The organism is Azospirillum baldaniorum (genome assembly GCF_003119195.2).
Taxonomy (GTDB): domain Bacteria; phylum Pseudomonadota; class Alphaproteobacteria; order Azospirillales; family Azospirillaceae; genus Azospirillum; species Azospirillum baldaniorum.
Map to the genome: position 1 here is coordinate 1,210,001 of NZ_CP022254.1, position 55,782 is coordinate 1,265,782.

Annotated in this window: 52 protein-coding genes (2 of these 52 only partly in view); 30 read left to right on the top strand and 22 right to left on the bottom strand. The window is 69.9% G+C overall.

The annotated features are described in order from the left end of the window. Window positions 1-37, top strand: the final stretch of a protein-coding gene (locus tag Sp245p_RS19795) for an exonuclease SbcCD subunit D C-terminal domain-containing protein (RefSeq protein ID WP_041812787.1). 1,220 nt of this gene lie to the left of the window's left edge; the window shows 37 of its 1,257 coding nt (coding positions 1,221-1,257); the start codon falls outside the window, past its left edge; its stop codon occupies window positions 35-37. After that, the gene (locus Sp245p_RS19800) at window positions 37-3,804 is read left to right on the top strand and encodes an AAA family ATPase (RefSeq protein ID WP_109138787.1); all 3,768 of its coding nucleotides are present in this window, start codon (window positions 37-39) and stop codon (window positions 3,802-3,804) included. Before Sp245p_RS19795 ends, Sp245p_RS19800 begins: the two co-directional genes overlap by 1 nt. A 110-nt stretch (window positions 3,805-3,914) precedes the next feature. On the opposite strand, the gene Sp245p_RS19805 is transcribed toward Sp245p_RS19800, so the two are convergent. The 3 genes from Sp245p_RS19805 to Sp245p_RS19815 all read right to left on the bottom strand — a co-directional run bounded on the left by Sp245p_RS19805 (window position 3,915) and on the right by Sp245p_RS19815 (window position 6,491). Then, window positions 3,915-5,150, bottom strand: coding sequence for a trypsin-like serine peptidase (locus Sp245p_RS19805; protein ID WP_014197969.1), 1,236 nt, complete (start codon window positions 5,148-5,150; stop codon window positions 3,915-3,917). A gap of 146 nt (window positions 5,151-5,296) precedes the next feature. Continuing rightward, window positions 5,297-6,268 (bottom strand): replication protein RepA, encoded by a 972-nt coding sequence (locus Sp245p_RS19810; protein WP_014197970.1) that lies wholly within the window; start codon window positions 6,266-6,268, stop codon window positions 5,297-5,299. A 34-nt stretch (window positions 6,269-6,302) separates the two neighbouring features. Beyond that, the gene (locus Sp245p_RS19815) at window positions 6,303-6,491 is read right to left on the bottom strand and encodes a hypothetical protein (RefSeq protein WP_129557202.1); all 189 of its coding nucleotides are present in this window, start codon (window positions 6,489-6,491) and stop codon (window positions 6,303-6,305) included. 869 nt (window positions 6,492-7,360) lie between these two features. On the opposite strand from Sp245p_RS19815, the gene Sp245p_RS19820 reads away from it, so the two are divergent. Further along, a complete protein-coding gene (locus tag Sp245p_RS19820) occupies window positions 7,361-8,380 on the top strand; it encodes a ParA family protein (RefSeq protein ID WP_014197973.1) in 1,020 nt (339 codons plus the stop codon). Then, entirely contained in the window at window positions 8,370-9,251 is an 882-nt protein-coding gene (locus Sp245p_RS19825; protein ID WP_014197974.1) for a ParB/RepB/Spo0J family partition protein, read from the top strand. The genes Sp245p_RS19820 and Sp245p_RS19825 overlap by 11 nt, the downstream gene beginning before the upstream one ends. A 40-nt stretch (window positions 9,252-9,291) precedes the next feature. On the opposite strand, the gene Sp245p_RS19830 is transcribed toward Sp245p_RS19825, so the two are convergent. The 3 genes from Sp245p_RS19830 to Sp245p_RS19840 all read right to left on the bottom strand — a co-directional run bounded on the left by Sp245p_RS19830 (window position 9,292) and on the right by Sp245p_RS19840 (window position 11,584). Further along, window positions 9,292-9,828, bottom strand: a complete 537-nt coding sequence (locus Sp245p_RS19830; protein ID WP_014197975.1) for a mismatch-specific DNA-glycosylase — start codon at window positions 9,826-9,828, stop codon at window positions 9,292-9,294. 52 nt (window positions 9,829-9,880) lie between these two features. Next, window positions 9,881-10,597, bottom strand: a complete 717-nt coding sequence (locus Sp245p_RS19835) for a YoaK family protein (RefSeq protein WP_014197976.1) — start codon at window positions 10,595-10,597, stop codon at window positions 9,881-9,883. Window positions 10,598-10,675: 78 nt separating this feature from the next. After that, a complete protein-coding gene (locus tag Sp245p_RS19840) occupies window positions 10,676-11,584 on the bottom strand; it encodes a LysR family transcriptional regulator (protein WP_014197977.1) in 909 nt (302 codons plus the stop codon). A gap of 102 nt (window positions 11,585-11,686) precedes the next feature. Here Sp245p_RS19840 and Sp245p_RS19845 point away from each other — a divergent pair, with 102 nt between their 5' ends. Further along, window positions 11,687-12,085: a RidA family protein gene (locus Sp245p_RS19845; RefSeq protein ID WP_014197978.1), complete on the top strand. Its 399-nt coding sequence runs from the start codon at window positions 11,687-11,689 to the stop codon at window positions 12,083-12,085. Between the two features lie 194 nt (window positions 12,086-12,279). On the opposite strand, the gene Sp245p_RS19850 is transcribed toward Sp245p_RS19845, so the two are convergent. The 4 genes from Sp245p_RS19850 to Sp245p_RS19865 form a co-directional block, all read right to left on the bottom strand. After that, complete coding sequence (locus Sp245p_RS19850) at window positions 12,280-12,897, bottom strand: ANTAR domain-containing response regulator (protein WP_014197979.1); 618 nt, start codon at window positions 12,895-12,897, stop codon at window positions 12,280-12,282. Window positions 12,898-12,916: 19 nt separating this feature from the next. After that, window positions 12,917-14,581, bottom strand: coding sequence for an ABC transporter ATP-binding protein (locus Sp245p_RS19855; protein ID WP_014197980.1), 1,665 nt, complete (start codon window positions 14,579-14,581; stop codon window positions 12,917-12,919). Window positions 14,582-14,594: 13 nt separating this feature from the next. Then, a complete protein-coding gene (locus Sp245p_RS19860) occupies window positions 14,595-15,686 on the bottom strand; it encodes an ABC transporter permease (RefSeq protein WP_014197981.1) in 1,092 nt (363 codons plus the stop codon). Window positions 15,687-15,845: 159 nt separating this feature from the next. Beyond that, complete coding sequence (locus Sp245p_RS19865; protein ID WP_082188256.1) at window positions 15,846-17,171, bottom strand: CmpA/NrtA family ABC transporter substrate-binding protein; 1,326 nt, start codon at window positions 17,169-17,171, stop codon at window positions 15,846-15,848. 733 nt (window positions 17,172-17,904) lie between these two features. On the opposite strand from Sp245p_RS19865, the gene nirB reads away from it, so the two are divergent. From nirB to cobA, 4 genes are all read left to right on the top strand, one after another. After that, window positions 17,905-20,370, top strand: a complete 2,466-nt coding sequence (nirB, locus tag Sp245p_RS19870) for a nitrite reductase large subunit NirB (protein ID WP_014197983.1) — start codon at window positions 17,905-17,907, stop codon at window positions 20,368-20,370. 6 nt (window positions 20,371-20,376) lie between these two features. Continuing rightward, window positions 20,377-20,733 (top strand): nitrite reductase small subunit NirD, encoded by a 357-nt coding sequence (gene nirD, locus Sp245p_RS19875; protein ID WP_014197984.1) that lies wholly within the window; start codon window positions 20,377-20,379, stop codon window positions 20,731-20,733. A gap of 61 nt (window positions 20,734-20,794) precedes the next feature. Further along, a complete protein-coding gene (locus Sp245p_RS19880; RefSeq protein WP_425458900.1) occupies window positions 20,795-23,521 on the top strand; it encodes a molybdopterin-dependent oxidoreductase in 2,727 nt (908 codons plus the stop codon). Further along, on the top strand, window positions 23,490-24,428 hold the full coding sequence (gene cobA / locus Sp245p_RS19885) for a uroporphyrinogen-III C-methyltransferase (RefSeq protein WP_014197986.1): 939 nt from the start codon (window positions 23,490-23,492) through the stop codon (window positions 24,426-24,428). Before Sp245p_RS19880 ends, cobA begins: the two co-directional genes overlap by 32 nt. Here the strand turns inward: cobA and Sp245p_RS19890 are convergent. After that, window positions 24,351-25,142 (bottom strand): C40 family peptidase, encoded by a 792-nt coding sequence (locus Sp245p_RS19890; protein ID WP_014197987.1) that lies wholly within the window; start codon window positions 25,140-25,142, stop codon window positions 24,351-24,353. The two genes, cobA and Sp245p_RS19890, sit on opposite strands and share 78 nt — an antisense overlap. A gap of 114 nt (window positions 25,143-25,256) precedes the next feature. On the opposite strand from Sp245p_RS19890, the gene Sp245p_RS35020 reads away from it, so the two are divergent. Then, entirely contained in the window at window positions 25,257-25,895 is a 639-nt protein-coding gene (locus tag Sp245p_RS35020; protein WP_014197988.1) for a hypothetical protein, read from the top strand. A gap of 140 nt (window positions 25,896-26,035) precedes the next feature. Here the strand turns inward: Sp245p_RS35020 and Sp245p_RS19900 are convergent, their stop codons facing one another. Beyond that, a complete protein-coding gene (locus Sp245p_RS19900; protein WP_109138790.1) occupies window positions 26,036-28,132 on the bottom strand; it encodes a YgiQ family radical SAM protein in 2,097 nt (698 codons plus the stop codon). A gap of 311 nt (window positions 28,133-28,443) precedes the next feature. Between Sp245p_RS19900 and Sp245p_RS19905 the strand changes: the two genes are divergently transcribed. Both Sp245p_RS19905 and Sp245p_RS19910 read left to right on the top strand, forming a co-directional pair. Continuing rightward, window positions 28,444-28,629: a hypothetical protein gene (locus tag Sp245p_RS19905; protein ID WP_014197993.1), complete on the top strand. Its 186-nt coding sequence runs from the start codon at window positions 28,444-28,446 to the stop codon at window positions 28,627-28,629. 63 nt (window positions 28,630-28,692) lie between these two features. Continuing rightward, complete coding sequence (locus Sp245p_RS19910; protein ID WP_014197994.1) at window positions 28,693-28,887, top strand: hypothetical protein; 195 nt, start codon at window positions 28,693-28,695, stop codon at window positions 28,885-28,887. A 46-nt stretch (window positions 28,888-28,933) separates the two neighbouring features. On the opposite strand, the gene Sp245p_RS19915 is transcribed toward Sp245p_RS19910, so the two are convergent. Beyond that, window positions 28,934-30,751: a hypothetical protein gene (locus Sp245p_RS19915; RefSeq protein ID WP_129557203.1), complete on the bottom strand. Its 1,818-nt coding sequence runs from the start codon at window positions 30,749-30,751 to the stop codon at window positions 28,934-28,936. Between the two features lie 577 nt (window positions 30,752-31,328). On the opposite strand from Sp245p_RS19915, the gene Sp245p_RS19920 reads away from it, so the two are divergent. From Sp245p_RS19920 to Sp245p_RS19930, 3 genes are all read left to right on the top strand, one after another. Then, the gene (locus Sp245p_RS19920; protein ID WP_014197997.1) at window positions 31,329-31,880 is read left to right on the top strand and encodes a YcbK family protein; all 552 of its coding nucleotides are present in this window, start codon (window positions 31,329-31,331) and stop codon (window positions 31,878-31,880) included. Between the two features lie 247 nt (window positions 31,881-32,127). Next, entirely contained in the window at window positions 32,128-32,322 is a 195-nt protein-coding gene (locus Sp245p_RS19925; RefSeq protein ID WP_014197998.1) for a hypothetical protein, read from the top strand. A 47-nt stretch (window positions 32,323-32,369) separates the two neighbouring features. Then, complete coding sequence (locus Sp245p_RS19930) at window positions 32,370-32,594, top strand: hypothetical protein (protein ID WP_035677842.1); 225 nt, start codon at window positions 32,370-32,372, stop codon at window positions 32,592-32,594. A gap of 104 nt (window positions 32,595-32,698) precedes the next feature. Here the strand turns inward: Sp245p_RS19930 and Sp245p_RS19935 are convergent, their stop codons facing one another. The 4 genes from Sp245p_RS19935 to Sp245p_RS19950 form a co-directional block, all read right to left on the bottom strand. Next, window positions 32,699-32,908, bottom strand: coding sequence for a hypothetical protein (locus tag Sp245p_RS19935; RefSeq protein ID WP_014198000.1), 210 nt, complete (start codon window positions 32,906-32,908; stop codon window positions 32,699-32,701). Window positions 32,909-33,147: 239 nt separating this feature from the next. Then, window positions 33,148-35,007, bottom strand: a complete 1,860-nt coding sequence (gene uvrC / locus Sp245p_RS19940) for an excinuclease ABC subunit UvrC (RefSeq protein WP_014198001.1) — start codon at window positions 35,005-35,007, stop codon at window positions 33,148-33,150. A 99-nt stretch (window positions 35,008-35,106) separates the two neighbouring features. Then, on the bottom strand, window positions 35,107-36,231 hold the full coding sequence (locus Sp245p_RS19945; RefSeq protein WP_109138792.1) for a LacI family DNA-binding transcriptional regulator: 1,125 nt from the start codon (window positions 36,229-36,231) through the stop codon (window positions 35,107-35,109). Between the two features lie 87 nt (window positions 36,232-36,318). Continuing rightward, window positions 36,319-37,254: a LysR family transcriptional regulator gene (locus Sp245p_RS19950; RefSeq protein ID WP_014198002.1), complete on the bottom strand. Its 936-nt coding sequence runs from the start codon at window positions 37,252-37,254 to the stop codon at window positions 36,319-36,321. A 147-nt stretch (window positions 37,255-37,401) separates the two neighbouring features. Between Sp245p_RS19950 and Sp245p_RS19955 the strand changes: the two genes are divergently transcribed. Next, window positions 37,402-38,604 carry a urate hydroxylase PuuD gene (locus tag Sp245p_RS19955; RefSeq protein ID WP_014198003.1) on the top strand — a complete coding sequence of 401 codons (1,203 nt, stop codon included), beginning with the start codon at window positions 37,402-37,404 and terminating at the stop codon, window positions 38,602-38,604. Here the strand turns inward: Sp245p_RS19955 and uraH are convergent. After that, window positions 38,589-38,951 carry a hydroxyisourate hydrolase gene (uraH, locus tag Sp245p_RS19960; protein ID WP_014198004.1) on the bottom strand — a complete coding sequence of 121 codons (363 nt, stop codon included), beginning with the start codon at window positions 38,949-38,951 and terminating at the stop codon, window positions 38,589-38,591. The genes Sp245p_RS19955 and uraH overlap by 16 nt on opposite strands. A 190-nt stretch (window positions 38,952-39,141) precedes the next feature. Here uraH and uraD point away from each other — a divergent pair, with 190 nt between their 5' ends. The 6 genes from uraD (at window position 39,142) to Sp245p_RS35025 (ending at window position 44,847) form a co-directional block, all read left to right on the top strand. Further along, window positions 39,142-39,639 carry a 2-oxo-4-hydroxy-4-carboxy-5-ureidoimidazoline decarboxylase gene (gene uraD, locus Sp245p_RS19965; protein WP_109138793.1) on the top strand — a complete coding sequence of 166 codons (498 nt, stop codon included), beginning with the start codon at window positions 39,142-39,144 and terminating at the stop codon, window positions 39,637-39,639. Then, the gene (locus tag Sp245p_RS19970; RefSeq protein WP_109138794.1) at window positions 39,636-40,877 is read left to right on the top strand and encodes an allantoate amidohydrolase; all 1,242 of its coding nucleotides are present in this window, start codon (window positions 39,636-39,638) and stop codon (window positions 40,875-40,877) included. Before uraD ends, Sp245p_RS19970 begins: the two co-directional genes overlap by 4 nt. Beyond that, window positions 40,874-42,106 (top strand): M20/M25/M40 family metallo-hydrolase, encoded by a 1,233-nt coding sequence (locus tag Sp245p_RS19975; RefSeq protein WP_014198008.1) that lies wholly within the window; start codon window positions 40,874-40,876, stop codon window positions 42,104-42,106. Before Sp245p_RS19970 ends, Sp245p_RS19975 begins: the two co-directional genes overlap by 4 nt. Before the next feature lie 134 nt (window positions 42,107-42,240). Next, window positions 42,241-43,284, top strand: a complete 1,044-nt coding sequence (locus Sp245p_RS19980; protein ID WP_014198009.1) for a GMP reductase — start codon at window positions 42,241-42,243, stop codon at window positions 43,282-43,284. A gap of 157 nt (window positions 43,285-43,441) precedes the next feature. Then, on the top strand, window positions 43,442-44,683 hold the full coding sequence (glf, locus tag Sp245p_RS19985; protein ID WP_014198010.1) for a UDP-galactopyranose mutase: 1,242 nt from the start codon (window positions 43,442-43,444) through the stop codon (window positions 44,681-44,683). Continuing rightward, complete coding sequence (locus Sp245p_RS35025; protein ID WP_014198011.1) at window positions 44,680-44,847, top strand: hypothetical protein; 168 nt, start codon at window positions 44,680-44,682, stop codon at window positions 44,845-44,847. Before glf ends, Sp245p_RS35025 begins: the two co-directional genes overlap by 4 nt. 39 nt (window positions 44,848-44,886) lie before the next feature. Here the strand turns inward: Sp245p_RS35025 and nadC are convergent, their stop codons facing one another. The 4 genes from nadC to Sp245p_RS20005 all read right to left on the bottom strand — a co-directional run bounded on the left by nadC (window position 44,887) and on the right by Sp245p_RS20005 (window position 48,956). Next, the gene (gene nadC / locus Sp245p_RS19990; RefSeq protein WP_109138795.1) at window positions 44,887-45,720 is read right to left on the bottom strand and encodes a carboxylating nicotinate-nucleotide diphosphorylase; all 834 of its coding nucleotides are present in this window, start codon (window positions 45,718-45,720) and stop codon (window positions 44,887-44,889) included. Beyond that, window positions 45,705-47,327 carry an L-aspartate oxidase gene (locus tag Sp245p_RS19995; protein ID WP_109138796.1) on the bottom strand — a complete coding sequence of 541 codons (1,623 nt, stop codon included), beginning with the start codon at window positions 47,325-47,327 and terminating at the stop codon, window positions 45,705-45,707. The genes nadC and Sp245p_RS19995 overlap by 16 nt, the downstream gene beginning before the upstream one ends. A 154-nt stretch (window positions 47,328-47,481) precedes the next feature. Beyond that, on the bottom strand, window positions 47,482-48,492 hold the full coding sequence (gene nadA / locus Sp245p_RS20000; RefSeq protein ID WP_014198015.1) for a quinolinate synthase NadA: 1,011 nt from the start codon (window positions 48,490-48,492) through the stop codon (window positions 47,482-47,484). A 101-nt stretch (window positions 48,493-48,593) separates the two neighbouring features. Beyond that, complete coding sequence (locus Sp245p_RS20005; RefSeq protein WP_014198016.1) at window positions 48,594-48,956, bottom strand: hypothetical protein; 363 nt, start codon at window positions 48,954-48,956, stop codon at window positions 48,594-48,596. 95 nt (window positions 48,957-49,051) lie between these two features. On the opposite strand from Sp245p_RS20005, the gene Sp245p_RS20010 reads away from it, so the two are divergent. The 8 genes from Sp245p_RS20010 to Sp245p_RS20045 form a co-directional block, all read left to right on the top strand. Further along, on the top strand, window positions 49,052-49,657 hold the full coding sequence (locus Sp245p_RS20010; RefSeq protein ID WP_014198017.1) for a biotin/lipoate--protein ligase family protein: 606 nt from the start codon (window positions 49,052-49,054) through the stop codon (window positions 49,655-49,657). Further along, window positions 49,654-50,178, top strand: a complete 525-nt coding sequence (locus Sp245p_RS20015) for a DUF3305 domain-containing protein (protein ID WP_014198018.1) — start codon at window positions 49,654-49,656, stop codon at window positions 50,176-50,178. Before Sp245p_RS20010 ends, Sp245p_RS20015 begins: the two co-directional genes overlap by 4 nt. Continuing rightward, window positions 50,171-50,734 carry a DUF3306 domain-containing protein gene (locus Sp245p_RS20020; protein ID WP_052584387.1) on the top strand — a complete coding sequence of 188 codons (564 nt, stop codon included), beginning with the start codon at window positions 50,171-50,173 and terminating at the stop codon, window positions 50,732-50,734. Before Sp245p_RS20015 ends, Sp245p_RS20020 begins: the two co-directional genes overlap by 8 nt. 134 nt (window positions 50,735-50,868) lie before the next feature. Beyond that, window positions 50,869-51,549, top strand: coding sequence for a TorD/DmsD family molecular chaperone (locus Sp245p_RS20025; protein WP_014198020.1), 681 nt, complete (start codon window positions 50,869-50,871; stop codon window positions 51,547-51,549). Continuing rightward, window positions 51,539-51,748 (top strand): twin-arginine translocation signal domain-containing protein, encoded by a 210-nt coding sequence (locus Sp245p_RS20030; protein WP_014198021.1) that lies wholly within the window; start codon window positions 51,539-51,541, stop codon window positions 51,746-51,748. The genes Sp245p_RS20025 and Sp245p_RS20030 overlap by 11 nt, the downstream gene beginning before the upstream one ends. A gap of 28 nt (window positions 51,749-51,776) precedes the next feature. Further along, a complete protein-coding gene (locus Sp245p_RS20035; RefSeq protein WP_014198022.1) occupies window positions 51,777-54,710 on the top strand; it encodes a formate dehydrogenase subunit alpha in 2,934 nt (977 codons plus the stop codon). 25 nt (window positions 54,711-54,735) lie between these two features. Then, window positions 54,736-55,371 (top strand): formate dehydrogenase FDH3 subunit beta, encoded by a 636-nt coding sequence (gene fdh3B / locus Sp245p_RS20040; protein ID WP_014198023.1) that lies wholly within the window; start codon window positions 54,736-54,738, stop codon window positions 55,369-55,371. A 156-nt stretch (window positions 55,372-55,527) separates the two neighbouring features. Continuing rightward, window positions 55,528-55,782, top strand: the 5' end (the start) of a protein-coding gene (locus Sp245p_RS20045) for a formate dehydrogenase subunit gamma (RefSeq protein WP_014198024.1). The gene runs 750 nt beyond the window's last position; 255 of the gene's 1,005 nt are visible here — the first part of the coding sequence; the start codon lies at window positions 55,528-55,530; the stop codon falls past the right edge of the window.

Consider the following 55,782-nt stretch of genomic DNA (forward strand, 5'->3'; position numbering starts at 1 on the left):
TCACGAGTTGGTCGCGACCGTTCAGGAGGGTGCGTGATGCGGATTCTGGCAATTCGCGGCGGCAATCTGGCCAGCCTGGACGGGACCTTCGCGGTGGAGCTGGCCAGCGGGCCGCTGGGCCACGCCGGTCTGTTCGCCATCACCGGCCCGACCGGGGCGGGTAAGAGCACCATCCTCGACGCGCTGTGCCTCGCCTTGTTCGACCGCATGCCCCGGCTGCCGGACGGGCGCGGCGTGGCGCTGGGCGCCAGCGGCGACACCGACGCCATCAGCACCACCGACGTGCGCAGCGTCCTGCGCCGCGGCGCCGGGGCCGGCTGGGCCGAGGTGGATTTCGCCGGGATCGACGGCGCCGCCTACCGGGCGCGCTGGGAGCTGCGGCGGGCGCGGCAGAACGCGCGCGGCCAGCTGCAGAAGCAGACGATGAGCCTGACCGCGCTTGCGGACGGCAAGCGGCTGGGCGACGGCAAGACCAGCGTGCTGGACGAGATTTCCACCCGGCTTGGGCTGAGCTTCGAGCAGTTCCGCCGCGCCGTCCTGCTGGCCCAGGGCGATTTCGCCAATTTCCTCAAGGCTCCGGCGACGGAGCGCTCCGCCCTGCTGGAGCTGCTGACCGGCACCGAGATCTATTCCCGCATCTCCGTCGCCGCGCACGAGCGCTCCCGGGAGGAGCAGCGGGCGCTGGAGGCGCTGGAGGGGCAATGCGCGGGCATCGGCGTGCTGACCGACGACGAGCGCGCCGTCCTGGACGCCGAGGCCGGAGCGGCGGCCGAGGCGGTCCGGCGGGAGGAAACGGCGTTCGAGCAGGCCCGCGCCGCCGTCGCCTGGCATGAGCAGGACGCCCGGCTGGCCAAGGCGGAAGCGGACGCCGCCGCGGCGAGCGCACGGGCCGAAGCGGTCTGGCAGGAGGCCGGGGCGCGGCGGGAGGAGGCCGCTCTGCTCCGCCGGCTCCAGCCGCTGCGGGCGCGGTTGAGCGAGGCCGACCGCTGCGCCGCGGCGGCGTCGGAGGCCCGGGAGGCGCTGGCCCACGCCCACGCCGCGGTGACGGAGGCGCAGGACCGGCTGGTCCAGGCCGAGGCCCGTCATCGCGAGGTGCGCAGCGCCTACGAGGCCGCCCGCGGCGCCATCGACGCCGCCGAGCCCGAGTTGGAACAGGCGGCCACCCTGGATGCCGAGATCGCCGCGCTGGCCGGCCAACAGGCCGGGGCGCTCGCCGACGCCGCGACGGCAGAGGCGGACGCCAAGGGGATTGGAGAGAGTTGGAGCGCCACCCGGACGGCGCTGGAGCAGGCCCGTGCCGACTCGGCGGAGCGGGAGAACTGGCTGGCCGGTCAGACGGCGCTGTGGCCGGTGGCCGACCAATGGGCGCGCTGGGACTCGCTGCTGCTGCGCCACCGCGACTCCGCGAGGGCGGCGCGGGAGGCGGAGGCGGAGGCCGGCCGCGCCGCCGCGGAGGTCACGGCCCATGAGGCGGAGCTGGCCCGCCTTGCCGCCGTCCGGCGGGACGCCGCCGAACGGCGGGACGAGGCCGAGCGGACGCTGGCCGCGCTGAAGGCCGAAACGGTGGACTCGCTGGACGCCTTGCGCGGGCGCCGCACGGCGCTGGCGGAGCGGCGCGACGGGCTGGCGGCCCTGGCGCAGTTGGCGGAGCGGGCCGTGCGGCTAGCGACGGACAGCGCGGAGACCGAAGCGGAAGGGGAGCAGCAGTGCACCGCCGCCGCGGAGGAGGAGGCCCGCGCCGGCGAGACGAAGGCGCGGCTGGAGCAGCGCCGGGCGGCGTTGGAGGAGGCGGATCTGGCGCTGCGCCGCCTGCGCCTTGCCCGCAGCGAGACCGTGGCCTCCCTGCGCGCCCAGCTGGTGGACGGCGAGGCCTGCCCGGTCTGCGGCGCCGCGGAGCACCCGTGGGGCACCGGCCACACGCCGCTCGACCGGCTGGCCGAGGACCAGGAACGCCACGTCGCCGCCCTGCGCGGTGAGGTGACCGAGCTGGCGATGGATCACGGCGCCCGGACCGCCGCGGCGAAGGCGGCGCGGGAGCGTGCGGGAAGTCTGGCCGGGCGGCTGGCCGCCCTGGCGGTGGAACGGGCGGCGACGGAGAAGCGCTGGGCCGAACGGGCGCCGGCCTTCGGCCTGCCCACCGGGCCGGATGCGGAAACCGTCGCCCGGCGGCTGGCCGGCGTCGATGCGGAACTCGCCGAGGTTGGGCGGGCCGAGGCGGCGGCGCTGGACCACAAGGCACGGCTCGACGCGGCGGTGCAGGCGTGCCGGGAACGGGACGCGGCGCTGGCCGACGCCGACCGGGCCATCGAGACGCGGACCCGACAGCGTGATTCGGCCCGCCACGCCGAGTCCCTGTTCCTGGCGCGGCGCGATCAGGCAGCGGAAGCCCGGCAGGCGGTGCGGACGGAACTGGCCCAGCCCTTCGCCGGGTTGGCGGGTTGGGCCGGTGACCTCGACCGCGATTCCGAGGGGTTCCGCGAGCATCTCGGCGGGCGGGTCGCCGACGTCCTGCGCCAGCGCGAGGGGTTGGCCCGGGCGCTGCGCGACGTGGAGGCCCTGGAACGGCAGGCCGGCGCCAAGGCGGCGGAGCTGGAGGGAGCGCAGCAGGCCGAACAGGCGGCGCGGCGGCGGTGCGAGGGGTTGGCCGCCGCGCTGGAGGATCGGCGCGCGGCACGGGCGTCCCTGTTGGACGGACGGGCGGTGGCCGCGGTGAAGAAGGAGCTGACCGAGGCCTGCCGGCGAACCGAGGCCCTGGTCGAACAGGCCACCGTCGCCCGGCAGGACGCGGCGGCCCGCCTGTCGGGGGCGGAACAGACCGTCGCCACGCGCGGCGAGTCCGCCCGCCGGTGCGCCGCCGAGGCAGAAGCGGCGGCCGACGCCCTGATCGCCGTGGCGGAGCGCTGCGGCGTCACCGTGGAGGCGGCGCGCGCCCATCTGGTCCGGGACGAGGATTGGCTGGCCGGAGAGGAGCGGGCGCTGGCCGCCCTCGAGTCGGCGCAGCGCGAGGAGGCGCTTCGGGAGGCGGAGCGGACGCGGACGCGGCAGGAGCATCACGCCGCCGGACGGCCCGCGCTCGACGCGGGGGAGGCCGGCGAGGCCGTGGCCGAGACGGGCCGGCGCCTTCAGGAGGCCCGCAACCGGCTGGGCGAGGCCCAGGCCCGGCTGCGCGCCGACACGGAGAACCGCGGCCGCCTCGCCGCCGTGCTCGACCGGGTGGAGGCGCAGCGCAAGGCACAGGGGCTGTGGGCGACCATGGCGCAGCTCATCGGCTCCGCCGACGGGCGGAAGCTGCGCAACTTCGCCCAGAGCCTCAGCCTCGATCTGCTTCTGGTCCAGGCGAACCGCTATCTGGCTGATCTCGCCCGCCGCTACCGGTTGGAGCGGGTGGGCGGGGCCGACCTGGAGATCCAGGTGGTGGACGGCGAGATGGGCGACGAGCGGCGCGGCGTGCACAGCCTGTCCGGCGGCGAGATGTTCCTGGTGTCACTGGCCCTGGCGCTCGGCCTGTCGGCCATGGCGGGAGGAGGAGGAGCCGGGATCGGTACCCTGTTCATCGACGAGGGGTTCGGCACGCTGGACCCCGACAGCCTGGATCTGGCCCTGTCCTGCCTGGAGGCGCTCCAGGCCACCGGGCGGCAGGTCGGCGTCATCAGCCACGTCCCGGCGCTGGTGGAGCGGATCGGCGTGCAGGTGCGCGTCATCCCGCAGGGCGGCGGGCGCAGCGCCGTGACGGTTACCCGCGGGACGCTGGCGGCACCGTCGCCGGACGCCGCGGCGCAGCGGGAACTGCTGCTGCCGCTGTAGAGTGCTCCGGACCGCCTGGGATCACCGCGGGATCAGCAGGGAGACACGGACGCGGAGACACGGAGGCGCGCCCTCCTCCGTGTCTCCGCGTCCCTATGGTGAAAGGGCCGTCAGGCCAGCCGGAAGGCCAGATAGCTGTCGGCGCCGACCTGCCCCGGCATGGTGATGACCGCGCCGACGGCTTTCCCGGTGAAGGTGATGCTGCCGTCGATGGTGCCGTTGCCGTCGAAGTCGATGCGCGCCGTGGCGCCCTCGTACCCGGTGGCGCCCTTCATCGCTTCCCAGCTGAGCGTCGACACCCCCTCCCTCCATCCCCAGGCGGTGGTCCATTCGCCCGGCTCGAAGTCGGTGATGGTGGACCAGGTCACCCCGGTGCCCCGCCCGTCCAGGAAGAAGGTGTCGTTGCCCGCCCCGCCGGTCAGGAAGTTGGAGCCGGTGCCGCCGTCCAGCACGTCGTCGCCGTCCTTCCCGTCCGCCGCGTCGTCGCCGCCGCCCAGATTCATGAAGTCGCCCAGCACGCTGCCGATCACCGCCTCGACGGATTTGGTGCCCAGATAGATGTTCTTCAGCGTGGTCAGCGGGCCGACATAGATTTCCATCTGCACTTCCCAGCCGGACACCCCGTTGTTCACGAAGGCCCGCCGCTGCGTGTCGGGCGGGGGGGCGCTGGAGGAGATGTAGGAGTCGTTGGCGGTCAGCGCGTCCTTCAGCCAATAGGCGTGGCCGCCAAGCGAGGCGGCACCGACGGCGGTCGACACGACGCCGACGGCAAAGACGTTGTTTCCGGAGCTGTAGTAGATCGGACCGCCGGAGTTGCCGGGATTGATCTCCAGGTCGGGGTTCACATAGTAGACCGTATCGACGCCCGACCGACGGATCGAGCCGCTGTCGTAGATTTCGTAGCGATCGTATTTGGCGGGATAGCCCAGAACACTGACGGCCCCGCCGCCGAAGTTCCAGTCGATCCCGAAGTAGCCGTAGGAGTCGCCGATGGGCTCGGACAGGGTCAGCAACGCGACGTCGATCTCGGACCCGCTCTGGGTGTTGCGGTAGAAATCGCCGGTGATCAGCTTGCCATCCGAGTCCGGATCGAAATTGGTGAAGAACTGCGATTTGGCGACGCCGTAGGCCTTGTTGTCGGACTTGCCCGGGTTGTAGGACGGGTAAATCTTCAGGCTGCTGGGCTTGCCGCCGAGCGCGGCGTTGTAGACGACGTGGGAGGCGGTGATGACGTCGTTGCGACCGACCAGGAAGCCCGAACCGATGTAGCTGCGGCTTCCCCAGGTGGCCTCGATGGACACCACGGCGCGCGCCGGATACTGATCGTCATCGACCCTGTAGGACATTGGGATCGGTCCTTCCGCTGCATCCGGGGCGGCATCGCACCGGATGGTTGCAACCGATCGACAATGTCACGCCTCGGCGGTGTTTTTCAACAGCGCGCGCCATGCGCGGACGATTTCATCCGCGGCGCTCAACCGCCCTTCCTCTGTCAGCCGCGGACGGGGCGCAGGACGAGATGCTTGTTGGACGGCACGGCCGGCGCCGAGGGGCGCAGGACGAGGCCCTTGGAGGTCGGCTCGATGTTCGCGTCGGGATAGACGGCCATGACGTCCTTCAAGGCTTCCTTCAGGCGGAAGGCCAGGACGCGGTGCTCGCTCACCGAACCGAAATGCTGCGACAGGGCGTGCCAGGGAACCACCGTCTGCTTGTCCAGCCGGTGCAGGCGGTGGACCAGCCACACATAAGCGTCGAGCGCCAGGGCGGAGTTCTTCAGCTTGGCGATGGCGTGCTCGTCCAGCGGGACGGCGTGTTCCATCAGATGCTCGAAGAAGCTCTGGGTCAGGCGAACGAAGCGCACCCATTCGCCACCGGTGCGGAACAGGTCGGGCGTGTCCTCCTCGTCCCGCCACAGCTTGATGCCGTCGATCAGGCGCTGGTCGGAGATTTCCGCCGTCGAGGGGCCGGTGGTGGTGCGCAACGTGAATTCGCTACGGGCGATCCGCAGCACCTGCTCGCGCACCGGCTTGTAATTGCCGCGCTCCCCGCCCGTCGGGGCCAGCCCGAGACGGCGCAGCCACGCGCTCATGCTCGGCCCCAGATCGACGTGGGCGCTGCGCGTCTTGCGCGCCTCGGTCTGCAGGTAGATCATGATCAGGCGCGCCTTGGCGCCGTAGGGAACGCCGACGTCCAAGACCGTGCCGTCGCGCAGCGGCAGGATGCCGGGACGCACGACGAGCTGGTACTTGCCGTTGTTGCGCACCCAGGGGGCGGTCTCGTCCTTGGGCTTGCGGTGCGGCAGGGAGGCTTGGCAGAAGCCGGCGTGGAGATAGCCGATCGCGTCCATCTCGTTGGACAGCGCTTCATGGGCCATCATCACACGGCGGCGCTCCTTGGGGTCTTCGGTGCGGGCAAGAACCGCCTCGAATCCCTCCAGGGTAAGCTGCTCGTGGATTTTCGCCATGGGACCCCTCCGGCCTCGTTCGGTCACGTTCCTGTCATTTCAGAAAACACAAAATGTGGTGGCTGTGAAGCGCGTCCATCCCACGAATCGCTGAAGTTGCAACGGAAGCTGCAGATTCCGACTCAACTTCAGCGAAGCGACCATTGGCGACCGGCCACCCCATGCCCTGCCGGCAACCGCCGAGCCGACGTTCGAGCCAACGTTTCAAAATCAGCGTCGCCAACGGAGCGTCCGGGGCCGGAAAGCCGCTTGTCCACAGCCGGACGGGCTTGTCCACGCTGAGTTGGAATCGCAACGGGGGAAACCGGCCGGATCGGCTCGCTGACTCCGCAACGGCAAGGACGCCGAAGTCGCAACGGGGACTCGCTCATCCACGCTGAAGACGAGTCACGAAAGGCGGTTATCCACGCTGAACTCGCAACCATGTCCTATATGAGTCCCTATAGGATTCTCCGGTTAGACCGGTTGCGCGGGTGCTGGCGCGACCCCCTTCGCTGAAAACGCAACGTCGGCAGGGGCGGAGAATCGCCAACCGGGCATTCGAGGGTGATCCGGACCCTGATCCTCCACCGCAGCGAGCATCGACGCGGATCGCCGTTCCCCGACCAGGACCGTCAACTGTCAACCGCCTCCGACGCTGAATTTGAAACAAAACCGACTCGCGTCCGACGCTGAATTGGTAACATTCGACTCGGAAACCCAAGGCTTTCCAGGGCTTAGCCGACTCGACGAGTCTCGCGCAGATCTTGCAACGCCCACACAAACCAGCGAATCGAAGACCAACGCTGAATTTGAAACATCAGAATCCAGGCGATTCAAGGCCCGAATCGAAACCGCTGCCGCCGAGCAACGCTGAATTGGTAACGCTTTGGAAAATGGGCTTGACGGGGTCCGGATCGATTCGCCTCCGGAATGGTTTTCCGCCGCTCGCAGAGGCCGGTGGAAACCATCAAATTCTATGACCATAGTCCCATACGACGTCGCATGACCCCTCCTCCAACCACCATTTGACGCAATTCGGTGCGCTCCGGCTTGACCAGTTGCGTCAAATTTTGCAAGAAAGGTCCACACACAGGGAAAGCCGGAGGCCCGATGAACGGGGAAGAACTGCGCGCCATCCGCGAACGGCGTGCCGAGGACCAGTTGAGCTTCGCGACATGGCTCAACGGCGCACTGAATCGCCGCTACGACCGATCCCGGATCAGCCGGTGGGAGAGCGGGGCGGAGCGCATCCCCCAGCAGGTCGCCGGGTTCCTGGCTGGCCAGGGCGGCATGGCCGCCGTGCCGCAGAACGCCGGGGTGCCGAAGATGCAGCGCGCCGTGGTGGCGGTGGCCAACCAGAAGGGCGGCGTCGGCAAGACGACGACGGCGGTCAACCTGTCCTATGCGCTGTCCACGCTGGGCCTGAAGGTGATGCTTCTCGACAGCGATCCCCAGGGCAACGCCACCGTTCATATGGGGCTCGACCCCGGCGAGATCGAAACCCAGCGCAAGGGCATCTATAATGTGGTGCGCGGCGGGGCGTCCTTCGACAGCATCCTCCAGCCGGTGTGCGGCGGCGCCGTCATGCTCGCCCCCTCCAGCATCGGCCTCGCGGCGGCGGAGACGGAGCTGGTGGCGGAGCCGGACAACTCCCTGGTGCTCAAGGAGAAGCTGGCGGAGGTGCGGAACCGTTACGATGTCATCGTGATCGACTGCCCGCCCAACCTCGGTCTTCTCACCATCAACGCGCTGGCGGCCAGCGATCTCGTGCTGATTCCCGTGCAGACGGAGGTGTTCGCCGGGCTCGGCGTGCCGTTGCTGCTGGAAACCATCGCTAAGATCCGCCGCCGCTCGAACCCGTCGCTGAACATCTTCGGCATCCTGCCGACCATGTTCTCGTCCCGCTTGACGCAAGATCAGGCCAGCCTGCGCGAGATTCAGGAGCATTACGAAGGGCGCACCCGCGTTCTGAACGCGGTGCCGCGCGCCACCCTGTTCGCCCAGGCGTCGGGCGCCGGTCGTCCGGCCATCGAGGCCGATCCGAATTCCAACAGCGTCCAGGCCTACGGCGAACTGGCGCGCGAACTGGCCGCCCACCTCCAGACTGCGGAAGACGCCCATGTCTCGTAAACTCGAACGGACCAGCACCCGCATTTTCGACAAGGCGGCGCAGCGCGGCGGGGACGCGCTGTTCGGGCTCTCCGCCGACTTCCCGCGGCTGATCGAGGTCGATCTCGACCGGGTTCACCCCAATCCCGACCAGCCGCGCCGCCATTTCGACGACCAGTCGCTGCAGGAGCTGGCCAACTCCATCGCCCGGCACGGGCTGAAGCAGCCGGTTCTCGTGCAGGATCTCGGCGACGGCGACTACCGTCTGATCGCCGGTGAGCGGCGCCTGCGCGCCTGCGGGCTGGCCGGGCGCCAGACCATCTTCGCCATCGTCACCGACGGTGACCCCGACGAGTTGGCGCTGATCGAGAACATCCAGCGCGTCGACCTCGACGCCATGGAGCTGGCCCGCGCCTTCGCCCGGCTGATCGAGCGGCACGACTACACGCACGAGGCGCTGGGGCAGGTCATCGGGCGCAGCCAGGCGGAGGTGACGCGCACCCTGTCCCTGCTGCGTCTGCCGGCCGACATCGTCGCTGAATTTGAAACGCGCCACCGCTCCGTCCCGAAAAGCATCCTGACGGAGATCGCCGCGGTGGACGATCCGGTCCTCCAGAGGAAGCTGTGGGACACCATCAAGGACGGCGGCACCGTCAAGGCGCTGCGCGAGGCCAAGCGCGCCCAGATGGGCGGCGGAGAGCCGGAGTCCGCGGCAACGGCGCGGGTTCAGCCGGCCCCGGCGGTGCGGTTCGTCTCCGCCGTCCATCGCATCGCCAAGGACTTCTCCGCCGTCGACGCCGGGGAATTGCGGGCGCACCGCAAGCAGCTCAGCGAGGCGCAATGGCAGGAGCTGCGCCGCCTCCACGCCCTTCTCGACGAGCTTCTGGCCTGACCGTTGGCAACGCTGAATTTGTAACGGACACCCGCTGACGTCAGCGGCGGGTGTCAACTTCAGCGTCGATGACCCGCTTGACCTCGCAGAACCAGCGCAGCTTTTCCGCGAAGGGCAGGCGGGCGAGCCCGCTGGGCGAGGGCAGCACGACGTCCACCGGACCATCGAACAGGCTGTCCGGCTGCACGCCCCAGTCCGCCCGGTCGCGATCCGCGGCGGCGAGATAGACCCCCTTCCCCGTGTAGGCGATCACCCGCGGCCGGAATTCCGCGATCAGCGCGCGCAGCCGCGGCACGCCGCCGCGCAGCTCCGCCCGGCTGAGATCGGCGGCGCCCGGGGTCGCCCGCGCCACGAGGTTGGTGGAGCCCAGCCCGAACTCCGGCAACAGCCGGTCCTCCTCCGGGCGCAGCAGCCGTGGCGTCAGGCCGGCCTCCGCCAGCAGTTTCCAGAATTGGTTGCCCGGCCCAGCGTAATTGTGGCCGAGCCGGCCGGAGCGCATGCCGGGGTTGAAGCCGACGAACAGGGCGTCCAGTCCGGGGGCGATGATGTCGAGGATCGGGCCTTCGGAATCGGTCATGTTGCGTCAACAGTGGAAAACGGCGTCCGGCAACGCTGAATTTGAAACGCTCCTACTCCGCCGTCCGCCATTCGGCGAGAATCACCGGGGCGGCGAAGCCGGCGAGGATGGCCGCCAGCGTCACGAACAGCATGGCGCCCCAGGCGCTGTAGCCCAGAACTCCCAAGACGCCGCCCAGGAAGAAGGAGCCGACGGTCGGCAGATGCGTCTTCAGCTTGTCGAGCGTCACCCGGACGCGATCCCGGCCGTTGCGGTGGTAGAGATCGTCGATCAGGTTGCCCAGTTCGATCCCGATGTCGGTGATCATGCCGGTGACGTGGGTGGTGCGGACGCGGGCGTTGGAGATGCGCGTGACGATGGCGTTCTGCAACCCCATCAGGAAGCTCAACCCCATGACCAGCGCGGCGCCGCGAAGCTCGTGCAGCCAGACGTCGGCGGCGCCGAGCCCGGCGAGCAGCAGGGCTTCCAGGCAGACGCTGTAGGCGTAGATCGCCGACAGGCCGCGGCGCTGCCCGGCGTTGATGAGCATCGCCGACACCATCGCCCCGGCGATGAAGGTCGCCACGATCGCCAGCGCCATGCCGAAGGCGCCCATCTCGCCCAGCGCCAGATGATCCGCCATGGTCGAGACGGTGCCGGTCATGTGCGAGGAGTAGAGGCCGGCGGCGTAGAATCCCGCGGCGTTGACAGCGCCGGCGATGCCCGCCAGCGACCAGGCCAGACTGCGGTCCGCCGACACGCCACGATGCTCACCCTGCCGGACCAGCATGCCCAACTCCCTGAACCAAACGGGGCGCCATCATAGTGGCGACCGCAAGCGTCGGGGACCCGCTGGTTTGGAGGATCATCAATGCGTTTCCGGAGCGGTCGGCATGGTCTTGACGATGTCGAGGAACGCCCGCAGGGCCGGCGGCACGGCGCGGTGCCCGGGATAATACACCGCCGCCCGCTCCGGCTTGTGCATCCAGGCGGGCAGAACGGTCCGCAACCGCCCGTCCGCAAGGGCGGCTTCGGCGGCCCAACTCACCACATAGGCGAGCCCCAATCCTTGCGCGGCGGCGTCCACCATCAGTTCCTCGTCGTCGAGCACCAGCGGTCCGTTGGTGTCGACCGTCAATTCCTGCCCGGCCCGCTCGAACTCCCAGCGGTACAGCCGTCCGCCGGGCAGGCGGTGGCCGATGCAGCGATGACGCTGGAGATCGTCGGGCGTCGTCGGCTCCCCGGCGCGGTCGAGATAGGCGGGGGAGGCGACGCAGACGAAACCGATCGGGGCGGGGAAGGGCACCGCGACCATGTCCTTCGGGATGGAGTCGATCAGGCGGACGCCGGCGTCGAAGCCGCCGGACACGATGTCGATCAGCCGCCCCTCGACGACCAGATCCACCGTCACGTCGGGAAACCGCTCGACCATGCGCGGGAGGACGTCGCGGACGAGAACCGCCGCGGCCACGCGCGGCGCGTTGATGCGGACCCGGCCGGCCACATTTCCCCGAACAGCCGAGGCGGCGTCCAGCGCTTCGTCCAACGATGTCAGGGCGACCTGCAGCCGGCCGAGCAGTTCAATCCCCGCTTCGGTCGGCGAAACGCTGCGGGTCGTGCGGTTGAGGAGGCGCACGCCCAGCCGATCCTCAAGGCCCCGCATCGCGTGGCTCAGCGTGGATGGCGCCGTTCCGAGTTCGTCCGCGGCACGGCGAAAGCTGCGATGGGTGGCGACGGCCACGAAGGCGCTGAGGTCGTTCAGGGAGGGACGCATCATTGATGGCGATTTTGCATCAGCCCGTGTCGATTTCAACGTCTAATCGCGCACCTCTTCAACTGCTATCTCCTGCTCCGGTTCCAATCTAAACGGGAGACACCGATGTCCAAGCGTGACGCCCTCTTTCCGGCCGGCCGGCAGGCGCTCTACGAAATCCACCGCTACTCCGCGGCCATCCGATCCGGCGATCTCCTCTTCATCTCGGGGCAGGTGGGCGGTCACGAGGACGGTTCTCCCGAGCCGGACTTCGCGAAGCAGGTTCAACTGGCTTTCGACAACCTGCGCGAGGTTCTGAAGGCGGCCGGCGCCACCTTCGACGACATCGTGGACGTGACGACGTTCCACACCGATCCGGAGGCCCAATTCGAGACTGTCCTGTCGGTCAAGGACCGGATGTTTCCGCAGAAGCCCTATCCCAACTGGACCGCGGTCGGCGTGACGTGGCTCGCCGGTTTCGACTTCGAGATCAAGGTGATCGCTCGGGTTCCACAAACCGTCTGAGCCGGCATTGGCGACAACGTCCTTCCCATCACGCCATGCATCGCGCTCATTGGACGGCTTGTCGCGACTCGCAAGCTTTGGCATTGTTGTGGAGACGCACCGTCACAAGACCGCGCGAACACCGACCTTCCAGTCTAGGAAGTGAAGTGGTCATTTGGTATCATTTTTTTCCGAACTCCTTGATCTGAAATGCGTCACAGCTCGATCTGGGCGGCGGTGATGACGCTTTGCGCGATGTCGGCGATGCGGCGGCCCTGCTTCATGGCGGCCTTGCGCAGGGCGTTGTAGGCCGCCTCCTCCGTCAGGGAATTCCGCTGCATCAGGATGCCCTTCGCCCGCTCGATCAGCTTGCGGTCGGCGAGCTGCGTGCGCGCCTCGTCGCGTTCGCGTTTCAGCGTTTCAAAAGCAGCGAATCTGGCCAGCGCGGTTTCCAGGATCGGCCGCACGCGGGCGGGGTGCAGCCCGTCGAGGACGAAGGCGGCCACCCCGGCCTCCGCCGCCTGCGCCGCCGCCCCCGGCGGGGCTTTGTCGGCGAAGAGGACGACGGCGCAGGCTCCCGACCGGGCCAGCCGGAAGACGCCGTCGAGCGTCGCAGGGTCCGGCGTTTCCAGCACCGCGACGACCGCGTCCGGGGCCAGCGCGGCGCTGCGGGCGGCCAAGTCGGCGAACCCATGGACCACGGCGATCCGGTCGGCGATCCGGTCGGCGATCCGGTCGCGGCCTCCCGTCCCGACGGCCAAGCCGTCCTCCACCGCCCGCGTGGCGTCGGGGTCGGGGCCGGCCACCAGAATGGTCAGGGGTTTGTTCGCCATGGCCGCTCCGCCCTCCCCCTCACGCCGCCTTCACCGTCCCGTGGTGCCCGCCTTCCAGAAAGTTCAGCAACTCCTCCCGGTAGGCGTAATAACGGGGGTGCTCCAGCAGGGCCTGCCGGGTCCGGGGGTGGGGGATGTCCACCTCCAGGATATGGCCGATGCGGGCGTTCGGCCCGTTGGACATCATCACCACACGGTCGGCCAGCAGGATCGCCTCGTCAACGTCGTGGGTGACGCAGATGGCGGTGACCTGGGTGCGCGCCCACACCTCCATCAGCACCTCCTGAAGCTCCCAGCGGGTCAGGCTGTCCAGCATCCCGAAGGGCTCGTCGAGCAGCAGCAGCTTCGGCGACAGGGCGAAGGCCCGCGCGATGCCGACGCGCTGCTTCATGCCGTTGGACAGCTCCGCCGCGGTCTTGTGCATGGCATTGCCCAGCCCGACCCGCGACAGGTAGTAGCGGGCGATGTCGTTGCGCTCGCCCCGGCCCGCCTGCGGGTAGACGCGGTCGACCCCCAGCATGACGTTCTCCAGCGCGGTCAGCCAGGGGAACAGGCTGGGCGCCTGGAAGACCACCGCCCGATCGGGACCGGCGCCGACGACCTCCTTGCCGTCCAGCACGATGCCGCCGCTGGAGACGTCGGCCAACCCGGCGACCATCGACAGGACGGTGGACTTGCCGCAGCCCGAATGGCCGATCAGCGAGATGAACTCCCCCTTGCGCATCTTCAGGTCGAAGCCGTCCACCACGGTCAGCGGCCCCTTCGGCGTGGCGAAGGTCTTGGTCACCCGGCTGAACTCCACATAGCGGTCGTCGGACAGGCCGCCGGGCTGGCCGGCAAGATAAGCCTTGGGTGGGGGCGCTGCGGTGATCGGCGTCGCCGCCGGCATGGTCAGACTCTCGTCCACCGCGGCGGCGGCGCGGCTGGCCCCGGCCTCCATCAGCCAGGCCGTGACCTCGGCGCGCAGGCGCTTGAAATCCGGGTCGTGGTTCACGGCGGTGCGGTCGCGCGGGCGCGGCAGGTCCACCGCGAAGGCGGGGCCGAGCGTCGCCCCCGGACCCGGCGTCAGCGGGATGATGCGGTCGGCCAGCAGGATGGCCTCGTCCACGTCGTTGGTGATGAGGACGACGGTCTTGCGGTCCTTGCGCCAGATCGCCTCGATCTCGTCCTGGAGCTTGGCGCGGGTCAGCGCGTCCAGCGCCGACAGCGGCTCGTCGAGCAGCAGCATCTCCGGGCTCATGGCGAGCGCGCGGGCGAAGCCGACGCGCTGGCGCATGCCGCCCGACAGCTCCTTGGGGCGGCGGTCGGTGGCGTGGCCCAGCCCCACCGTCTCCACCGCGCGGCGGGTGAGCACGCCGCGCTCCGGCGACGGTTTGCCCTTGTGCACGGCGTCCACGGCCAGCGCCACGTTGTCCTTCACGCTCAGCCAGGGCATCAGCGAGTAGTTCTGGAACACGACGCCGCGCTCCGCCCCCGGCCCGCGCACCGGCGCACCGCGGAACAGCACCGTGCCCGCGTCGGGGGCCGCCAGCCCGCCCATCAGGTTGACCAGCGTGGTCTTGCCGGCGCCGGAGAAGCCGACGATGGCGACGAACTCCCCCTCCGCGATGGACAGGTCGATGCCGCGCAGCACCTCGGTCCCGCCGTAGGACTTCGCGACGTTCTTCAGCTCAAGGATGGCCATGCTCGGGGACTCCTCAGCGGGTGCCGGTGTGGGAAACGGCGGCCTGGAAGGCCAGCATGACGCGGTCGAGCAGGAAGCCGATCAGGCCGATGGTGAAGACCGCCACCATGATGCGGGCGAGCGAGGAGGAGGAGCCGTTCTGGAACTCGTCCCACACGAACTTGCCGAGGCCGGGGTTCTGGGCCAGCATCTCCGCCGCGATCAGCACCATCCAGCCCACGCCCAGCGACAGCCGCAGCCCGGTGAAGATGTAGGGCAGCGCCGAGGGCAGCACGAGCCGGCGCACCATCGTCGGGCCGGAGAGCTGCAGCACCTTGCCGACGTTCATCAGGTCCTTGTCGATGGAGGACACGCCGACCGCCGTGTTGATCAGCGTCGGCCACAGCGAGCAGAGCGTCACCGTGACGGCCGAGGTCAGGAAGGACTTCTCAAAGGTCGGGTTGTCGCTCGACACCGTGGCGCTGACCACCATGGTGACCAGCGGCAGCCAGGCCAGCGGCGACACCGGCTTGAAGATCTGGATCAGCGGGTTCATCGCCGCGTTGACCGTGCGGGACAGGCCGCAGGCCACCCCCAGCGGCACCGCCACCAGCGCGCCGAGCAGGAAGCCGGTGAAGACCGTCTTCAGGCTGGTCAGGATCTGGTCAAGATAGGTCGGCTTGCCGGCGTAGGGCCGGGTCTTCACCTCGGCGGCCGGGTCCTTGGCCAGCAGCTCGGCGTTGCGCTTGGCCTGCCGGTCGTAGAAGGCGGCTTCCTTGGCGCGCTCGGCCTTGTGGTCGGCGTGGAGGATGCCGATCTGCTCCCACACCTGGGCCGGGCCGGGGATGGCGCCCAGGCTGGTGTTCACCTGTGGCGCCAGCCACGCCCAGGCGGCGAGGAACAGCATCAGAGCGGTCAGCGGCACGCCCATCTGCTGCCACAGCTCCTGCCCCTGCTGGCGCGGGCTGTCCCCGGCGGCCATGCGGAGCAGCGGGCTGAGCCAGCCGAGCCCGACGATCTGCAGGGTGGCGGCGGTGCGGTTGAGCGCGTGGGCGAGACGGGCCTTGCGCCGGGCGCGCATCGCCTCGGCGGAGGAGAGGGTGGAGGCTTCGGTCACGCTGGTCATGGGGTGATCTTTCTGTTTGGCGCGGGGCGCCGATGCCCCCCTCCCAACCTTCCCCCGCTTCGCAGGGGGAGGAGCGGATTCCCTCCCCTGCGAAGCGGGGGAGGGTTAGGGTGGGGGCCCGTCGCGACCACGGCGCGGGTCATCCGGGGAAAGAAGCGCTCAACCGCCGACCAGTTGCCCACCCTGCACCGCCTGCCCGCCCTTCAGGCCGATGGGCAGCTTCGTCAGGTACTCGTTGGGCTTGCGGCCGTCGTAGGCGATGCCGTCGATGAATCCGTTATCCAGCGGCTTGTAGCCGTCGCTGGTCCAGGGGAAGTCGGCCTCCTTGGCCTTGCCCTCCTCCACCAGCAGCCGCGCGGCCTTCAGGTAGATCTCCGGCTTGTAGACCTTGCGGGCGGTCTCGTCATACCAGGCGTCCGGCTTGGCCTCGGCGATCTGGCCCCAGCGGCGCATCTGCGTCAGGTACCAGACGGCGTCGGAGTAGAAGGGATAGGTGGCGTTGTAGCGGAAGAAGACGTTGAAGTCGGGAACCGCCCGCTTGTCGCCCTTCTCATACTCGAAGGTCCCGGTCATCGAGTTGGCGATGACCTTGGCGTCGGCCCCCACATACTCCGACTTGGCCAGGATCTTCACCGCCTCGGCGCGGTTGGCGTTGCCGTTCTCGTCCAGCCACATGGCGGCGCGGATCAGCGCCTTGACCAGCGCCAGATGGGTCTTGGGGTTCTTGGCGGCCCAGCCCTCGGTGACGCCGAAGACCTTCTCCGGGTTGTTCTTCCAGATCTCGGTGTCGGTGATGACCGGCACGCCGATGCCCTTCATCACCGCCTGCTGGTTCCACGGCTCGCCGACGCTGTAGCCGAAGATGGTCCCGGCCTCCAGCGTCGCCGGCATCTGCGGCGGCGGGGTGACGGAGAGCAGCGCGTCGGCCTGGATCTGGCCCGACACGTCGTTGGGCGCGTAGTAGCCGGGGTTGATGCCGCCGGCGGCCAACCAGTAGCGCAGCTCGTAATTGTGGGTGGAGACGGGGAAGACCATGCCCATGGTGAAGGGCTTGCCCTCTGCCCGGTACTGGGCGATGACCGGCTTCAGCGCGTCGGCCTTGATCGGGTGCAGCGGCTTGCCGTCCGGCCCCTTGGGCAGGTTGGGCTTCATCCGCTCCCACACCTCGTTGGACAGGGTGATGCCGTTGCCGTTCAGGTCCATCGAGAAGGCGGTCACCACGTTGGCCTGGGTGCCGAAGCCGATGGTGGCCCCCAGCGGCTGGCCGGCCAGCATGTGGGCGCCGTCCAGCTCCCCGGAGATCACACGGTCGAGCAGCACCTTCCAGTTGGCCTGCGGCTCCAGCGTCACCGACAGGCCCTCGTCCTCGAAGAAGCCCTTCTCCGCGGCGATGGCGAGCGGGGCCATATCGGTCAGCTTGATGAAGCCCAGCTTGAGCTGGTCCTTCTCCACGTCGAGCGGAGCGGCCTGGGCGGACCCGAGCATCAACGCCAGCGTGGCGGCGGCGGACAGCAGGGCGGTGCGGGGGGAGGCGGGAAGTCGGATCACGTCTCGGGTCACGTCTCGCGTCACGTTGGTCGCTCCATCTCTCGTTCCGGACCCCCGCGGCACGCCCGACCTCGATCCAACGCCCCACCGGCGACGCGCCGTTGAGGGCTCTCCAGCCGTGAAGGGCTGTCGAACCGGGTCAGCGACGGTGCCGAGGGGCCCAACCTTGGGCGTATGGGATGGACGCACCGCCGTTGGCGCGTCCCGCCGTTCCTCTCGCAAGGATCATGCCAAAGGCTGAATGAGCGTCCAAACAGAGCCAAAGGTCTTTGTTTCTGCGGCTTTGACGCGAGTTGCCTATTCTTTGTGCTAGTACCTTGGTGGTGACGCATTGCACAAATTGTCGGCTTTCGGACCGCTTTTTGTTCGATGCAGGACAAAAGCGCGTGTTCTGGTCCCGACACTCCCGCCATCGACCAGCGGCGGCGAGCCCCTGCAAATGGCGGAAATCCGCCATTCCGGTCCCTTTCTCATACCTTGGTGCCGGTGTTGGCACGCGGCTTGCCAGAAGGACGGGCAGATCAGGGCCAGGGCAACGGCGCCATGGCCGGTTCGACGGCGAACCACCCGGACAACGGCGTCCGAAACCCTTGGGAATCCCGCGGGAGTCCCAAGGGCTTCGGGCGCCTTTTTCTTTTCGGCCTCGCGGCCTCGCAAGAGGGCACACAGCATGAGCACGCACACCAATCCACCCACTCCGCGCGAACGGCTGGTCGTCGTCGGCAACGGCATGGCCGGCATCCGCACGCTGGAGGAGCTGCTGGCCAAGGCGCCGGACCGTTACGACATCACCGTCTTCGGCGCCGAGCCGCACCCCAACTACAACCGCATCATGCTCTCCCCCGTGCTGGCCGGGGAGAAGACCTTCGAGCAGATCGTCCTGAACGGGCGCGACTGGTATGAGGCCAACGGAATCAGGCTGTTGACCGGCGACCGGGTGGAGGTGATCGACCGTGCGAACTGCACCGTCACGGCCATCTCCGGCCTGACCGTGCCCTATGACAAGCTGTTGATCGCCACCGGCTCCACCCCCGTCATCATCCCGGTTCCCGGCTCCACCCTGACCGGCGTCGTCGGCTTCCGCGATCTCGCCGATGTCGACACGATGCTTGAGGCGGCGGCCCGGGGGGGACGCGCTGTGGTCATTGGCGGCGGCCTGCTCGGGCTGGAGGCGGCCAACGGCCTGAAGGTCAAGGGCATGGACGTCACCGTCCTGCACCTGATGGACACGCTGATGGAACGGCAGCTCGACCGCTCCGCCGGGGCGCTGCTGCGGCACGAGCTGGAACGCCGCGGCATCACCGTGCTGACCGGCGCCGACACTGCTGAAATTGTGGGCAGCGAGAAAGTTTCCGCGGTTCGCCTGAAAAACGGGCAGGAACTTCCCGCCGATCTGGTCGTCATGGCCGTGGGCATTCGCCCGAACACGACGCTGGGCAAGGCGGCGGGGCTGGCCTGCGGGCGCGGCATCCAGGTGGACGACGCCATGACCACCTCCGACCCGGCGATCCTGTCGGTCGGCGAATGCGTGGAGCATCGCGGCCAGACCTACGGCCTCGTCGCCCCGCTGTTCGAGATGGCCAAGGTCGCCGCCGCCCGGCTGGCCGGCAGTGCGGAGGCCGCCTACACCGGCTCCGTCACCTCGACCAAGCTGAAGGTGACGGGGGTGGACGTCTTCTCGGCGGGCGATTTCACCGGCGGCAAGGACTGCGAGGACATCGTGTTCCGCGACGCCGCCCGCGGCGTCTACAAGCGCGTGGTGGTCAAGGAGAACCGCATCCTCGGCGCCGTGCTCTACGGCGACACCAAGGACGGCGGCTGGTACTTCCAGATGCTGAAGGACGGGACCGAGGTGGCGCCGGTCCGCGACACCCTGATCTTCGGCCAGAGTTTTGGAGGCGAGGGGGCGGCAAACCCTAAGGCCGCCGTTGCGGCGCTCCCCGACAGTGCGGAGATCTGCGGCTGCAACGGCGTGTGCAAGGGCACCATCGTCACGGCGATCACCGAGAAGGGCCTGTCCAGCCTGGACGAGGTGCGGGCTCATACCAAAGCCTCGGCCTCCTGCGGGAGCTGCACCGGTCAGGTGGAGCAGCTTCTGGCCCTGACGCTGGGCGACGGCTATGCGGGCGAGGCGAAGGCCAAGCCGATGTGCAAATGCACCGACCGCACCCACGACGAGGTGCGCCGGGCCATCACCGCGCTGGACCTGAAAACCATCCCCGACGTGATGCAGCGGCTGGAATGGCGCACGCCCGACGGCTGCCACCATTGCCGCCCGGCGCTGAACTATTACCTGCTCTGCGAATGGCCGGGCGAGTACAAGGACGACAGCCGGTCCCGCTACATCAACGAGCGCGTCCACGCCAACATCCAGAAGGACGGCACCTACTCCGTCGTCCCGCGCATGTGGGGCGGGCTGACCAGCGCCAAGGAGCTGAGGGCCATCGCCGACGTGGTGGACAAGTTCGCCATCCCCACGGTGAAGGTGACCGGCGGCCAGCGCATCGACCTGTTCGGCGTGAAGAAGGAGGATCTGCCCGCGGTGTGGGCGGACCTGAACGCCGCCGGCATGGTGTCCGGCCACGCCTACGCCAAGGGGCTGCGCACGGTGAAGACCTGCGTCGGGTCGGAATGGTGCCGCTTCGGCACGCAGGACAGCACCGGCCTGGGCGTCAAGCTGGAGCGGATGACCTGGGGCACCTGGACCCCGCACAAGGTGAAGCTGGCCGTCTCCGGCTGCCCGCGCAATTGCGCGGAGGCCACCATCAAGGACCTCGGCGTCGTCTGCGTAGACAGCGGCTACGAGCTGCATGTCGGCGGCAACGGCGGCATGCATGTCCGGGCCTGCGACCTGCTGGTGAAGGTGGAGACCGAGGCGGAGGTGCTGGAATACACCGGTGCCTACATGCAGCTCTACCGCGAGGAAGCCCGCTATCTGGAGCGCACCGCCCCGTGGGTCGAGCGCGTCGGGCTGGACCACATCAGGCGCCGGCTGGTCGATGATGCCGAAGGCCGCGCGGCCCTCAACGCCCGCTTCCTCTTCTCCCAAAGCTTTTCGCAGGACGATCCCTGGGCCGAGCGGGCCAACGGGTCGGTGGACCGTCATGAATTCGCGCCGCTCGCTCAGGTGGGGTAACGACACATGGATCAGAGCATTTCCTGGATCACCGTCGGCTCGGTCGAGGACATTCCCCGCCAGGGGTCCCGCGTGGTGCGGACCGGCTTTGGCGACATCGCCCTGTTCCGCACCGTGGCGGACGAGGTCTACGCGCTGGAGGACCGCTGCCCGCACGCCGGCGGCCCGCTGTCGCAGGGCATCGTCCACGGGGCGCGCGTGACCTGCCCGCTGCACAGCTGGGTGATCGACCTCGCCAGCGGCGAGGCGGTCGGCCCGGACGAGGGCTGCGCCGGCCACTGCCCGGTGCGGGTGGTCGACGGCGCGGTGCAACTCGGGCTGGCCGCCTTCCGTCCGGGCCGCGGAGGCTGCGGCCATGGGTGAGGAAAGGCCCTATCCCCCCTCTCCCCTCCGGGGAGAGGGTCGGGGTGAGGGGGGTGCGCTTGTGCCGGACGCCGCGCCACGCGCAACCCCCTCACCCTCCCCTCTCCCCAGAGGGGAGAGGGAATTTGGGGAGGAAACGGTCCGCACCACCTGCCCCTATTGCGGCGTCGGCTGCGGCGTTCTGGCTTCCGTCTCCAGCGACGGCACCGTCGGCGTGGCCGGCGATCCCGACCACCCGGCCAACCGGGGGAAGCTCTGCTCCAAGGGCACCAATCTCCCCGACACGCTGGGCCTCGCCGAGCGGCTGCTCCATCCACAGGTGGACGGGCGGCGCGTCGCCTGGGACGAGGCGATCGCGGAAGTCGCAAAGCGCCTGTCCGACACCATCGCGAAGCACGGGCCGGACTCGGTGGCCTTCTACGTCTCCGGCCAGTTGCTGACCGAGGACTATTACGCCGTCAACAAGCTGGCGAAGGGTTTCCTCGGCACCGCCAACATCGACACCAACTCGCGCCTCTGCATGGCCTCCAGCGTGGCGGGCCACAAGCGCGGCTTCGGCGCCGACGCGGTGCCGGTGACCTACGACGACCTGGACGAGGCCGATCTGGTCCTGCTGGTCGGCTCCAACCTCGCCTGGTGCCACCCGATCCTGAACCAGCGGCTGCTGGCGGCCAAGCACACGCGCGGCACGCGCATCGTCGTCCTCGACCCGCGCCGCACCGCCGCGGTGGACGGCGCCGACCGGCACCTGCCCATCCGCCCCGGCACCGACGCCCTGCTGTTCAACGGGCTGCTTGTTTATCTGGCTGACAACCATCTCGCCGACAACGGCCTGATCGACGCCCGTTTCGTCGCGGAGCACACCGCCGGTCTGGCCGAGGCGCTGGAGGCCGCCCGCGCCGACGCGCCCTCCCCCGCCCATGTCGCCGCCTGCTGCGGTCTGCCGCTGGCGGAGGTCGAGGCCTTCTACGCTGAAGTCGCAACGGTCCGCCGCACCGTCACCGTTTACTCCCAGGGGGTGAACCAGTCCTCGCAGGGGACGGACACCGTCAACGCCATCCTGAACGTTCATTTCCTGACCGGGCGGATCGGCGCGCCGGGCATGGGGCCTTTCTCGGTCACCGGCCAGCCCAACGCCATGGGCGGGCGCGAGGTCGGCGGGCTTGCCAACCAGCTCGCCGCCCATATGGGGTTCGAGCCGGAGTCGGTGGACCGGCTGCGCCGCTTCTGGAACGCGCCGCGGGTGGCGGACAAGCCCGGCCTGAAGGCGGTGGACCTGTTCCGCGCCGTGGAGCAGGGCACGGTCCGCGCCGTCTGGGTCATGGCGACCAACCCGGCGGTCAGCATGCCCGACGCCGCCCGCGTCCGTCGCGCGCTGGCCAAATGCGAAACCGTCATCGTCTCCGACTGCGTCGCCGATACCGACACGGCGCGGCTGTCCCACATCCGCCTGCCCGCTGCGGGGTGGAGCGAGAAGGACGGCACCGTCACCAACTCCGACCGCACCATCTCCCGTCAGCGGGCCTTCCGTCCCCTGGCGGGCGAGGCGCGGCCCGACTGGTGGATCGTCACTCAGGTCGCCCGCGCGATGGGCTTCGCCGCCGCCTTCTCCTTTGAGACGCCCGCCGACGTTTTCCGCGAGCACGCCGCCCTCTCCGCCTTCGAGAACGGCGGCACGCGCGCCTTCGACATCGGCGGCCTCGCTGGGCTGTCCGACGCTGAATTTGAAACGCTCGCTCCCGCCCCCTGGCCGCGGCGGGCCGGTGAGGGTCCGACGCGCCGTCTCTTCGCCGATGGGCGCTTCTTCACCGAGGATGGGCGGGCGCGCTTCGTACCCGTTGCCTCCCGCCCCCTGCCCCGCTCCGTGGAGCCGGGTTCGCTGATGTTGAACACCGGCCGCCTGCGCGACCAGTGGCACACCATGACGCGCACCGGCCTGTCGCCGCGCCTCTCCGCCCACGCGCCGGAGCCCTGCCTGGATCTCCACCCGCAGGACGCGGCGGCGCGCGGCTTGACCGACGGCGCTCTGGTCAGCCTCTCAACCCCCGTCGGTACGGCGCTGGCCCGGCTGCGCGTGACCGAGGCGCAGCGGGTGGGGGAAGCCTTCCTGCCCATGCACTGGACCGACCGCTTCACCGCCTCCTGCGTCGTCGGGCGGCTGGTGGACGATCTGGCGGTGGACCCGGTGTCGGGCCAGCCCGACCTGAAGCGGATGCCGGTGACGCTCACCCCCTACCCTGCCGCCTGGACCGGCTTCCTGATCGCCCGCGAGCCGGTGGAGCCTGCCCATGGCGGCTACTGGTCCCGCCGCGCCGTCCCCGGCGGCCACCTGATCGAGCTGGCCAGCGAGGACGCCCTGCCCGCTCCGGAGACGCTCGCGTTCGGCTTCGCCGGGGCGACCGTCGATTACAGCGACGCGGCCCGCGGCGTGCTGCGCCGCGCCTGGGTGACCCACGACCGGCTGGAGGCCTGTCTGTTCCTGTCCACCTCCGGCGCCCTGCCCAGCCGGGGCTGGCTGGTCGAGCTGCTGTCGGCGGAGGCGCTGGACGGTGCCGCCCGCCGTGCCCTGCTCTCCGGCCGGTCGCCGGTTCCCACGGCCGACGAGGGGCGGACGGTCTGTTCCTGCTTCGGCGTCGGCGTCAACCGTCTGATCGCCGCCATTCAAAGCCAAGGCCTGACCACGGTCCAGGAGGTCGGAGCGGCCCTGCGGGCCGGAACCAACTGCGGCTCCTGCATCCCCGAACTCAAGGAGATCCTTGCCGATGCCCAGCGCAGCCATGTGGCTTGACGGTCTTGTCTCCCGGTCCGGAGGCCAGCGTTTCAACTTCATCGTCGCTTTGCGCGCCGCGCTGGGCTCCGCGCTGCGTCCGCGCACGACCCGCCGCGTCGCCCGCGCCATCCCGCAGGCGGGCACGCGGACCCCGCATGTCACGCTGGTCGGCGCCGGGCCGGGGGACCCCGACCTGCTGACCGTCGCGGCGGCGCGGGCCATTTCGCAGGCCGAGGTGATCCTCTACGACCACCTCGTCGGGCCGGGCATCCTCGCCCTGGCGCAGCCGGGGGCGGAGCTGATCTGCGTCGGCAAGCGGTCGGGCCAGCATTCCCACTCGCAGGAGGCCATCAACACGCTGATCGCGGCGCAGGCCCGCACGGGGCGGCGCACCGTGCGGCTGAAGGGCGGCGACCCGATGATCTTCGGCCGGGCCGGCGAGGAGATCGAGCATCTGGAGCGTGTCGGAATCAGCGTGTCGGTGATTCCCGGAATCACCGCAGCCCTCGGCTGCGCGTCCAGCGCCGGGCTGTCGCTGACCAAGCGCGGCGTGTCGCGCGCCGTGACCTTCGTCACCGCCCATGCCCGCGAGGGCGACGCGACGGAGCCGGACTGGGCGCGGCTGGCCGACCCCAAAGGCACGCTGGCGATCTACATGGGTCGCGAGGCCGCTTGCCGCGTCGGGCGCGGCCTGACCGCCGGCGGGCTGTCCCCCGACACGCCGGTGCTGGCGGTGGAGAACGGCTGCCGCCCCGACGAACGCCACCACCGCACGACGCTGGGCGCCATGGCCGAGCAAGGCGTGGCGGCGGGCGACGGCCCGACGCTGCTTTTGATCGGCTGGGCGCTAGAAGAACGGGCGGCGCACGCCGGTGATGCCCTCGGCGCGGGCGGCCACGTCGGCCAGGGGTTCGGTCACGACTGACATGGTGAAGACGGTGGCGTGCAGCAGCGTGGCGCCGTCCAGCATGATGCCGACATGGCCGGGGAAGAACACGATGTCGCCGCGGCGGTAGTCCACGCCTTGCCCGTCTGCCGAGACCATCGGCCCCAGCCGGTCGTCGTTGCGCTGCATCCCGCTGCTGTGGTGGGTGGTGATCCCCGCCGCGCGCAGCGCCACTTGGACGAGGCCGGAGCAGTCGATGCCGAAGGCGCTCCGCCCACCCCAGACATAGGGCGTCTCCAGGAAGCGCAGCGCCGTCTCCACCGGAACGCGGTTCGGCGGCACGGCCACCGGCTCCAACAGTTTGCCGAAGGTCCACAGCCCGTTGTCGAGCCGGACCCAGCCCCCTGGAAACTGGGCGTCCGCTTGCTCCGCTACGGTCACGAGGCTGCCGAAGCTCAGCGCCGCCATCGGCACCGCCTTGTGGGTGGGCGCCGGGTGCAGGTTCGCCACGCGCCCGGACACGCGGTGGGTCGGGGCGACCGGCTCCGTCAGGTCGGTGCCGGGGGGAAGCCAGCCGACATGGCCGTCGGTGCGGTTTTCCACCTTCACCCAGTCGCCATCCCGGTCGAGCGGCGTACATGTCTCACCGAACAGCATCTCGCTGGTTTGCGGGACGCCGTGCCTCGGCTGTTCCAGAAGAACGGCCTGCGGGGCGGCGAGCCGGCGGATCGGGGTGGTCTGTGCATCGGTCATGCCGGTCACGCTAGAGCCCGCCCTGCCGGAATGCAAGCCAGAGGACCGTTCCGGACAATCCTCCGGGAGACGGGGATTTGCTATGGATTTGACGCTTTTCGACAGGAGAGTGCGATGGGCAACCGTGTGAGGCGTCTGGGACTCGCGGCGGCGACAGGGGCATGTCTGCTGGCCGGTGCGGCCGCCGCGCAGATGGCTCCCCAGGCGGCCACCCAGGGTCCCCTGCGGCTCGTGCCGCAGCCCATTCCCTCTCCGGCTCCTTCTCCGGCTGTGGAGCAGCCCCCTGCCCCGCCGGTCCCCGTTCCACCGCAGCCGTCCTCGGCGGCCACGGTGGTCCGGCCGGGTCAGCCCGCGGCCAACCCTGCGCCCATCCCGCAGCCCGCCGCGAGCGCTGACCCGGCCCAAATCCATCCGCCCACGCCGCGCCCCCAACCGACCGACGGGGTCGCGGCGGTGCGCGCCTTCTATGACGCCTTGGGGCAGGCGGACGCCGCGCGGGCCAACACCTACGTCATTCCCGAGAAGCGGGGCAGCGGGGCCTACGACATCGCGTCCATGAACCGCTTCTACGGCAACATGAGCGTTCCCGTCCGCCTGCTGGCCGCGGAGCCCATCGGTCGGAATGCCGTGCGCGTGCGCTACCATTACGTCTATGTGAATGGCCGCAGCTGCGACGGCGCCGCCGAGGTCGCGCTGGCCGAGCGCGACGGGTTGGCGCTGATCGAACGGATCAAGGCGCTCAACGACTGCTGAGGTCTTGTCCCCTCTCCCCTCCGGGGAGAGGGTTAGGGTGAGGGGGTTGCGCGTGACGTCACGTCCGGCACACGCGCAACCCCCTCACCCTCCCCACGCCGTAGGCGTGGGTCCCCTCCCTCTCCCCGGAGGGGAGAGGGCTACCTTGCCCTTCCCGTCGGCTTGCCGGCCTTGGCCGGCGTCCGGCGGCCCTTGCCGGCCTGCTGGGTGTAGAAGGTCTTGCCCGGCTTCGGCCTGTCCGCTCCGGGTTTGTCAGCCTTGCCCATACCCCCCGTCGTTTGCCAGGCCGGCACGAGCTGGTGCTCGCCCGGCCCGATCAGGTCGCTGCGGCCCATGGCCTTCAGCGCGTCGCGCAGCACCGGCCAGTTCTCCGGGTCGTGGTAGCGCAGGAAGGCCTTGTGCAGGCGGCGCTGCTTCAGCCCCTTGGCCGAGAACACCGTCTCCGACCCCTCGCGGCGGATCGGGCGCAACGGGTTGCGGTCGCTGTGGTACATCGCCGTGGCGAGCGCCATGGGAGAGGGCAGGTAGGTCTGCACCTGATCGGCCTTGAAGCCGTTCCGCTTCAGCCACAAAGCGAGGTTCATCATGTCCTCGTCGCTGGTGCCGGGATGGGCGGCGATGAAGTAGGGGATGAGGTAGAGCTTCTTGCCCGCCGCCTTGGCCGCCTTCTCGAACATCTCCTTGAAGCGGTCGTAGGTGCCGATGCCCGGCTTCATCATCTTGGACAGCGGGCCAGGCTCGGTGTGCTCCGGCGCGATCTTCAGGTAACCGCCGACATGGTGGGTCACCAGTTCCTTCACATACTCCGGGCTGCGGACGGCGAGGTCGTAGCGCAGGCCCGAGGCGATGTTGATCTTCTTCACGCCGGGGATGGCGCGGGCCTTGCGGTAGAGCTGGATCAGGTCGCTGTGGTCGGTGTTCAGGTTCTTGCAGATGTCCGGGAAGACGCAGGACGGACGGCGGCAGACCTTCTCGATCTCCGGGTCCTTGCAGGTCATGCGGTACATGTTGGCGGTCGGCCCGCCCATGTCGGAGATGACCCCGGTGAAGCCCTTCACCTTGTCGCGGATCTCCTCGATCTCCTTGAGGATCGAGCCCTCCGAGCGGCTCTGGATGATGCGCCCCTCATGCTCGGTGATGGAGCAGAAGGAACAGCCGCCGAAGCAGCCGCGCATGATGTTCACCGAGAAGCGGATCATCTCCCAGGCCGGGATGCGCGCGTCGCCGTAGGACGGGTGGGGCGCGCGGGCGTAGGGCAGGCCGTAGACCCCGTCCATCTCCGCCGTGGTCAGCGGGATCGGCGGCGTGGTCAGCCAGACCTCGCGGTCGCCGTGCCGCTGCACCAGCGCGCGGGCGTTGCCGGGGTTGCTCTCCTGATGCAGCACGCGCGAGGCGTGGGCGTAGAGCACCTTGTCGGCGCTGACCTGCTCGAAGGAGGGCAGGCGGACCACCGTGCGGTCGGCCCCGGCGGCGCGCGGGGCGGCGGGCGTCAGCTCGTCGATGCTGCTGCTGTCGATGACGGTCCAGCCGTCCGGCACGCGGCTGCGAACGATGGAGGTGCCGCGGACGTCGTCGATCTCCCGCGCCTTCTCCCCGGCCGCGATGCGGTGGGCGACGTCGATGATCGCGCGCTCGGCGTTGCCGTAGCACAGGATGTCGGCCTTGGAGTCCACCAGGACGGAGCGGCGGACCTTCTCGCTCCAATGGTCGTACTGGGCGATGCGGCGGAGGCTGGCCTCGATGCCGCCCAGCACGATGGGCACGTCCTTGTAGGCTTCGCGGCAGCGCTGGCTGTAGACGATCACCGCGCGGTCGGGCCGCTTGCCGCCCTCGTCGTTGGGGGTGTAGCTGTCGTTGTGACGCAGGCGGCGGTCCGAGGTGTAGTGGTTCACCATCGAGTCCATGTTGCCGCCGGTCACCCCGAAGAACAGGTTCGGCTTGCCCAGCGCCTTGAACGGCTCCGCGCTGCTCCAGTCCGGCTGGGCGATGATGCCGACGCGGAAGCCCTGCGCCTCCAGCAGCCGCCCGATGATCGCCATGCCGAAGCTGGGATGATCGACATAGGCGTCGCCCGTCACCACCACGATGTCGCAGGAATCCCAGCCCAGCCGGTCCATCTCCGCCCGCGTCATCGGCAGGAAGGGCGCCGGCCGCCGGGCCTCCGTCCGGTGCCGGGGGAGGGAGAAGATGTCCCGCGCCGCCGGAACGGCGACGGTGGGCGTGGCTTCGTTGAGCATGACGCTCTCCGTTCGGGCCGCCGGTGCGCGAGGAGCGCTGCCGGGGCTGGGTGCTTGATGATCGGGTGCCGGTTTCATACCGGCAATGTCCGGCATGGTCCACCGCGCGAGTCCCTACGGAAGTGCCGCGGCGCGGTCAAGGATTGCCTGACCGTCGGGGTCAACTTTATACGCGATTATGACGCCGTGATGTGTGCAGCCGGGCCGCCCGTGGCAAGGGGCCATGGGAAAGAGGGGCTGCAACAGGCGTCCCGGCACCCTGTTGGGAAGGGTTGAGACGCAAGCCTTTCCCCATAGGACAGGAGTGGACCATGAGCACCGACAAGCGTTACGGCGACCAGCGCGACGAACCGCTCGACATCAAGAACACCCGCGCCGACCCCGCCATCGACGAGGAGAAGATGGGCTTCCAGAACATCGAAGGGCCGGGGGCCGAGACCAGAAAGGATAAGGCGCCGGGCACGGACGACTCTCCGGACAGCGCACCCCGGCCGTGACGGGGACCCCCGCAGGCACCGCGGACGTTGTTCGCTGGAACCACAACAAAGCGGAGGTTCGCCATGGCTGAAGAGAAGACACCCGACCGCCCTTCCCAGGCGGGGGGCGAGGCGGGGAAGGACTCCCCGTTGGAGGACAAGACCAAGACGCCCGGCGACGGGACGCTCCAGGACGCCGTTCCCGCCGGAACCACGTCCGACGAGCTGCGGCGGCGCGCGGAAGAGGATGACGGGTCCGTCCAACCGGGCACCGGCTGACGCGTCGTCGGCGTCGTCGGTTTCATCATACGACGTCGTATGAGAACTACCGGGTGACGCTCTCGCCCACGGGCGCGGCCAATCCGACCATGGCATAGCTGTTGCGGATGGCCGCGTCCAGCGTCGGGGGCAGGGGCTGGATGCGCTGCTCCCGCGCGGCGCGGCGGGCGAAATCGGGGTCCGCCGCCAGGGCCCGCGTCGCCGCCGCCTTGGCCTCGTCCATCCGGCCCATCTGCACGAAGGCGACGGCCAGGGCAGCCTGGGCCGGCGCGGCGGCGGTCACCTCGAATTCCAGCTTCGTGCTGTCCGGGTGCCCATGGCGCTGGAGGGCGAAGCTGTAGGCGGGAAGGAGCCGCTCCCGCTGTGCGGGATCGCGTTCCATCGCCTGCTCCAGCAGGGGGAGGCCTTTCGTGGGCTGGCCGGCTTCGACATGCCAGAGGCCGAGGTCGCCGAGCACAAGGGCGTTTCCAGGGGACGCCTGCAAGGCGCGCTGGCCGGCGGCGAAGCAGGAAGCGTACTGCCCGCGCAGGCAATAGGCGGTGTAGAGCGCCGTCAACGGGCGCAGCGAGGTCGGCTCCAGTTCGGTGGCGCGCAGGGCGGCTGCCAGGGCATCGTTGAGGGCGACGTCGTTCCGTTCCGTCCGATACGCGTCGGACTGCAGAAGGGACAGCGCCGACCACAGCCGGGCGGACTCGCTGGCGTTGGTCGTCAGCGCGCTGGCGGCCGAGGTCAGGCAACCGCTCAGGGCGGTTCGCTCGGCCGGCGGGACTTCGTGCCGACCGGTGGCGAGGAAGGCGCACTCGCGCGGCGACAGGCTGGTGGCTGGTTTGGTGCGCAGACGCGCGGTGGCAACCGGCAACAGCGGACCCTGCGCAGCGGTGAGCGGTTCGACGATGCCGGCCGCCAAGGCCTGCGGGGTGGGTGCTCCCTCTGGCCCGGCCGGCCGGTCCAGACTGCTGGACCACAGCACCGCTCCGGTGGCGAGGTCGGTCAAGTGGACGACCAGGCGCACCGCCGCATCATGCCCCTGAAGGCTTCCGGACAGGCGAAACCCTTGATGGGGCAGGGCGGCGGTCGGCGGCGGGGCGATCCGTACCGGAAGATCGGTCCGGATGGCGAGGCTGCTGGCAATCTCGTCGGTCAGCATGGCGGCGAGCGCGCCGTCCTCCGCCGACTGGCCGGTGGTGCGGAAGGGCCCGACGACGAGGGTCATCGATGCATCGACCGCCATGGCCGGGGCCGCCGACAACGTCGTCGAGTGGGGCAGAGCCGGCTCGCTCCCCCTCGGTTCCGCGCCGGCCAGGATCGGATGGGGGCCGAGGGCCAGCGCTTCCTCCACGTCGGCGGGAGTGGCGAGGGTCCGACCGACCAGCAGGCCGGCCAACCCGACCGCGATCAGCACCACGGCGGCCAACCCGGCGATGCGCAGGGAAACGGGCCTGCGCATTGTTTCCGTCGCCGGAATGGCGCGGGGGTCAGGCAGGGCGGGGGGAGCGTCGTCGTTCAGCCGTTCGAAGCGGGGGGCGTAGCCGCCCTTTGGGACGACGATGCGGATCGGGTCGTCACGGCCTGCCGTCAGATAGTAATGCTCCAGGCTGCGGCGCAGCCGCCCGGCCTCCAACCGCACGATGGGATCGGATTGCGGGTCGAAGCTCGGCTCCCGGTTGAAGACGCTGACGGCGATGCAGTAGGCCTTGATCTGCTGCGCCCGCCCGTCCAGGCACTCCTCGACCACATAGCGCAGGAAGCGGCGGTTGCGGTCCGACGCGTCGAAATGGTCGCTCGCCAATATCCGCTCAAGCTGGGTCCTGACGGCACGATCATCCAATGCCCACCCCTGCGCGGGCGGAGTTTCCTCGGTCATTCGTGACGTCTCCCGAACGTTGAGAAAGACCACGGGCAATCTTTCTCAAAAGGGGTGGGTCGATGTGTTGGCGGCATTCTTTCATCGGGAAAAACTGATGTCCATTGGCCCTGTGCTTTTAGGACGGACCATATTCCCGAAGTCCGCCCGTTTCTCTGATCGTTGGGATAGGGCAGTCATCCGAAGGCTGGGGGCACCGGACCGAAGGCGGCGAGGCGCACCCCCGCCGAACGGGGCGTAAACTACCGTATGCTACCCGCCGCGGCGGAACGGTCGGGCCGTTGTCCGGGTTACCCGCCGCCGGACAGGGGACTCGACACGGGAGAGCCCGAACACTGGCTGAAGGCTTCTCCCGTCCCCGCGGCACGCCCGGCTCACCGACGCGCATCCCCCGCCGTCGACCCCGCCGTCAACAAGGCGTGCCGACATTTCCCGGTTTTCCCTGTTCTCGGCTTCGGTAACGCAACGCACCGGTGGTTCCATGTCTTTTTTGTCGTCGTCTTTTTTGTCGTCTCTGAACGTTCCGTCGCGCCGCTACCCGACACCGCACCTTCAAACGTCTCCCCATAAATCCCCGATGGACCAGCCTGCCGCGGCCGCGCTGACGCGCCGCGGCATCTTCGGACTGGGGGCCGCCGTGGCGGTCGGCGTCTGCGACAGCCGCAGCGCGGCGGCGTGGGAGCCGGCGCCGGAGCGCACGCTGCGGATCTACAACTGCCTGACGGGGGAGAGCTTCGATGGCATCTATTGGGCGGAGGGGCGCCCGGTTGCGGAGGCGATGGCCCGCATCGACTGGGTGCTGCGCGACCATCGCAGCGACGATTGCCACCGCATCGATCTCGCCCTGCTGAACCGCCTGTCGGAGATGCAGGAGAAGCTGGACAGCCAGCATCCGTTCGAGGTGCTGTCAGCCTTCCGGTCCCAGGAAACCAACCGCCGCGTCAAGGGGGCGGCGACGGGCAGCCTGCATCTGCAGGGGCGGGCGGTCGACCTGCGCCTGCAGGGGCGGCGCGCGGTGGACCTCTACCGCTGCGCCCTGTCCTTCGGCGACGGCGGGGCGGGCTGCTACGCCAAGCGGAACTTCGTCCATGTGGACACCGGGCCGACGCGGCGCTGGATGGGAGCCTGAACGTGGCGGCGCGGAATCGGGACTTTTCGTCGCAGAACCTTTTGCCAGGGGGCATCGGGCGAAGGGCATTACGCCGATGGATGGATTGTGCGCAGGACGGAGGAAGCGCACCATAGCCCGAAAAAGAAGGCCAAACGATCAGGCCAATGCTCTTTGGGAGGAGCCTATGCTAACCCCAACCGACCTTGCGGACCCCCGAGGCCGCAGCCTATCGGCGCGCCGTCACCCGTTGACGGACCCGGCCCGGATGGCCCAGGCCCGCACGCTGGCGGGCTGGATCGCCGTGATCGCCGAAGACCGCGGCCTGGACGAGCGTGGCGTGGCCGCCGCCACCGGCCTGGACATCGAGGACGTCCGGGCGGTTCTGGGCGGCACCGTGTTCATGATGCCCGTGAGCACGCTCGACCGCGCGCTGCGCCGCCTGGAAGGCCGCCCGCACTGAGGAGCCGCAAACCCGCCTCTCCCTGCCCGCCGGCACAGGAGGACCGCATGACCCATCACGTCCGCAAACGGAGCAGCGCCATGGACCGCTCGGAGAAACGCGACGCCATCACCCGCATCCGCCACGCCGCCGAACAGCAAGGGTTGGACGCCGGCGATCTGGCCCGGATGACCGGTCTGGCACCGGGGCACGCCCGCGCGATCCTGTCCGGTTTCGGCTCGACGGTTCCGCGCGATGCCCTGGACCGCACGGTGTCCGTCCTGCCGGAGTGAGACGGAACGCTCGTGACGTCACGCTCCTGACGGCACGCTGAAATGGAAACGGCGGCGCACCGGGTGCGCCGCCGTTGTTCCTGAAACTTATGGAGTGCCGCGGTTCAGGCGACCGAGAGCACGTCCAGATAGACGTTCGCCGGCTCGGTCAGGTGAATCCGGTACAGCATGCCCGTCTGGTCGACGATGATGCTGGCGACGGGGTTCTTCGCGGCCATGTCGGTGACGGCGGCGCGCACGTTGCGCGGCAGGCTGTCGAGTTCGACGTCGCGGTAGCCGTTCTTGTCGGAGAACTTGATGGTCTTCTGGCCCATGGTCAGGCGCCTTGTGCATATGCTCTGTTTGCGGTGGGCGGACCATGATCCCGCTGGGTTAAGGAAGCACTAACCAAAAAACCGTGCAAACGCAGGACTGATGAGCGGCGGCTGCATCGGTGTCTCTGGAATAATTCGGCCGCGGTTGCCCCCACCCTAACCCCCCCCGCTGGGCGGGAGAGGGGACTTTTCTCCCTCCCCTGCGATAGCGGGGGAGGGCCGGGGTGGGGGCCGGCGGCTCACCCATGAAAATGCTCGAACACCCGCCGGGCCAGCGCCGCGCTGATGCCGGGGGTGGCCTCCAGATCCTTCAGCCCGGCCGATGCCACCGCGGTGGAACTGCCGAAATGGTGAAGCAGGGCCTTCTTGCGCGACGGGCCGACGCCGGGGATGCCGTCGATGCGGGTGTGGTCCATCGCCTTCAGGCGGCGTGTGCGGTGGGCGTCGATGGCCGTCCGGTGCGCCTCGTCGCGCAGCCGTTGCAGGAAGTACAGCACCGGGTCGTTGGGCTCCAGCCGGAAGGGCTCGCGGTCCGGCAGGAAGAAGCGCTCGCGCCCGGCGTCGCGGTCCGGACCCTTGGCGATGGCGGCCAGCGGCACGCCCGCGATGCCCAGCCCGTCCAGCACCGCGCGGGCGGTGTTCAACTGGCCGAGGCCGCCGTCGATCAGCACCAGATCGGGCCATTGGCCACCGCTGCGCTGCGGGTCCTCGCGCAGGGCGCGCCCGAAGCGGCGGGTCAGCACCTCGCGCAGCATCGCGTAATCGTCGCCGGCCGCCACGGGGTCCTTGATGTGGAAGCGGCGCCCCGCGTTGCGCTGGATGCCCTCCGGCCCGGCGACCACCATGGCGCCGACCGGGAAGGCCCCCTGGATGTGCGAGTTGTCGTAGATTTCGATACGGGCCGGTGTTTTCGGAAGACCGAAGACGCGGGCCACCCCGGCCAGCAGCTTGCCCTGGGCGGAGCGTTCGGCCATGCGCCGCCCGTGCGCCTCGCGCGCGTTGGTCAGCGCGTGTTCGACGACGCGGCGCTTGGGGCCGCGCTGGGGAAACTCCACCTCCACCCGCCGTCCGGCGGCCAGGGTCAGCGCCTCGGCCAGCAGGGCGCGCTCCGGGATGGCGTGGCTGAGCAGCAGGTGGCGGGGTGGCGGCGTCCCTTCGTAGAGCTGTGCGGCGAAGGCGGCGAGGATCGCGGCCGGCTCCTCGTCGCCATCGTGCCGAGGGAAGAAGGCGCGGGTGCCCTGGTTGCGCCCGCCGCGGAAGAAGAAGGCCTGGACGCAGGCGGTCCCGCCCTCGGCATGGACGGCCAGCACGTCGGCGTCCTCCAGAACGCCTTCCAGATTGATGTCCTGGCGGCTTTGCAGGGCGGTCAGGGCGCGGATGCGGTCGCGCCAGCGCGCGGCGTCCTCGTAGGCCAGCCGGTCGGAGCAGTCCATCATGTGGCGGGCGAACTCCGCCTGGACGGCGGCGCTGCGCCCGGTCAGCACGTCGCGCACGCCCTGCATCTGCGCGGCGTAGTCCTCCGCCGAGACGCGGCCGACGCAGGGGGCCGAGCAGCGCTTGATCTGGTGCTGGAGACAGGGCCGCGTGCGCGCGGTGAAGGTGGCGTCGTCGCAGTTGCGCAGCAGGAAGGCGCGCTGCAACGCCCCGATGGTCATGCCGACGAGCGCGGGGGAGGCGTAGGGGCCGAACAGGTCGCGTTTCCTGCCATGCCGATCGGCGCTGCCGCGGTGGTGCATCAGCCTGGGGAATTCGTGCCCCTCGCCGAGCGCGATGTAGGAAAAGGATCGGTCGTCCTTCACCAGCACGTTGAAGGGTGGCAGCAGGCGGCGGATCAGGTTCGCCTCCAGCAGGAGGGCCTCCGCCTCGGTGTGGGTGGTGACGAACTCCATGGAGCGGGTCAGCGCCACCATGCGGCGGGTGCGGTTGGGCAGCCCGTCGGCCCGGGTGTAGCTGGCCACCCGGCGTTTCAAGTTCTTCGCCTTGCCGACATACAGGATGCGCCCGTCCGCCCCGATCATCCGGTAGACGCCGGGCGTGTCCGGCAGCGTCGGCAGGGTGGCGCGGATCACCGCGGCTCCATCTACAGCCAAGCCGGCCATCGTCCTATTCCGGTGTGCTAATCACGATGGCGTGGAAGGAAGCAGGGGAACGAACCATGGACAAGGGACAATCGTCAGCCCTGTCCTTCAGACCAGGATTCACCCCGCCGTCTGCCGCTCCACGCCCGCATCGGCGTCGGGACGGGTGCTGTCGCGGACGACCAGTTCGCAATCCAGCCCATGATGCGGCTGCGCTACCGTGGTGCCGTTCAGCCGGGCCAGGATCTGGCCGGCGGCCAGTTCGCCGATCTCGCGCTGCGGTGGGCGGACGGTGGACAGCGGCGGCAGGCAGGCGGCGCTGAAGGTCAGGTCGCCGAAGCCGATCACCGCCAGATCGTCGGGCACGCTCAGCCCGCGCCGGTTCGCCTCGAACAGCACGCCCAGCGCCATGGCGTCGTTGGAGCAGACCACCCCGTCGATGTCCGGATGCAGCGCGAACACCTCGTCGATCAGCCAGATGCCGACGGGTGTGGAAGCGGTGTCGGGGGCGGTGAAGGCGATCGGCTCGTGCAGGCCGCGGCGGCGCACCTCGTCCTCATAGCCGTCGGTGCGGCTGCGCACGCGCATGTCCTGATGCACGGCGGCGCCGATGTAGGCGACCTTGCGGCTGCCCTGGTCGTAGAGGTGGCTGGCCTGCCGGCGCCCGACCTCGAAATGGGAGAAGCCGACCGTCATGTCCACCGCCGGGGTCTGGGCGGAGGGGATGTCCCACATCTCGACCACCGGCACGCCGGAGGAGCGCAGCATGGCGCGCGTCCGCTCGGTGTGGTGCAGGCCGGTGACCACCACCGCGGCGGGCGACCAGGCGAGGAAGGCACGGATCAGCTCCTCCTCCCGCTCCGGATCGAACTCGCTGACGCCGAGCAGTGTCTGGTAATGGGCGGTCTGGAAGGCGCTTTGCAGCGTGTTGTAGGTCTCCGCGAAGAAGGAGTTGGTGATGGAGGGCAGGATCACCCCCACCGTCCGGCTCTTCGCCGCGGCGAGGCTGCCCGCCACGAGGTTGGGCACGTAGCCGAGCTGGTCGATCACCGTCCGCACACGGGTCGCCAGCTCCTCCGACACCGCCTCCGGCTTGCGCAGATAGAGCGAGACGGTGCTGGGCGACACGCCGGCGGCGTTGGCCACGTCCGTCATGGTCAGCCGCTCGGTGGCGCGGCGGGTCTTCTTGCGGATGGATTTGGCGGGTTTCGGCGGAAACGGCTTGGCGGGCGGCTGTGCGGTCATTCTCGTCCTTCCCTGCGGCGAACCCCGCCGCGCGGCGTGGCGGCATCATAGCACGCCGTTGGAAAAGCGGGGGAAAAGCGGGAACGGTCAGGGCGCGGCATTCGGCTCCGCTCCGGCCATTTCCGTATCCGCCAGGGCGGCGCGCGCCTGCTCCGCGAAGAAATCGATGAAGACGCGGATCTTCGCGGGCAGCAGGTTGCGGTGGGGGTAGAGGACGGCGAGCGTCACCGGCTCCGGCGGGCAGTGCGGCAGGACGACCCGCAGCTCCCCGCGGCGCAGATGGTCGGCGACCTCCCACAGCGGCTTCAGCACGATCCCTTCCCCGGCCAGCGCCCAGCCGGTCAGCACGTCGCCGTCGTCGGCGTCGAACTGGCCGGACACCGGCAGGGTCATCGGGCCTTGCGGGGTGTTCAGCGTCCATTGGAACTGCTGCGATCCGGGAAAACGCAGCAGCAGGCAGTGGTGGGACAGCAGATCCTCCGGCCGGGCCGGCACGCCCCGCCGCTCCAGATAGGACGGCGCAGCGCAGAGCACGCGCGGCAGGTCGGCGATCTTGCGCGCGACGAAGCTGGAATCCTTCAGCGGCGCCATGCGGATGGCCACGTCGGTCGCCTCGCGCAGCAGGTCCAGCAGATGGTCGGACAGGCGCAGCCGCAAATCCACCTGCGGGTAGGCGGCGTGGAAGCGCGGCACCATCGGGGCCAGGATGTGCCGGCCGAAGCCCAGCGGCGCCGTCACCCGCAGGCTGCCCACCGGCGCCCCGCCGATGGCGCCAACGCTGCTCTCCGCCCGTTCCGCCGCCTCCAGAACCTCCAGGCAGTGTTCGAAGAAGACCTTTCCGGCCTCGGTGAACTGCACCTGCCGAGTGGTGCGGTTGAGCAGACGGGCGTTCAGATGCTCCTCCAGGCTTTGCAGCCGGTGGCTGACCACGGCGGGCGACAAGCGCAGGCTGCGCCCGGCGGCGGACAGGCTGCCCAGCTCCACCACCCGCACGAACACCCGCATGTTCTCCAGCAGCGCCACGCCCAGCCCTTTCCCCACACGCTCTGGGGAATCCTCCCACCTTTCCGTTTTTTTTGAAAGTGCTGGCGCACGCATCCGCTTCCCCGCTGCGCTGCGGCAACCGTAGAGTTCAGGGTGAGGATCACCGAACGGAAGAGGCCGCGACGCATGGAGCCGATCGTCTGGGAGTGGGTCAACTTTCTGGTGCGCTGGCTGCACGTCATCACGGCCATCGCCTGGATCGGGTCGAGCTTCTATTTCATCCACCTCGACCTGTCCCTGCGGCGGCGCGACGGCCTGCCCCCCGGCGTGGCGGGGGAGGCGTGGCAGGTCCACGGCGGCGGCTTCTACAACATGATGAAGTACACGGTCGCCCCGCCGGAGCTGCCGGAGAAGCTGACCTGGTTCAAGTGGGAAGCCTACGCCACCTGGCTCAGCGGCTTCGCGCTGCTGTCGGTGCTCTACTACCACGGCGCCGCACTCTACATGATCGACCCGGCGGTGCTGGACATCCCCTGGTGGGGCGCGGTGCTGCTCAGCCTGGGCGCGCTGGGGCTGGGCTGGCACGGCTATGACCGGCTGTGCAAGTCGCCGCTGGGCAAGGACGACGTGAAGCTGGCGGCGGCGGGCTTCGTCTTCCTGGTGCTGGTCGCCTGGGGCCTCAGTCATCTCTTCAGCGGGCGGGCGGCGATGCTGCATGTCGGGGCGCTGATCGGCACGATGATGTCGGCCAACGTCTTCCGCATCATCATCCCCAACCAGACCAAGGCTGTGGCCGCCATGAAGGCCGGCCAAGTGCCCGACCCGGCGCTGGGCAAGCAGGCCAAGCAGCGCTCGCTGCACAACAATTACCTGACGCTGCCGGTCGTCTTCCTGATGATCTCCAACCACTACCCGCTGGCCTTCGGCACGCGCTACAGCTGGGTGATCGTGGCGGTGGTGCTGGTGGTGGGGGCGGTGATCCGCCACTTCTTCAACAGCCGGCACGCCGGCAAGCCGACGCCCTGGTGGACCTGGGCGGTGGCCACCGCGGGCGTCGCCGTCATCGTGGGCCTGAGCGCCGCCGGCACGCGGACCGAGAGCGCCGCCGCGCCGGCCAGGGTGGAGTTGGCCCAGGTGGAGTTCGCACAGGTGGAGGAGGTGGTGCTCTCCCGCTGCTCCATGTGCCACGCGGCGCAGCCGGTGTGGGAGGGGATCGGCGCGCCGCCGCGCGGCGTGACGCTGGACAGCGCGGAGGCGATCAGCCGCCACGCGCCCCAGATCCGCGTCTGGGCGGCGCTGTCCGACGCGATGCCCCCCGGCAACGTCACCGGGATCACGCCGGAGGAGCGCCGCCTGCTCGCCGCCTGGACCGATCAGCTTCCCCGGTAGGTCGAGTAGCTGTAGGGGGAGACGAGCAGCGGCACGTGATAGTGCTGGTCCGCGTTGGCGACGCCGAAGCGGATCGGCACCACGTCGAGGAAGGCGGGTTCCACGATCTCCAGGCCGGAGGCGCGGAAATAGTCGCCGGCCTCGAACACCAGTTCATAGACGCCCGGCGTCAGGTCGGCCCCGGCGAGGAGCGGCGCGTCGCAGCGCCCGTCGGCGTTGGTGCGGGTCTGCGTCAGCCGCTCCCGCCGCTCCCCGTCGATGCGGTAGAGGGTGACGGCGATCCCGGCGCCGGGCCGTCCGTGCGTCGTGTCGAGAACATGGGTGGTCAGGCGCCCGCTTCCGGACATGGGTCTCTCTCCTCACCGTGGAATGCCGCGAAGTGACCTTATACCGCACCCCATGCCGCACCGCCGCGCGGTCCGAACGGGGCTTGCGCAAAAAGACTTTCAAACGGATCGAAAAAGCGGACCCCGGCGATTGCGGTTATGCTGCGGGACAGAGGACCGATCAGGGAAGGCCGGGATGCGACCGAGCGAGATGGACCGTGCAAGTTTCGTCGCCCGATTCGGCGGCGTGTTCGAACATTCGCCCTGGGTCGCCGAAGGCGCCTGGGATGCCGGAAACGTGCCGGACGACGTGGACGGGCTGCACGCCGCGATGGTCGCCGTCCTGCGCGCCGCCGACCATGGCCGGAAGCTGACGCTGCTGAACGCCCACCCCGATCTGGCGGGCCGGCTGGCGCTGCGCGGCGAGCTGACCGCCGACAGCACGGCCGAGCAGGCCAGCGCCGGGCTGGACCGCTGCACGCCCGAGGAGTTCGCCCGCTTCACCGAGTTGAACGACGCCTACAAGGCGCGCTTCGGCTTCCCCTTCATCCTGGCGGTCAAGGGCCGCAGCCGCGCCGACATCCTGGAGGCGTTCGAAACCCGCCTGTCCAACGGTCCGGAGGAGGAGTTCGCCACGGCGCTGGCCCAGGTCGAGCGCATCACCTGGCTACGCCTGAAGGACCTGCTGCCCAAGGACATCGGGCCATGACGGCGTTCGGCGCGGACCTGATGGCGCGGCTGGACGCCTTCGCCGGTTTCACGGAGGAGCCGGGGCTGCTGACCCGCCTGTTCCTGACCCCGCAGCACCGCGCCGCCGCGGATTGGCTGATGGAGCTGATGGGCAAGGCCGGGATGAACGCCCGGCTCGACCCGGCGGGCACGGTGGTCGGACGCTACGAGGGGACGGTGCCGGGTGCGCCGGCGCTGCTGATCGGCTCCCACATCGACACGGTGCGCAACGCCGGCCGGTATGACGGGAATCTGGGCGTGCTCGCCGCCGTCGCCGCGGTGGCGGAACTGGACCGGCGCGGCGAGCGCCTGCCCTTCGCCATCGAGGTGCTGGGCTTCGGCGACGAGGAAGGGGTGCGCTTTCCCGTGACCCTGACCGGCAGCCGCGCCGTGGCCGGCCGCTTCGAACGGGCGGCGCTGGAGACGCGCGACCGCGACGGCGTGCGCATGGCCGACGCGCTGCGCGCCTTCGGCGGCGATCCCGAGGCCATCGCCACGGCGGCCCGCAAGCCGGGGGAGGCGCTGGCCTTCCTGGAGGTCCACATCGAACAGGGGCCGGTGCTGGAGGCGGAAGGGTTGCCGGTCGGCATCGTCACGGCCATCAACGGCGCCACGCGCTTCGCCGTCCGGCTGCGCGGCATGGCCGGCCACGCCGGCACGGTGCCCATGGCGCTGCGCCGCGACGCGCTGGTGGCCGCCGCCGAGATGACCCTGGCGGCGGAGCGGGTGGCCGCGGCCTCCGACGCCGGGCTGGTGGCGACGGTGGGCCGGATCGAGGTGAAGCCGGGCGCCGTCAACGTCATCCCCGGCGAGGCCGCCTTCACCCTCGACGTCCGCGCGCCGGAGGACTCCGTGCGGCGGGACGCCTGCGCCGCCATCCTCGCCGACTTCGAGGGGATCGCCGCCCGCCGCGGCGTGGAACTGGCCGTGGAGACGACCCACGACGCCAACGCCGCCCCCTGCTCCCCCGGCATCCGGCGGCAGATCGAGGCGGCGGTGATCCGTGCCGGCGTCCGTCCCTTGCCGCTGCCCAGCGGCGCCGGGCATGATGCCATGGCCTTCGCCGGCGTGCTGCCGATGGGCATGCTGTTCGTCCGCTGTGCGGGCGGCATCAGCCACAACCCCGCCGAATCCATCACCGTGGAGGACGCCGACCTGTCGGTGCAGATCCTCCTGGACATCATCCGCCACTTTGAGCACGAGACCCCGACACCATGACCGACACCGCCCAAAAGGCCATCCGCGCTTTCCTGGAGCAGACCCGTGACGAGCAGGTCCGCTTCCTGGCCGAACTGGTCAAGGTGCCCTCCGACAACCCGGCCGGCGACTGCGCCCCCCACGCCGAGCGTGCCGCCGAGTTGCTGGAAGCCATGGGCCTGACGGTGGAGCGCCACCCGGTCCCGGCGGAGCTGGTGCGGGCCAACGGCATGATCTCCGCCACCAACCTGATCGTGCGCCGCCGCTTCGGCGACGGGCCGACCGTGGCGCTGAACGCCCACGGCGACGTGGTGCCGCCGGGCGAGGGCTGGACCCGCGACCCCTACGGGGCGGAGGTGGTGGACGGCTGGATGTACGGGCGCGGCGTCGCCGTCTCGAAGTCCGACTTCGTCACCTACACCTATGCGCTGCTGGCGCTTGAGAAGGCCGGGCTGGACCGCGGCACGGTGGAGCTGCACCTGACCTACGACGAGGAGGCCGGCGGCGAGATCGGGCCGAAATGGCTGCTCGACGAGGGGCTGACCAAGCCGGACTTCGCCATCGCCGCGGGCTTCAGCTACGGCGTCGTCACCGCGCACAACGGCTGCCTGCATCTGGAGGTCGAGGTCACCGGCAAGTCCGCCCACGCCGCCCTGCCGATGACCGGCATCGACGCGCTGGAGGCGACGACGGCGATCCTCGGCGCGCTCTACGAGCACCGCAAGGGCTACGCCGGCACCGTGTCGGCGGTGGGCGGCATCGGCTCGCCGCAGTTGACGGTCGGGCTGATCAAGGGCGGCATCAACACCAACGTCGTCCCGGACCGCGTGACCCTGCGCCTCGACCGCCGCATGATCCCGGAGGAGGCGCCGGAGACGGTGGAGGAGACGTTGCGCGCGGTCATCGCCGACGCGGCCACGGCCTTCCCGAAGGCCCGCGTCGAGGTCCGCCGCATCCTGCTGGCGCGCCCGCTGACTCCGCTGCCCGGCACCGACCGGCTGGCCGCCGTTCTCTGCGCCCACGCCAGCCGCGTCATGGGCGAGCCGGTGGAGACCAAGGGCGTGCCGCTCTACACCGACGCGCGCCATTACTCCGACGCCGGCGTGCCCATCGCCCTGTTCGGCGCCGGCCCCCACACCATCGAGGAGGCCAACGCCCACCGCGCCGACGAGCGCCTGCCGCTGTCCGACCTGTTCAAGGCGACGGAGGTTGTGGCGCTGTCGCTGTTGGAGGTGCTGGGCGAGGGGTGATTGCCCCCTCCCTAACCCTCCCCCGCTGACGCAGGGGAGGGGACTTGATTCTCCCTCCCCTGCGAAGCGGGGGAGGGCCGGGGTGGGGGCAATGACGCCCCTATAACGATAAGAACGACAAGGACGACCCGCCGGTGATCATCGAGAACGATCTGAAGCTGGACTTCAAGGATGTGCTGATCCGCCCGAAGCGCAGCACCCTGGAAAGCCGCAACGACGTGGACATCGAGCGGACCTTCCGCTTCGTCCACAGCGGGCTGGAATGGACGGGCTTCCCGCTGATCGCGGCCAACATGGACGTGGTCGGCACCATGGCCGTCGCCCGCGCCCTGTCACGCTTCGGCGCGATGACCGCGCTGCACAAGCACTACCCGGCCGACGCCCTGATCCCCTTCTTCCGCGACGAGGACACGGCCAACGTCTTCTACTCGCTGGGCACGACGGAGGCCGACTACGACAAGTTCCAGGCGGTGAAGGCCAAGGCCCCGGTGTGCAAGCTCTGCCTGGACGTCGCCAACGGCTACACGGAACGCTTCGTGCGCGTCATCAGCCGGTTGCGCCAGGAGAACCCGGACATGGTCATCATGGCCGGCAACGTGGTGACCGGCGACATGACCGAGGCGCTGGTGCTCGCCGGGGCCGACATCATCAAGGTCGGCATCGGGCCGGGGTCGGTCTGCACCACCCGCAAGATGACCGGTGTCGGCTACCCGCAGCTCTCCGCCATCATCGAGTGCGCCGACGCCGCCCACGGGCTGAAGGGGCAGGTCTGCGGCGACGGCGGCTGCACGGTGCCGGGCGACATCTCCAAGGCCTACGGCGCCGGATCGGACTTCGTGATGCTCGGCGGGATGCTGGCCGGCCATGACGAGTGCGAGGGCGACATCCGCTACGAGGAGCGCGACGGCCGTAAGGTGCCGGTGGCGATGACCTTCTACGGCATGTCGTCCGACACGGCGATGCACAAGTACGCGGGCGGCGTCGCCTCCTACCGCGCGTCGGAGGGCAAGACCGTGGAGGTCCCCTACCGCGGACCGATCGACGGCACGATGCAGGAGATCATGGGCGGCGTGCGCAGCATGATGACCTACATCGGCGCCACCAAGCTGAAGGAGGTGTCGAAGCGGACCACCTTCGTCCGCGTCGGCGCGCAGCTGAACACCGTCTTCGGGGGGTGATGCCACCGGAGGTACCCTGCATCGGTACCTCCTTCTCGACCGTCTTCCTCCGGAACCACCGGCGGCTTCCACCGTTCGCAGGATGTGCGGACGGGTGGGGCGCCGGACGGCTTGCCCCGCCCGTCCGCCTTTTGGCGGGACGAGGAAGGCAGACCTTATGCGTGATTTCGATGGAGCCGCTCCGGCTTATGTGGGGCGGACGGACGGGCCGGCGGTTTTCGATTATCTGATCGTCGGGGCGGGTTTCGCCGGCAGCGTGCTGGCGGAACGTCTGGCGGCGGGGCTGGACAAGCGGGTGCTGCTGATCGACCGGCGCCCGCACATCGGCGGCAACGCCTACGACCATCACGACGACGCGGGCGTGCTGATCCATCGCTACGGCCCGCACATCTTCCACACCAATTCGCAGCCGGTGGCGGACTATCTGTCCCGCTTCACCAAGTGGCGCCCCTACGAACACCGGGTGCTCGCCCATGTGGACGGGCAGCTCGTCCCGATCCCGATCAACCGGACGACGGTCAACCAACTGTATGGCCTGGACCTCGACGAGGCCGGCGTGGCGGAGTTCCTCAAGAGCCGCGCGGAACCGGTGGCCGACGTCCGCACCTCGGAGGACGTGGTGGTCAGCGCGGTCGGGCGGGAGCTGTACGAGAAGTTCTTCCGCGGCTACACCCGCAAGCAATGGGGCCTCGACCCCTCGGACCTCGACAAGGCGGTGACGGCCCGGGTGCCAACGCGGACCAACGACGACGACCGCTATTTCGGCGACAGCTTCCAGAACATGCCGCTGCACGGCTTCACGCGGATGTTCGAGAACATGCTCGACCACCCGAACATCACCATCCGCCTGGGCGCCGATTTCCGCGACGTGGTGCGCGACGTGCGCTACCGCAACCTGATCTTCACCGGCCCGGTGGACGAGTATTTCGAATACCGTTTCGGCAAGCTGCCCTACCGTTCGCTGACCTTCCGGCACGAGACGGTGGACCAGGAATGGTTCCAGCCCGTCGCCGTGGTGAACTACCCCGGCGAGGAGGTGCCGCACACCCGCATCACCGAATACAAGCACCTGACCGGCCAGACCAACCCGCGGACCAGCCTGACCTACGAATACCCGTCGGCGGAGGGCGACCCCTACTACCCGATCCCCCGCGCGGAAAACGCCGCCTTGTACCGCAAGTACCAGGAGCTGGCCGACGCCACGCCGAACGTCCATTTCGTCGGGCGGCTGGCGACCTACCGCTACTACAACATGGATCAGGTGGTGGCGCAGGCGCTGGCGCTCTACACCCGCATCGCCAAGGCCGAAGGCGCGGTGGCGGAGGGCGCGCGCGGCATTTCCGGAATCGGCGTCGCCCAACCGGCCGCTCCGGTTCACAGCAGGAGGGAAGCCTCATGAAAGCGTTCGGAATGGCCCTGGCCACCGCCGTCGTCCTCGCCATCGGAGCCAGCGTGATTCTGGAGGGCACGCTGGGCCGCACCGCCGACGAGACCTACGCCGCCCCCTCGGTCCGGCTGAGCGATGACAACACCGTGCAGTACCGGAACTTCATGGGGCATTGAGGGCTGCGTTTCAGGAGGAGGGGGCGCCGCGTCCCCTCCCTACATGTCCAGCCCGACGTCGAGGTTCGGCGCGCTGTGGGTCAGCCAGCCGACCGAGATCATGTCGACGCCCGCCTCGGCGATGGCCCGCACGGTGGACAGGGTGACGTTGCCCGAAGCCTCCGTCACCATGCGGCCGTCGACCAGGGCGACGGCGCGGCGCAGCGTCTGCGGGTCCATGTTGTCGAGCAGGACGACATCGACCGGCAGGGTCAGCAGCTCCTCCAGCTGGGCCAGCGTGTCGACCTCGACCTCCACTTTCACCATGTGGCCGATGGCGGCGCGGACGCGCTCGACCGCCGCGCGGATGCCGCCGGCCACGGCGATGTGGTTGTCCTTGACCAGAACCGCGTCGTCGAGCCCGAAGCGGTGGTTGAAGCCGCCGCCCAGCCGCACCGCCTGCTTTTCCAGGACGCGCAGGCCGGGGGTGGTCTTGCGGGTGCAGACGATGCGGGCGCGGGTCCCCTCGACCTCGCGCACCAGCGCGCGGGTTGCGGTGGCGATGCCGGACAGGCGGCCCAGCAGGTTCAGCGCCGTCCGCTCCGCCGTCAGCAGGGCTCGGGCGCGGGCCGTCACGGTGGCGATGGTGGCGCCGGGGGCCACGTCGGCGCCGTCGCCGTGCTCCACCCGCAGCTCCGCCGCCGGGTCAAGGATGCGGAAGGCGGACAGGGCGACCTCCAGCCCGGCGACGCGCCCGTCCTTGCGGGCGGCCACCCGAGCCGTCGCCACGGCGTCCGCCGGGACGATGCTGTCGGTGGTGATGTCGCCGGCCCGACCGAGGTCCTCCGCCAGGGCGGCGCGGACGATCGGTTCATAGGTCAGAGGATGGAGCATGCGGCGTCTCCGGAAAGGGGGCCGGCGGCCCCGGTCAGGTCGGTGAGGGTGAAGCGGTGGCGCTGCGCCGCCGGGTCTTCCTGAGGGAAGTCGGTGCGGAAATGCGCTCCGCGGCTTTCGCTGCGGGCGAGGGCGGCGTGGACGATCAGCCGTCCGGCCAGCAGGCGGTTGCGCGCCTCGCCCCAGCGGCGGACGGCGGCAAGGTCCGCCGGGCCGACGCCGCACAGCGCGTCGAGCGCCACGGCGAGCCGATCCAGCTTGCGCCGGGCGGCCAGCAGCCCCACCCCGTCGCGCACCAGCCCGGCGCCCTGGTAGAGCGTGCGGCGGGATTCGTCGGTGATGGCGTCGAGCAACGCGGCCCCGACCTCCCCGGCGACGGCCGGAGCGTCGGGCAGGGCGACGGGCGGCAGGGGAGGCAGGTCCCGCCCCGCCACGTCGCGGGCGACCCGCGCGCCGAACACCAGCGCCTCCAGAAGGGAGTTGCTGGCCAGCCGGTTGGCGCCGTGGACGCCGGTGCAGGCGGCCTCGCCGCAGGCCCACAGCCCGTCCAGGCTGGTCCGCCCGGCGGGATCGGTGACCACCCCGCCCATGTGGTAATGCGCCGCTGGGGCGACCGGCACCGGCTCCCGCCATGGGTCCAGACCATGGGCGGCGCAAAGAGCCAGCACGGTGGGGAAGCCGTCCGGCTTGGCGGCCAGCGCCGGACGCAGGTCCAGCCGCACCGGCTCCCCCGCCGCGACGCGGGCGCCGATGGCGCGGGCCACCACGTCGCGCGGGGCCAACTCGGCCAACGGGTGTTCCGCCGCCATGAAACGGACCCCGCGCCGGTCGAGCAGCAGCGCCCCGGCGCCGCGCAGCGCCTCGGTCAACAGCGGGGCGGGGTCGGCGTCCACCGCGAGCGCCGTGGGGTGGAACTGCACGAACTCCACGTCAGCGAGCAGCGCCCCGGCCCGCGCGGCCAGCGCCAGCCCGTCGCCGGTCGCCTCCGGCGGGTTGGTGGTGCGGGCGTAGGCCCCGCCGACCCCGCCGGTCGCCAGCACCACGCGCGGCGCGCGGTGGAACACCCAGCCTTCGGAATGGCAGGCCAGCACGCCGCAGACCCGCCCATGGCGCACCGCCAGATCGACGGCGAAGGCGTTGCTCTCCACCCGGATCGACGGGGTGGCGCGCACCCGCTCGGCCAGCGCCGCGACCAGCGTCGCCCCGGTGGCGTCGCCACCGGCATGGACGATGCGCGCCGCCCCGTGCGCGGCCTCCCGACCCAGCAGAGGGGCGCCGTCGGTGCCGCGGTCGAAGGGCAGCCCGGCGAGGAGCAGCGCCCGCACCCGCTCCGCCCCCTCGCGGGTCAGCAGCAGGGCGCGGCCGGGGTCCACGAAGCCGGCGCCGGCGGCCACCGTGTCGGCGGCGTGCGCCTCCGGCCCGTCGCCGGGGCCGATGGCGGCGGCGATGCCGCCCTGGGCGTGGTTGCTGGAGCCGCCCGGCAGGTCCGGCGTCTTGGTCAGCAGCGTGACGGCGCGCGGCGCCAGATGCAGGGCGGCGGTCAGCCCGGCCATGCCGGAGCCGATGACGACCACCTCCGAATCGCGGACCGTGTAAGGGGTGGGCATGGGCGGGTTCTCGTGATGGAGAATCTAACCCTCTCCCCTCCGGGGAGAGGGTGGCCCGAAGGGCCGGTGAGGGGGCTGCGCTTTTGTCGAACCTACCGACACGCGCAACCCCCTCACCCTGACCCTCTCCCCGGAGGGGAGAGGGGATACGGGATCAGCGCGGCTTCACCGCCAGCATCCGTTCCACCGAACGGCGGGCGCGGTCGGCCACCTCCGGCGCGATGGTCACCTGCGGTTCCAGCGTGCGCAGGCTGTCCAGGATGTTCGCCAGCGTGATCTTCTTCATGTGCGGGCACAGGTTGCAGGGCCGCACGAACTCCGTCTCCGGCGAGGCGGCGGCGACGTTGTCGCTCATCGAGCATTCGGTGACCATCAGCACCCGCGGCGGGCGGCGGTCCGCCACAAAGTCGACCATGCGGGCGGTGGAGCCGACGAAGTCCGCGGCCTCCAGGACGTCCGGCGGGCATTCCGGGTGGGCGATGACGATCAACTCGTCGAAGCGCCCGCGGAACTCGCGGATCTCGTCGCCGGTGAAGCGCTCGTGCACCTCGCAATGGCCCTTCCAGGCGATGATCTCGACGCTGGTCTGGGTGGCGACGTATTTTGCCAGATACTCGTCGGGCAGCATGATGACGCGCGGCGCGCCCAGCGATTCCACCACCTCCACCGCGTTGCCGGAGGTGCAGCAGATGTCCACCTCCGCCTTCACGTCGGCCGAGGTGTTGACGTAGGCGACCACCGGCACGCCCGGATAGCGCTCGCGCAGCAGGCGCACGTCGGCGGCGGTGATCGATTCGGCCAGCGAGCAGCCCGCCCCGGTGTCGGGAATCAGCACCGTCTTGGCCGGGTTCAGCAGCTTCGCCGTCTCCGCCATGAAATGCACGCCGGCCAGGACGATGACGTCGGCGTCGGTCTCGGTCGCCCGCGCGGCGAGCGCCAGGCTGTCGCCGACGATGTCGGCCACGCCGTGGAAGATCTCGGGCGTCTGGTAGTTGTGGGCGAGGATCACCGCGTTGCGTTCCCGCTTCAGGCGGTTGATCTCATGGACCAGCGGGGCGTGGAACGGCCATTCGACGGCGGGGACCACGCGCTTCATGCGCTCGTAGATCGGCTGCGTCGCCGCGGCGATGTCGGGCGTGTAGGCAAGGCCGGTGGTGTCGCGCATGGCGCATTCCTTTAATGCTCTCTGTGAGCAAAACCATAAATACTCGATTGGAGCATATCAAGCGGAAAAGAATGCGCCGTGCGGAACGTTGGTGATTCGTCCTACTTGGCTTCCTGGCTGCTCAGGTCGGAGGGGTTTTCGGAGCGGGTCGGCTCGTGTCCCATGTCGGGTTCGCTGGCCCATTGGTTGGGGCGCGGCACCGGGTTGCCCTGGAGGTCGGGCGGCGCCCGGCGGACGTCGGCCAGGGCCTGCTGAAGCTCCGCCCCCTGGGTTTCGCCGCTGGTGGTGGCCTTGGGCGCGCGCACACCCTGTTCGTTGGGCGGCGGCTCCTGGCTCTGCTGCACCTTGATGTCGTTGGACAGCGACTCCTTGTTGACTTCCTGGGCGATAACGTTGCCGGTCATCAGCAGCCCGGCGACAAGGCCGGAGGAGACGAGACCGGAGGAAATGAGGGCGGCGAGCAAGGCGGCGGACTCCTTTTGGATGAAGGGGTGACAAGGCCGTCCCTCCCACCAACAGGCGTTGGCACCAACCCTCCCGTTCGCGCGTTATCAGGGGCATGGACCCGACCGACTCCCCGACTCTTCCGCCCATCTTCCAGCCCTGGCCCGCCGAGGCGGGCGGCCCCTTCGCCACCGCCTGCCGCTTCGCCGCGGAGGGGGCGGCGCCCGGCACGCTCGTCCACAGCGGCCGGCGCGACCGGCTGGACGTGGCGGTGGTGCTGGTCCCCGACCGGCCGGACGCGGGGGACGGCCTCGCCGCCGTCACCCTGGTCGCGCTGGCCGACGCGCTGGAGGCGCTGGGGCCGCCGAACCAGAGCATCCGCTTCGACGGCGCAGGTCGCCTGCTGCTGAACGGCGCGGTGGCCGGCGGGGTGACCGTCGCGCTCGGCCCCGGCGCCGAGGACGGGCTTCCCGCCTGGGCCGTGGTCGGTGCGGAGCTGGAGGTTCTCGGCGACCCCGACGATCCCGACCCGGGGCGACACCCCGACCGCACGGCGCTGCGCGAGGAGGGCTTCGGCGACACCGACGCCGTGGCGGTGCTGGAGAGCTTCACCCGGCATTTCCTGACCTGGATCGACCGCTGGATGGACGCGGGCTTCGAGCCGGTGCGGCGGGTCTGGGAACAGCGGCTGGTCCGCAAGGCAGAAGGGACGCGGTCATGACCGGGCAGGCCGAACGGCGCGGCGTCGGGATCACGGTGGAGCGCCAGCGCATCGACAACCCGTGGGTGGACGCCCGCTGGCGGGTGACCGGCGCCCTGCCGGCGCTGCCCGACCGCGCGCCCTGGACCGTGCTGGCGCAGGACGGCGAGCGCACCGGCTATTACGCGGGTGCGGCGGAGATCGTGCTCCATCCCGGCGAGACGGAGAATTACGTCGAGAACCTGAAAGGCGGCCAGCCGATGCTCTACGTCATCCTGCGCCGCTGCGCGGAGGAGCCGGGGCTGCGGCTGCTCGCCGTCACCGTCGATCCCGGCGAGGTCGACGCCCATTCCGACGCGGGCGACGACCTGATCGAAGCGATCCCCCTGACGCCCGACCTCGCGGCATGGATGCGCGATTTCGTGGCCCGCCACCACACCGAACGGCCCTTCTACAAGCGCCAGCGCGACCGCGCCGACCCGGAGGCGCTGGCCCGCCGTGCCCCGGTTGCTCATCCAGAAAAGGATCACCGCCATGGATGACGGGTCGGAAGGCTTCCTGTCCCGCTGGTCGCGGCGCAAGCAGGAGGCGCGCACGGCGCCCGTCGAGCCTCCCGAACCGCCGGAGGAGCGGGATGCGGCGGAGGAACCGCAGGCCATCGCCGTTCCGCCTCCGGAACCCTTCGACCCGGAGAGCCTGCCGCCGGTGGAGAGCCTGGGCGCGGACAGCGACTACACCGGCTTCCTCGCCAGCAACGTCCCGAAGGAGCTGAAACGGCTGGCCCTGCGCAAGGCCTGGACCAGCGACCCGGTGATCGCGGGCTTCCGCGGCTTTGCCGAGTATGACTGGGACTGCAACGCCCCCGGCTACGGCAAGCTGCTCGACACCGACCGCATCGCCGACCTGCTGGACCGCATTGCCACCGACGAGAAGCCGCCGGAGGAGGAGAAGCCGGAGGAGGTGGTGGTCGCTGACATGGATGAGTCTGACGAAAGTGAGGGTATTGCCCCCACCCAGGCCCTCCCCCGCTCCGCAGGGGAGGGAGAAAGAAGCAAAGCGGCGGCAGTCCCCTCCCCTGCGAAAGCGGAGGAGGGTTAGGGTGGGGGCAGCACCCAAGCACGAAGACAACCCCACCACCCCGCCTGGACTGCGCAACCTTTGGGCAATCCCGCTGTTGTCCCAGATGAGCCGGACCTTAACCGGCCACGGGAAAGGCGAAGCGGGGCAAAGGCATGGCGGAAACGGCCATCATCGACGACGCGGATCGGCTGCGGGCGCAGGCGTACGGCCTGCTGGCCCACCTGTTGGCACGTCCGCCGTCGCGTGACCTGCTGGCCACGGTCGGCGCTCTGGCCGGGGACGGGTCGCCGCTGGGCCGGGCCATCAGCGATCTGGCCATACGTGCGCGTACGCTCGCCGACGCCCCGGACGGCGAACACCGGGCCGAGCGCGAGTATCATGAGCTGTTCCTCGGGGTGACGCGGGGCGAGCTGGTTCCCTTCGCCTCCTACTACCGCACCGGCTTCCTGATCGACCGGCCGCTCGCCCGCCTGCGCGAGGACATGCAGGCGCTGGGCATCGAGCGCGCCCCCGGCGTCAGCGAGCCCGAGGACCACATCGCCGCCATCGCCGAGATCATGGGCGCGCTGGCCGCCGGAACCGTCGGCACGGCGGACGGCGAACCGGACCTGCCGCGCCAGAAGCGCTTCTTCGAGCGCCACCTCGCCCCCTGGGCGGGCCGCTTCTTCCAGGATCTGGAGGAGGCGTCGGCGGCGCATCTCTACCGGCCCCTGGGCACCTTCGGGCGGCTGTTCCTGGACATCGAGACCAACGCCTTCGCGATGATCGCGCCCGCCCCTCCGGGCGCGCCGCGCGGGGCCGACCAGCGGGAGGGCACAATCCATGCACCGTGACGACAGCCAGAAGAAAACCGGGCTGGAACGCCGCAGTCTGCTGAAGGGCCTTGGGCTGGGTGCGGCGGGTGCCGCCGCCGTGGCCGCCACCCTGCGCGCCGCCCCGGCGGAGGCGATGGAATCGCGGCAGGAGCAGGTGAAGTCCCGCTACCGCGAAACCGAACACGTGAAGCGTTTCTACGCGCTGAACCGACTCTGACCGCGACTTTGATCCAGAGGGCCGCCCCATGCTCGTCAAGCGCAACGCCGGAACCGCCGCCACCCGCGCCTCCCTGTCCCGCCGCCTGAACGGATTGTCGGCCAACGGACTGTCCGCGGGCACCGCCGGGCTGGGAGAAACCGTCGACCGCCGCGGCTTCCTGAAGACCTCCGGCCTCGCTGCCGGGGGCATGGCGGCGCTGGGCGCGCTGCCCGCCGCGATGATCCAGAAGGCCGAGGCCGGGCCGACCCTGCCCAACGTCGAGGTCGTCACCCGCAAGAACGTCTGCACCCACTGCTCCGTCGGCTGCACGGTGATCGCGGAGGTGCAGAACGGCGTCTGGACCGGGCAGGAGCCGGGCTGGGAAAGCCCGATCAGCCAGGGCGCGCACTGCGCCAAGGGCGCCTCGGTGCGCGAGCTGACCAAGGGCGAGCGGCGGGTGAAATACCCGATGAAGCTGGTGGACGGCCAGTGGCAGCGCATCTCCTGGGATCAGGCCATCGAGGAGATCGGGACCAAGCTGCTGGAGATCCGCCAGCAGTCCGGACCGGACGCCACTTTCTGGCTGGGCTCCGCCAAATTCTCCAACGAGGGCGCCTATCTCTTCCGCAAGCTGGCGGCCTTCTGGGGAACCAACAACGTCGATCATCAGGCGCGCATCTGCCACAGCACCACGGTCGCCGGGGTGGCGAACACCTGGGGCTACGGCGCCATGACCAACAGCTACAACGACATCCAGAATTCCAAGGCGCTGCTGATCATCGGCGGCAATCCGGCGGAGGCGCATCCCGTCTCGCTGCCCCACATGCTGCGCGGCAAGGAGCACAACCGCGCGCCCTTCATCGTCATCGACCCGCGCTTCACCCGCACCGCCGCCCACGCCACCGACTATGTGCGCATCCGTCCCGGCACCGACATCCCGGTCACCTGGGGCATCCTCTGGCACATCTTCGAGAACGGCTGGGAGGACAAGGAGTACATCCGCCAGCGCGTTTACGGCATGGACGAGATCCGCGCCGAGGTGAAGAAGTGGGACCCCGCGACGGTGGAGCGGGTCAGCGGCGTTCCCGGCGAGCAGCTTTACCGCGTGGCGGAGGCGCTGGCGAAGAACCGGCCGTCCACCGTCATCTGGTGCATGGGCATCACCCAGAAGACCACCGGCACCGCCAACGTCCGCGCCCTGTCGATCCTGCAACTCGCGCTCGGCAACATCGGGGTGGCCGGCGGCGGCGCCAACATCTACCGCGGCCACTGCAACGTGCAGGGCGCCACCGACTTCGGCCTCGACGTCTCCACGCTGCCCTCCTACTACGGGCTGGCCGAGGGGGCGTGGAAGCATTTCTGCCGCGTCTGGGACGTCGACTACGACTGGATGAAGGCCCGCTTCGCCTCCAAGGAGCTGATGGAGGCCAAGGGCATCCCGACCACCCGCTGGTTCGACGGCGTCACCTACAAGCCGGAGGAGATCCAGCAGCCGTCGCCGCTGAAGGCGATGGTCGTCTTCGGGCACGGCGGCAACACCGTCACCCGCATGCCGGAGATGCTGAAGGGGCTGGAGCAGCTGTCCCTGCTGGTCATCGCCGACCCGCACCCGACCACCTTCGCCGCCTTCAAGGAACGCCGGAACGGCACCTACATCCTGCCGGCCTGCACCCAGTTCGAGACGGACGGCTCGCGCACCTGCTCCAACCGGTCGATGCAGTGGGGCGAGAAGGTCGTGGAGCCGATCTTCGAGTCCAAGGACGACTACACCATCATCTATCTGCTGGCCCGCAAGTTCGGCTTCGCCGACGAGATGTTCAAGCACATCACGGTGGAGGAGACCCGCCCGGTGCCGGAGGACATCCTGCGCGAGATCAACCGCGGCTGCCTGTCCACCGGCTACACCGGCCAGTCGCCGGAACGGCTGAAGATGCACATGAAGCATCAGGCCGACTTCGACAAGATCACCATGCAGGCGACCGACGGCCCGCTGAAGGGCGAGTATTACGGCCTGCCCTGGCCCTGCTGGGGCCATCCGGAGCTTCGCCATCCCGGCTGCGCCGTGCTCTACGACACCTCCAAGCATGTGATGGAAGGGGGCGGCGTCTTCCGCGCCCGCTTCGGGGTGGAGCGCAACGGCGTCAGCCTGCTCGCCGACGGCTCCTATTCCAAGGGGTCGGAGATCGAGGACGGCTATCCCGAATTCACCATGGCGATGCTGCGCAAGCTGGGCTGGGACAAGGACCTGACGGCGGAGGAGATGCGCGTCATCCAGGCCATCGGCGGCGACAAGACCGACGAGGTGAGCTGGCAGACCGACCTGTCCATGGGCATCATCCGCGTCGCGCTGAAGCATGGGTGTTCGCCGCACGGCAACGCCAAGGCCCGCGCCGTCGCCTGGAACCTGCCCGACCCGGTGCCGCTGCACCGCGAGCCGATCTACTCGCCGCGGCCGGAGCTGGTGAAGGAGTATCCGGCGATCGAGGATCGGCGCGACTACCGCCTGCCGCAGCTCGCCCGCTCGCTCCAGTTCAAGATCGCGGACAGCGACATCCGCCAGCGCTTCCCCTTCATCCTGACCTCCGGACGGCTGGTCGAGTATGAGGGCGGCGGCGAGGAGACCCGCTCCAACCCCTGGCTGGCCGAACTGCAGCAGACGATGTTCGTGGAGATCAACCCCAAGGACGCCGAGCGGCTGGGCATCCGCGACGGCGGCATGGTCTGGGTCTACGGGCCGGAGGACAATTCCAAGGCGCGGATGCGCGCGCTGGTGACCGAACGCATCGGCACCGGCACGGTCTTCATGCCCTTCCACTTCTCCGGCTACTGGCAGGGCAACAGCCTGCGGGAGAACTACCCGCCGGGCACCGACCCCATCGTCCTGGGCGAGCCGGCCAACGGGGTGACGACCTACGGCTACGACCCCATGACCTTCATGCAGGAAACCAAGGTGACGCTGTGCCGCGTCGAACCGGCCTGACGCGCCCCAGGGAGGATAGACATTCATGGCCCGCATGAAATTCCTGTGCGACGCGGAACGCTGCATCGAGTGCAACGCCTGCGTCACCGCCTGCAAGAACGAACACGACATCCCCTGGGGCATCAACCGCCGCCGCGTCATCACGCTGAAGGACGGCGTGCCCGGCGAGCGCTCCATCTCCATGGCCTGCATGCACTGCAACGACCCGCCCTGCGCCGCGGTCTGCCCGGTGGACTGCTTCTACCAGACGGCGGACGGGGTGGTGCTGCACTCGAAGGACCTGTGCATAGGCTGCGGCTACTGCTTCTACGCCTGCCCCTTCGGCGCGCCGCAATACCCGCAGGCGACCAACTTCGGCGGCCGCGGCAAGATGGACAAATGCACCTTCTGCACCGGCGGTCCGGAGGCGGACAACACGATGGAGGAGTACCAGAAATACGGCACCAACCGGCTTGCCGAGGGCAAGCTGCCGCTCTGCGCGGAGATGTGCTCCACCCGCGCGCTGATGGCCGGTGACGGCGACGTTCTGGCCGACATCTACAAGGAGCGGACGGTGCGCCGCGGCTACGGCTCCGGCGCCTGGGGCTGGTCCACCGCCTATGGCCAGAACGACCGCGGCGACGCCTTCAGCCCGGGCCGCGAGGGCACCGGCGGGAGCTGAGGGGTGGGGTGATGCCCCCACCCTAACCCTCCCCCGCTGTCGCAGGGGAGGGGACAATTCTCCCTCCCCTGCAAAGCGGGGGAGGGCCGGGGTGGGGGCAAGGCTGTCCCGATCAAGCACCCCGCGAAGCGCATACTCTCTAGGGAAGGACGCGACATGACGAAGCTCCTGCGCCCCCTGCTGGTCCTGTTCGTTCTGCTGCTCGCCGCACCGGCGGTGCAGGCGCAGTTCTACCAGACGCCGGGGCCGACCTCGCCGACCTCGAAGGACGAGGTGCAGCTCTACCAGACGCCGGACGGCAAGCTGTCCGGGCGGGTCAGCATTCCCGACGAGAAGCTGGGCGTCCTGGTCCAGCCGGAGGGGCGGGAGTGGCGCGAGTTCCGCATGGTCTGGCTGAAGATCATCGCGGGG

Excerpts from the sequence above, each read along its gene's own strand:
- Sp245p_RS19800 (WP_109138787.1), top strand. The coding sequence starts at position 37 with ATGCGGATTCTGGCAATTCGCGGCGGCAATCTGGCCAGCCTGGACGGG.
- Sp245p_RS19805 (WP_014197969.1), bottom strand. The coding sequence starts at position 5,150 with ATGTCCTACAGGGTCGATGACGATCAGTATCCGGCGCGCGCCGTGGTG.
- Sp245p_RS19810 (WP_014197970.1), bottom strand. The coding sequence starts at position 6,268 with ATGGCGAAAATCCACGAGCAGCTTACCCTGGAGGGATTCGAGGCGGTT.
- Sp245p_RS19820 (WP_014197973.1), top strand. The coding sequence starts at position 7,361 with ATGAACGGGGAAGAACTGCGCGCCATCCGCGAACGGCGTGCCGAGGAC.
- Sp245p_RS19825 (WP_014197974.1), top strand. The coding sequence starts at position 8,370 with ATGTCTCGTAAACTCGAACGGACCAGCACCCGCATTTTCGACAAGGCG.
- Sp245p_RS19830 (WP_014197975.1), bottom strand. The coding sequence starts at position 9,828 with ATGACCGATTCCGAAGGCCCGATCCTCGACATCATCGCCCCCGGACTG.
- Sp245p_RS19835 (WP_014197976.1), bottom strand. The coding sequence starts at position 10,597 with ATGCTGGTCCGGCAGGGTGAGCATCGTGGCGTGTCGGCGGACCGCAGT.
- Sp245p_RS19840 (WP_014197977.1), bottom strand. The coding sequence starts at position 11,584 with ATGATGCGTCCCTCCCTGAACGACCTCAGCGCCTTCGTGGCCGTCGCC.
- Sp245p_RS19845 (WP_014197978.1), top strand. The coding sequence starts at position 11,687 with ATGTCCAAGCGTGACGCCCTCTTTCCGGCCGGCCGGCAGGCGCTCTAC.
- Sp245p_RS19850 (WP_014197979.1), bottom strand. The coding sequence starts at position 12,897 with ATGGCGAACAAACCCCTGACCATTCTGGTGGCCGGCCCCGACCCCGAC.
- Sp245p_RS19855 (WP_014197980.1), bottom strand. The coding sequence starts at position 14,581 with ATGGCCATCCTTGAGCTGAAGAACGTCGCGAAGTCCTACGGCGGGACC.
- Sp245p_RS19860 (WP_014197981.1), bottom strand. The coding sequence starts at position 15,686 with ATGACCAGCGTGACCGAAGCCTCCACCCTCTCCTCCGCCGAGGCGATG.
- Sp245p_RS19865 (WP_082188256.1), bottom strand. The coding sequence starts at position 17,171 with ATGCTCGGGTCCGCCCAGGCCGCTCCGCTCGACGTGGAGAAGGACCAG.
- nirB (WP_014197983.1), top strand. The coding sequence starts at position 17,905 with ATGAGCACGCACACCAATCCACCCACTCCGCGCGAACGGCTGGTCGTC.
- nirD (WP_014197984.1), top strand. The coding sequence starts at position 20,377 with ATGGATCAGAGCATTTCCTGGATCACCGTCGGCTCGGTCGAGGACATT.
- Sp245p_RS19890 (WP_014197987.1), bottom strand. The coding sequence starts at position 25,142 with ATGACCGATGCACAGACCACCCCGATCCGCCGGCTCGCCGCCCCGCAG.
- Sp245p_RS35020 (WP_014197988.1), top strand. The coding sequence starts at position 25,257 with ATGGGCAACCGTGTGAGGCGTCTGGGACTCGCGGCGGCGACAGGGGCA.
- Sp245p_RS19900 (WP_109138790.1), bottom strand. The coding sequence starts at position 28,132 with ATGCTCAACGAAGCCACGCCCACCGTCGCCGTTCCGGCGGCGCGGGAC.
- Sp245p_RS19905 (WP_014197993.1), top strand. The coding sequence starts at position 28,444 with ATGAGCACCGACAAGCGTTACGGCGACCAGCGCGACGAACCGCTCGAC.
- Sp245p_RS19910 (WP_014197994.1), top strand. The coding sequence starts at position 28,693 with ATGGCTGAAGAGAAGACACCCGACCGCCCTTCCCAGGCGGGGGGCGAG.
- Sp245p_RS19915 (WP_129557203.1), bottom strand. The coding sequence starts at position 30,751 with ATGACCGAGGAAACTCCGCCCGCGCAGGGGTGGGCATTGGATGATCGT.
- Sp245p_RS19920 (WP_014197997.1), top strand. The coding sequence starts at position 31,329 with ATGGACCAGCCTGCCGCGGCCGCGCTGACGCGCCGCGGCATCTTCGGA.
- Sp245p_RS19925 (WP_014197998.1), top strand. The coding sequence starts at position 32,128 with ATGGCCCAGGCCCGCACGCTGGCGGGCTGGATCGCCGTGATCGCCGAA.
- Sp245p_RS19930 (WP_035677842.1), top strand. The coding sequence starts at position 32,370 with ATGACCCATCACGTCCGCAAACGGAGCAGCGCCATGGACCGCTCGGAG.
- Sp245p_RS19935 (WP_014198000.1), bottom strand. The coding sequence starts at position 32,908 with ATGGGCCAGAAGACCATCAAGTTCTCCGACAAGAACGGCTACCGCGAC.
- uvrC (WP_014198001.1), bottom strand. The coding sequence starts at position 35,007 with ATGGCCGGCTTGGCTGTAGATGGAGCCGCGGTGATCCGCGCCACCCTG.
- Sp245p_RS19945 (WP_109138792.1), bottom strand. The coding sequence starts at position 36,231 with ATGACCGCACAGCCGCCCGCCAAGCCGTTTCCGCCGAAACCCGCCAAA.
- Sp245p_RS19955 (WP_014198003.1), top strand. The coding sequence starts at position 37,402 with ATGGAGCCGATCGTCTGGGAGTGGGTCAACTTTCTGGTGCGCTGGCTG.
- uraH (WP_014198004.1), bottom strand. The coding sequence starts at position 38,951 with ATGTCCGGAAGCGGGCGCCTGACCACCCATGTTCTCGACACGACGCAC.
- uraD (WP_109138793.1), top strand. The coding sequence starts at position 39,142 with ATGGACCGTGCAAGTTTCGTCGCCCGATTCGGCGGCGTGTTCGAACAT.
- Sp245p_RS19970 (WP_109138794.1), top strand. The coding sequence starts at position 39,636 with ATGACGGCGTTCGGCGCGGACCTGATGGCGCGGCTGGACGCCTTCGCC.
- Sp245p_RS19975 (WP_014198008.1), top strand. The coding sequence starts at position 40,874 with ATGACCGACACCGCCCAAAAGGCCATCCGCGCTTTCCTGGAGCAGACC.
- glf (WP_014198010.1), top strand. The coding sequence starts at position 43,442 with ATGCGTGATTTCGATGGAGCCGCTCCGGCTTATGTGGGGCGGACGGAC.
- Sp245p_RS35025 (WP_014198011.1), top strand. The coding sequence starts at position 44,680 with ATGAAAGCGTTCGGAATGGCCCTGGCCACCGCCGTCGTCCTCGCCATC.
- nadC (WP_109138795.1), bottom strand. The coding sequence starts at position 45,720 with ATGCTCCATCCTCTGACCTATGAACCGATCGTCCGCGCCGCCCTGGCG.
- Sp245p_RS19995 (WP_109138796.1), bottom strand. The coding sequence starts at position 47,327 with ATGCCCACCCCTTACACGGTCCGCGATTCGGAGGTGGTCGTCATCGGC.
- nadA (WP_014198015.1), bottom strand. The coding sequence starts at position 48,492 with ATGCGCGACACCACCGGCCTTGCCTACACGCCCGACATCGCCGCGGCG.
- Sp245p_RS20010 (WP_014198017.1), top strand. The coding sequence starts at position 49,052 with ATGGACCCGACCGACTCCCCGACTCTTCCGCCCATCTTCCAGCCCTGG.
- Sp245p_RS20015 (WP_014198018.1), top strand. The coding sequence starts at position 49,654 with ATGACCGGGCAGGCCGAACGGCGCGGCGTCGGGATCACGGTGGAGCGC.
- Sp245p_RS20020 (WP_052584387.1), top strand. The coding sequence starts at position 50,171 with ATGGATGACGGGTCGGAAGGCTTCCTGTCCCGCTGGTCGCGGCGCAAG.
- Sp245p_RS20025 (WP_014198020.1), top strand. The coding sequence starts at position 50,869 with ATGGCGGAAACGGCCATCATCGACGACGCGGATCGGCTGCGGGCGCAG.
- Sp245p_RS20030 (WP_014198021.1), top strand. The coding sequence starts at position 51,539 with ATGCACCGTGACGACAGCCAGAAGAAAACCGGGCTGGAACGCCGCAGT.
- Sp245p_RS20035 (WP_014198022.1), top strand. The coding sequence starts at position 51,777 with ATGCTCGTCAAGCGCAACGCCGGAACCGCCGCCACCCGCGCCTCCCTG.
- fdh3B (WP_014198023.1), top strand. The coding sequence starts at position 54,736 with ATGGCCCGCATGAAATTCCTGTGCGACGCGGAACGCTGCATCGAGTGC.